The 51548-nt window shown below is 55.3% G+C and carries 38 protein-coding genes and 2 pseudogenes; 15 read left to right on the top strand and 25 right to left on the bottom strand.

All coding sequences use genetic code 11. The features are described from left to right. The 10 genes and pseudogenes from GOV91_RS22590 to GOV91_RS20045 all read right to left on the bottom strand — a co-directional run. A pseudogene (locus GOV91_RS22590) lies at nt 1–140 on the bottom strand (IS30 family transposase); the annotation flags it as partial. Nucleotides 141–258: 118 nt separating this feature from the next. Further along, nucleotides 259–2913: a nitrate reductase gene (locus GOV91_RS20085; protein ID WP_171236771.1), complete on the bottom strand. Its 2655-nt coding sequence runs from the start codon at nt 2911–2913 to the stop codon at nt 259–261. Next, nucleotides 2913–3245 carry a nitrite reductase small subunit NirD gene (gene nirD / locus GOV91_RS20080; RefSeq protein ID WP_171236770.1) on the bottom strand — a complete coding sequence of 111 codons (333 nt, stop codon included), beginning with the start codon at nt 3243–3245 and terminating at the stop codon, nt 2913–2915. The genes GOV91_RS20085 and nirD overlap by 1 nt, the downstream gene beginning before the upstream one ends. Next, nucleotides 3242–5677 (bottom strand): nitrite reductase large subunit NirB, encoded by a 2436-nt coding sequence (nirB, locus tag GOV91_RS20075; protein WP_171236769.1) that lies wholly within the window; start codon nt 5675–5677, stop codon nt 3242–3244. Before nirB ends, nirD begins: the two co-directional genes overlap by 4 nt. 4 nt (nt 5678–5681) lie before the next feature. Further along, complete coding sequence (locus GOV91_RS20070) at nt 5682–7361, bottom strand: ABC transporter ATP-binding protein (protein WP_171236768.1); 1680 nt, start codon at nt 7359–7361, stop codon at nt 5682–5684. A gap of 5 nt (nt 7362–7366) precedes the next feature. After that, on the bottom strand, nt 7367–8449 hold the full coding sequence (locus GOV91_RS20065; protein ID WP_171236767.1) for an ABC transporter permease: 1083 nt from the start codon (nt 8447–8449) through the stop codon (nt 7367–7369). A gap of 72 nt (nt 8450–8521) precedes the next feature. Next, the gene (locus GOV91_RS20060) at nt 8522–9886 is read right to left on the bottom strand and encodes a CmpA/NrtA family ABC transporter substrate-binding protein (RefSeq protein ID WP_171236766.1); all 1365 of its coding nucleotides are present in this window, start codon (nt 9884–9886) and stop codon (nt 8522–8524) included. A gap of 270 nt (nt 9887–10156) precedes the next feature. Beyond that, nucleotides 10157–11326 (bottom strand): ABC transporter substrate-binding protein, encoded by a 1170-nt coding sequence (locus GOV91_RS20055; RefSeq protein ID WP_171236765.1) that lies wholly within the window; start codon nt 11324–11326, stop codon nt 10157–10159. Next, nucleotides 11323–11907: an ANTAR domain-containing response regulator gene (locus GOV91_RS20050; RefSeq protein WP_171177643.1), complete on the bottom strand. Its 585-nt coding sequence runs from the start codon at nt 11905–11907 to the stop codon at nt 11323–11325. The genes GOV91_RS20055 and GOV91_RS20050 overlap by 4 nt, the downstream gene beginning before the upstream one ends. Nucleotides 11908–12633: 726 nt before the next feature. Then, the gene (locus GOV91_RS20045; protein WP_171177647.1) at nt 12634–12999 is read right to left on the bottom strand and encodes a helix-turn-helix domain-containing protein; all 366 of its coding nucleotides are present in this window, start codon (nt 12997–12999) and stop codon (nt 12634–12636) included. A gap of 130 nt (nt 13000–13129) precedes the next feature. Here GOV91_RS20045 and GOV91_RS20040 point away from each other — a divergent pair, with 130 nt between their 5' ends. The 5 genes from GOV91_RS20040 (at nt 13130) to GOV91_RS20020 (ending at nt 17444) form a co-directional block, all read left to right on the top strand. Next, on the top strand, nt 13130–13738 hold the full coding sequence (locus tag GOV91_RS20040; RefSeq protein WP_171236764.1) for an NAD(P)H-dependent oxidoreductase: 609 nt from the start codon (nt 13130–13132) through the stop codon (nt 13736–13738). Beyond that, nucleotides 13725–14444 carry a glutathione S-transferase family protein gene (locus GOV91_RS20035; protein WP_171236763.1) on the top strand — a complete coding sequence of 240 codons (720 nt, stop codon included), beginning with the start codon at nt 13725–13727 and terminating at the stop codon, nt 14442–14444. Before GOV91_RS20040 ends, GOV91_RS20035 begins: the two co-directional genes overlap by 14 nt. A gap of 3 nt (nt 14445–14447) precedes the next feature. Next, nucleotides 14448–15101, top strand: a complete 654-nt coding sequence (locus tag GOV91_RS20030) for a DsbA family oxidoreductase (RefSeq protein ID WP_171236762.1) — start codon at nt 14448–14450, stop codon at nt 15099–15101. Between the two features lie 197 nt (nt 15102–15298). Beyond that, complete coding sequence (locus GOV91_RS20025; protein WP_171236761.1) at nt 15299–16489, top strand: low temperature requirement protein A; 1191 nt, start codon at nt 15299–15301, stop codon at nt 16487–16489. Next, entirely contained in the window at nt 16482–17444 is a 963-nt protein-coding gene (locus GOV91_RS20020) for an ion transporter (RefSeq protein WP_171236760.1), read from the top strand. Before GOV91_RS20025 ends, GOV91_RS20020 begins: the two co-directional genes overlap by 8 nt. Nucleotides 17445–17783: 339 nt before the next feature. Here GOV91_RS20020 and GOV91_RS20015 read toward each other — a convergent pair whose 3' ends face one another. Next, nucleotides 17784–19958, bottom strand: coding sequence for an alkyl/aryl-sulfatase (locus GOV91_RS20015; protein ID WP_254440732.1), 2175 nt, complete (start codon nt 19956–19958; stop codon nt 17784–17786). A 272-nt stretch (nt 19959–20230) separates the two neighbouring features. Between GOV91_RS20015 and GOV91_RS20010 the strand changes: the two genes are divergently transcribed. Further along, entirely contained in the window at nt 20231–21568 is a 1338-nt protein-coding gene (locus GOV91_RS20010; RefSeq protein WP_171236759.1) for an adenylate/guanylate cyclase domain-containing protein, read from the top strand. A gap of 223 nt (nt 21569–21791) precedes the next feature. Here GOV91_RS20010 and GOV91_RS20005 read toward each other — a convergent pair whose 3' ends face one another. Continuing rightward, nucleotides 21792–22373: a TetR/AcrR family transcriptional regulator gene (locus GOV91_RS20005; RefSeq protein WP_256368829.1), complete on the bottom strand. Its 582-nt coding sequence runs from the start codon at nt 22371–22373 to the stop codon at nt 21792–21794. An 86-nt stretch (nt 22374–22459) separates the two neighbouring features. Here GOV91_RS20005 and GOV91_RS20000 point away from each other — a divergent pair, with 86 nt between their 5' ends. Further along, the gene (locus tag GOV91_RS20000; protein WP_171236758.1) at nt 22460–22933 is read left to right on the top strand and encodes a cupin domain-containing protein; all 474 of its coding nucleotides are present in this window, start codon (nt 22460–22462) and stop codon (nt 22931–22933) included. Between the two features lie 258 nt (nt 22934–23191). Here the strand turns inward: GOV91_RS20000 and GOV91_RS19995 are convergent, their stop codons facing one another. Next, a complete protein-coding gene (locus tag GOV91_RS19995; RefSeq protein ID WP_174836828.1) occupies nt 23192–23833 on the bottom strand; it encodes a TetR/AcrR family transcriptional regulator in 642 nt (213 codons plus the stop codon). Between the two features lie 87 nt (nt 23834–23920). Between GOV91_RS19995 and GOV91_RS19990 the strand changes: the two genes are divergently transcribed. Next, nucleotides 23921–25081 (top strand): efflux RND transporter periplasmic adaptor subunit, encoded by a 1161-nt coding sequence (locus tag GOV91_RS19990; RefSeq protein ID WP_171236757.1) that lies wholly within the window; start codon nt 23921–23923, stop codon nt 25079–25081. A gap of 12 nt (nt 25082–25093) precedes the next feature. Continuing rightward, nucleotides 25094–28237, top strand: a complete 3144-nt coding sequence (locus tag GOV91_RS19985; RefSeq protein ID WP_171236756.1) for an efflux RND transporter permease subunit — start codon at nt 25094–25096, stop codon at nt 28235–28237. A 244-nt stretch (nt 28238–28481) separates the two neighbouring features. Here GOV91_RS19985 and GOV91_RS19980 read toward each other — a convergent pair whose 3' ends face one another. Both GOV91_RS19980 and GOV91_RS19975 read right to left on the bottom strand, forming a co-directional pair. Further along, nucleotides 28482–29024: a hypothetical protein gene (locus GOV91_RS19980; protein ID WP_171236755.1), complete on the bottom strand. Its 543-nt coding sequence runs from the start codon at nt 29022–29024 to the stop codon at nt 28482–28484. Between the two features lie 8 nt (nt 29025–29032). Then, nucleotides 29033–29866, bottom strand: a complete 834-nt coding sequence (locus tag GOV91_RS19975) for a hypothetical protein (RefSeq protein ID WP_171236754.1) — start codon at nt 29864–29866, stop codon at nt 29033–29035. A 113-nt stretch (nt 29867–29979) separates the two neighbouring features. Here GOV91_RS19975 and GOV91_RS19970 point away from each other — a divergent pair, with 113 nt between their 5' ends. Next, nucleotides 29980–30438, top strand: a complete 459-nt coding sequence (locus GOV91_RS19970; RefSeq protein ID WP_171236753.1) for a hypothetical protein — start codon at nt 29980–29982, stop codon at nt 30436–30438. A 608-nt stretch (nt 30439–31046) separates the two neighbouring features. Here the strand turns inward: GOV91_RS19970 and tssC are convergent. The 8 genes and pseudogenes from tssC to GOV91_RS19925 all read right to left on the bottom strand — a co-directional run bounded on the left by tssC (nt 31047) and on the right by GOV91_RS19925 (nt 43019). Then, nucleotides 31047–35630, bottom strand: coding sequence for a type VI secretion system contractile sheath large subunit (gene tssC, locus GOV91_RS19965; protein WP_171236752.1), 4584 nt, complete (start codon nt 35628–35630; stop codon nt 31047–31049). Further along, entirely contained in the window at nt 35630–36547 is a 918-nt protein-coding gene (locus GOV91_RS19960; RefSeq protein WP_171236751.1) for a MoxR family ATPase, read from the bottom strand. Before GOV91_RS19960 ends, tssC begins: the two co-directional genes overlap by 1 nt. A 3-nt stretch (nt 36548–36550) precedes the next feature. Beyond that, entirely contained in the window at nt 36551–38089 is a 1539-nt protein-coding gene (locus tag GOV91_RS19955) for a serine protease (RefSeq protein ID WP_171236750.1), read from the bottom strand. A 7-nt stretch (nt 38090–38096) separates the two neighbouring features. Further along, nucleotides 38097–38423, bottom strand: a complete 327-nt coding sequence (locus tag GOV91_RS19950; protein ID WP_171236749.1) for a trypco2 family protein — start codon at nt 38421–38423, stop codon at nt 38097–38099. Between the two features lie 670 nt (nt 38424–39093). After that, a pseudogene (locus GOV91_RS22775) lies at nt 39094–39492 on the bottom strand (spore coat U domain-containing protein). A 47-nt stretch (nt 39493–39539) separates the two neighbouring features. Continuing rightward, on the bottom strand, nt 39540–39740 hold the full coding sequence (locus tag GOV91_RS19935; RefSeq protein WP_171236746.1) for a hypothetical protein: 201 nt from the start codon (nt 39738–39740) through the stop codon (nt 39540–39542). Between the two features lie 441 nt (nt 39741–40181). Continuing rightward, entirely contained in the window at nt 40182–42323 is a 2142-nt protein-coding gene (locus GOV91_RS19930) for an adenylate/guanylate cyclase domain-containing protein (RefSeq protein WP_171236745.1), read from the bottom strand. Between the two features lie 48 nt (nt 42324–42371). Continuing rightward, nucleotides 42372–43019, bottom strand: coding sequence for a class I SAM-dependent methyltransferase (locus tag GOV91_RS19925; protein ID WP_171236744.1), 648 nt, complete (start codon nt 43017–43019; stop codon nt 42372–42374). Nucleotides 43020–43103: 84 nt separating this feature from the next. Here GOV91_RS19925 and GOV91_RS19920 point away from each other — a divergent pair, with 84 nt between their 5' ends. From GOV91_RS19920 to GOV91_RS19905, 4 genes are all read left to right on the top strand, one after another. Beyond that, nucleotides 43104–44015, top strand: a complete 912-nt coding sequence (locus GOV91_RS19920; RefSeq protein ID WP_371732347.1) for a LysR family transcriptional regulator — start codon at nt 43104–43106, stop codon at nt 44013–44015. Nucleotides 44016–44031: 16 nt separating this feature from the next. Beyond that, nucleotides 44032–44271, top strand: a complete 240-nt coding sequence (locus tag GOV91_RS19915) for an AAA family ATPase (RefSeq protein WP_171236743.1) — start codon at nt 44032–44034, stop codon at nt 44269–44271. 133 nt (nt 44272–44404) lie between these two features. Beyond that, a complete protein-coding gene (locus GOV91_RS19910; protein WP_171236742.1) occupies nt 44405–46204 on the top strand; it encodes an NAD(P)/FAD-dependent oxidoreductase in 1800 nt (599 codons plus the stop codon). 400 nt (nt 46205–46604) lie between these two features. Next, a complete protein-coding gene (locus GOV91_RS19905; protein ID WP_171236741.1) occupies nt 46605–47654 on the top strand; it encodes a GFA family protein in 1050 nt (349 codons plus the stop codon). Nucleotides 47655–48945: 1291 nt separating this feature from the next. Here the strand turns inward: GOV91_RS19905 and GOV91_RS19900 are convergent. Further along, on the bottom strand, nt 48946–49356 hold the full coding sequence (locus GOV91_RS19900) for a hypothetical protein (RefSeq protein ID WP_171236740.1): 411 nt from the start codon (nt 49354–49356) through the stop codon (nt 48946–48948). Nucleotides 49357–50026: 670 nt separating this feature from the next. Between GOV91_RS19900 and GOV91_RS19895 the strand changes: the two genes are divergently transcribed. After that, complete coding sequence (locus GOV91_RS19895; RefSeq protein WP_171236739.1) at nt 50027–50542, top strand: hypothetical protein; 516 nt, start codon at nt 50027–50029, stop codon at nt 50540–50542. Between the two features lie 252 nt (nt 50543–50794). Here GOV91_RS19895 and GOV91_RS19890 read toward each other — a convergent pair whose 3' ends face one another. Next, nucleotides 50795–51250: a P27 family phage terminase small subunit gene (locus tag GOV91_RS19890; RefSeq protein WP_171236738.1), complete on the bottom strand. Its 456-nt coding sequence runs from the start codon at nt 51248–51250 to the stop codon at nt 50795–50797. Nucleotides 51251–51548: the final 298 nt, after the last annotated feature.

Raw genomic sequence — 51548 nt, 5'->3', positions numbered from 1 at the left:
CCCACCAGTCCCCGAAACTCTAGTCCGAAATGGCCCAGAACACGGGGGCTAGACACTTGGGCGTGCACGGAGAGGTCAGCACTTTTCGGGAAGTACTGGCGCAGGAGACGGTTAGTGTTCTCGTTTGTGCTACGTTGCCATCGCCTGACCCCAATAAGGCTAAATTGGATATGTGGTACAGAATGAATGGAACTCATGCTTGATTTGAATGCTAACTAAAGCAAACCGCAGTCCCGCTCGAAAACCCCGCGTCTACCTTTATTGATCTAACAGGCAATTCTTCGATCTATTGCGGTTCAACTTCGAATGCTCCCTGACCAAGTCAGCCAACTCTGGCCTGCATGAACCGCAGTTCTTTCCAGCCTGAAGAGCATCTCCGATATCGTCCACATCGATCAAACGTTTGTCGCGAATGGCGTCGATGATGGTTTTTAGTCCGACCCCAAAACACGAACAGACGATTGGTCCACAGTCTTCAGAAGCAGCAGATGACCGGCCAGACAGAATCTGATGGAGTGAGACCTCAGGCAAAGTTGCCAAATATTCTCGCATTAGTGTGATAGGTTGGCGGGAGATGAAGAGCGCCGCCAAAAGGCGCTTTCCGTCAGACAGCGCGATCCTGTGCGAGCCGCGTTTGGAATCTTTGATTGAAGTCACTACAGCATCGGGAAGTCCAAACCACTCGCGGGCTTTGTGTTCCCAATCGTCAATGTCTTGCTTCCCTGCTAACTCGATCCTGTAACCTTTGGCCGTTTTGCTCATTGCCCAGTATTCTGCCGTAGGTGAGGCCGCATCGACGGACACGGCGAAACCGTACCACGAAGCATTCACACGTCGCACCGAAACAGCCGCCGCCTTGCTCTCAGGTTGTCCAGAGACTGGATCAACTACACTTGGAACAAGCGCATCCACACGGGCTGTTGGCGCCGTTTCACCTGTCCAGTGAATAGGAGCAAACACTTGACCTGGCGCGACTGCGTCTGTGATGCGAAGTCGAAAGATACCGCTTCCTACTACGCTGTTGAGTTCGACCAAATCTGCGGCAGCAAGGCCCAACCGATCGACATCATTCGGATTTACCTCGACATATGGTTCGGCCAAATGGGCCGAAAGACGGGGTGACAACCCAGACCGGGTCATAGTGTGCCACTGATCCCGGTTTCGTCCCGTATTCAACATAAACGGGTATTGTTCAGAAGTCGTCGCTTGAGGTGCACGATGGGTAACAGGGACAAAACGTGCTTTACCATCAGGATGAAAAAATTGCGCATCACCGAAAAAACGACCATCCGATTTGCGAGATGTCGTCGGCCACCGTGTCGGGCTCAGCGCTTCGTAGCCCGCGTCATCAATGTCCGAAAATTCTGTAATGTCCAGGTCTTTGCCAAATGCCACGGCAAGCGAGGTCATATTTGCGAATTCTCGAAAAATCTGCGCCGGTGTCTCATAACTGAATGCCTCGGCCCACCCCATGCGGCGGCCCACCTCGGCCATAACATCCCAATCTGCGCGTGCTTGTCCCGGAGGTGACAGAACGGCGCGTTGTCTGCTGATTGTGCGGTCTGAATTGGTTACTGTACCGCTTTTTTCGCCCCACCCCGCAGCGGGCAACAAAACGTCTGCACCGCGTGCGGTGTCTGTTTGGGCAGTCAGGTCACTTACAACTGTGAATGGACATTTTTCGATAGCCGCCATCACTCGGTCTGCATCAGGCATGGTAGCCGCCGGATTGGTGTGGATGATCCAAAGTGCTTTTATCTGACCGCCTTCGACAGCGCGAAACAGGTCAACAGCTTTGAGCCCCTGCTTCTCTGGCATCTTTGGCGCCTTCCAGAAGTCCTGGACGGCTGATCTGTGTGCTTCGTTTTCGATATCCAAGTGACATGCGAGCATGTTGGCCAAGCCACCGACCTCTCGGCCCCCCATAGCGTTAGGCTGACCGGTGACCGAGAACGGACCCATCCCTGCGCGCCCGATCCGCCCGGTGGCCAGATGGCAGTTCAGGATCGCGTTAACCTTGTCTGTTCCGCAAGAGGATTGGTTTACGCCCTGACTGAAGATCGTAACAACGCGCTCAGTCCCAATCCACAGGTCACAAAAAGCCTCAATCTCATCGGGGTTGAGCCCGGTCGCGTCAGAATCGTCAAGCTGCGCCAGCTCGAGTGCTTCGAAGAATCCAGTGCTGCGATCCAGAAAATCCACTGCCACATGCCCGGTCTGGTGAATTCTGCTCAACAACCGGTTAAATAGCGCAACGTCGCTGCCGGGTTGCAATGCCAAATGCAAATCGGCTTGATCGCAGCTAGCGGTTCGGCGTGGATCAACGACAACAATCTTCGTGCCGCGCGCCTGACGCGCAGCCTTGACGCGTTGGTAAAGAACGGGATGGCACCAAGCGAGATTCGAGCCAACCAAAACAACCAGATCAGCCTCTTCCAGATCCTCATAGGTTCCGGGTACTGTATCTGTCCCGAAGGCGCGTTTGTGCCCGGCCACGGTTGAAGCCATGCAAAGCCGCGAATTGGTGTCGATATTCGCCGAGCCCATGAAGCCTTTCGTCAGCTTGTTGGCAACATAGTAGTCCTCGGTCAGCAACTGTCCTGAAACATAAAAAGCCACGCTGTCCGGACCATGCTTCTTGATAGCTGCAGAGAACCGATCTGCGACCAATTGCAAGGCATTGTCCCAACTGGTGTCTTGGCCAAAGACGCGAGGAACCAGCAACCGGTGTTCCAGCCCGACGGTTTCACCCAAAGCCAGTCCTTTCGAGCACAAACGACCGTAGTTCGCCGGATGATCCGGATCGCCGCGAACGGTCAAACCTCCGACCCCATCGGGCCGTAGAAGCACACCGCAGCCGACCCCGCAATAGGCGCAGGTCGAGCGAACCTCGGGCAGACCACTTCCATCCATCAGGCTGCGCTCCGCCGGGTAATCGCGCCGTCGTCCAGTAGAATACGGCCATCCTCAAGGCGCACCGGATAGGTGGTGATGCGGCCATCATCAGCGCCCTGTGCCTCGCCGGTATTAAGGTCGAAGACCCAATTGTGCAAAGGGCAGGTCACCGATTGCCCGTGCACGATACCCTCAGACAGTGGACCGCCGTTGTGCGGACAGCTGTTGGTCGCGGCATAGACATCCGCCTCGGCTGTGCGGAAGACTGCGATGCAGCCGATATGTGTTTTCACCAACCGCGCCCCGCGTAGGGGCACCTCGTCGATATGTCCAATGTCGATCCAGCTCATTCAGCGGCCTCCAGTGTGAAATCAGCAATCGGCGCGTAGGTCTGCGCTTTTTCTTTGACGTGTTCGGCCCATGGATCTTTTCGGTAGATGCTTTGCGACAGTTCGAACCGGGCGACCAATGCGGCGCGGTTTTCAACGTCGTCGACGACCTGAGCTTTGACCCAATCCATGCCCACCTTGCCCAGCCATTTATACAGTCGATCCAGATATTTACCGCCTTCTCGATAGGCCTGCGTGACGGCCATCACGACCTCGGTCGCTTCTTCTTCGGTGGGAACTTGACAGAGTAACTCGGTCTCTTTGACATCCATCCCTGCGGCCCCGCCGATGCTTATCTGATAGCCAGAGTCGACGCAGACGACGCCGATGTCCTTACAGGTCGCCTCGGCGCAGTTTCGAGGGCAGCCGGATACGGCCAGCTTCAGCTTATGCGGCGTCCACGACCCCCAGAGAATTTTCTCTAGCTTGATACCCAGACCAGTGCTGTCCTGCGTGCCAAACCGGCAATGATCGGTTCCAACACAAGTTTTGACCGTGCGCAGACCCTTGGAATAGGCATGGCCCGAGACCAGACCGGCCTGGTTCAGATCCGACCAGATCGCAGGCAGGTCTTCCCCTTTCACGCCCAGCAAATCGATGCGCTGACCACCTGTAACCTTCACGGTCGGTACATCGTATTTGTCCGCCGCATCGGCGATAGCGCGCAATTCATCGGGGGTGGTTATGCCACCCCACATACGCGGCACAACGCTGAACGTGCCGTCCTTCTGGATGTTGGCGTGCTTGCGCTCGTTGACGAAGCGGCTTTGTGGGTCGTCTTGATACTCCAGTGGCCAATCGGCCAGCAGGTAATAGTTGATCGCCGGTCGGCAGACATGACAGCCATTGGGCGTTTTCCATCCCAACTCCTGCCAGACAGCGGCCTGGCTTTTCAGCTCTTGGCCCTTGATCAAACGCCGCACATCCTCATGCTTGAGGTCGGTACAACCGCAGATCGGTTGCGCGGTCGGTAATTGGAAAGCGTCGCCCAAAGTGACTTGCAAGACCTGTTCGACCAGCCCCGTGCAAGTTCCGCAAGACGCGCTGGCCTTGGTGTTTGCGCGCACCGCGCCCAGATCCCCGGCCCCGGCATTGATCGCCTCGACAATCTCGCCTTTGCATACGCCGTTGCAGCCGCAAATCTCCGCCTCAGGCGGCAATGCTGCAACGGCTGAGAGAGGGTCCGCGGTGTCGCCCCCCTGATAGGCCGGGCCGAAGATCAGCGTTTCTCGCATCTCCTCTATGCTTGTGCCATCTTTGATCAGGCCGAAGAACCAACTGCCATCGGCCGTATCGCCGTACATCACAGCGCCGACAAGACGATCCTCTTCGATCACAAGGCGCTTATAGACACCGCGTGAAGGATCGCGGAAGACGATGTCCTCGCGTCCCGATCCGTCCGCGAAATCCCCCGCGCTGAACAGATCACAACCGGTGACTTTCAACTTGGTCGAGAGGGTCTTTTGAACGAATGCCGCCTCTTCCTCGAGCAACGACTGCGCTGCTACCTTGGCTTGATCGTAGAGCGGCGCAACAAGGCCGAAGACTTCTCCGTCATGTTCGACGCATTCGCCGACAGCATAGACATCCGGGTCCGAGGTCAGCATCTGGTCATCCACATGAATGCCGCGCCCGGTGGCCAGACCAGCCTCTTGTGCCAGCGCCGTATTCGGGCGGATGCCCACCGCCATGACCAGCAGATCACAGGGCAACTTGCTCCCGTCATCCAGCAACAGAGCGCGGACCTTGCCGTCTTCCCCAAGGACTTCCTTGGAATTCGCTTGCAGGCAGATCTTGATGCCTTTGTCTTCCAGCGACTTCTTCAGCAGATAGCCTGCGGCCTCATCCAGCTGACGCTCCATCAGATGACCCATAATGTGGACCACGGTGACGTCTACTCCTTGCGCGGCCATGCCCGCCGCAGCCTCGAGACCCAACAAACCGCCGCCAATCACAACGACCTTGTTGTCCGGGCCCATGCCCATCATCCGCTGGGTGTCTTCCAGATCGCGATAGGCAATCACGCCTTCTAGATCATGACCGGGCAAAGGGATCATGAACGGGCTCGACCCGGTGGCAATTACCAGCTTGTCGTAAGGCACATGTCCGTTCTCGCCCTCGACCACCTTCATCTCACGATCGATTTTCTCAACCTTCTCACCAAAGCGACAGGCGATACCACGCGCGGCGTACCAGGCATCGTCATGGGTTACGATCTCTTCGTATGTCTTCTCACCCGATAGAACTGGGCTAAGCATGATCCGGTTGTAGTTCCCGCGCGGCTCGGCGTTGAACAGGGTGATGTCGAACGCGTCCGGCGCGGCGTCGGTCAGGTGCTCCAGCACCCGACCCGAAGCCATGCCTGCGCCAATGACTACAAGTCTTTGCTTCATGATTTCACTCCGCTGCAATCGCCTTGGGGGCGGGTGTTTTGGGTTTGGCGCCATGTTCGTATTCTTCCAGAAAATCGAGGACTTCCTGCCTGTAGGCGTAGTAGTCTGGGTGCTCCAACAAGGCTTTGCGCGTGCGTGGGCGTGGCAGGTCGACCTTGGTGATCTTGCCGATGGTCGCTTGCGGGCCGTTGGTCATCATCACCACGCGGTCGGCCAGAAGGATCGCCTCGTCCACATCATGGGTCACACAGATCGCGGTGACTTTGGTGCGGGACCAGACCTCCATCAGCACTTCCTGCAATTCCCAGCGCGTGAGGCTGTCGAGCATTCCAAAAGGTTCATCCAGCAACAGGAGTTTGGGAGATAGGGCAAAGGCGCGGGCGATGCCGACGCGCTGCTTCATGCCGTTCGACAGGTCAGAGGCGGATTTGTCCATCGCATCAGCCAATCCGACGCGTTCCAGATAGTACTCCACCACGTCCTGCCGCTCGGCAATGCTGGCCTTGGGATAGACCTTGTCGACACCGATCGCGACGTTCTCCTTGGCGGTCAACCAAGGGAACAGGTTGGGCGACTGGAACACCACGGCGCGTTCTGGGTCAGCCCCTTCGACGTGACGGCCGTCCAGCTTGATCGCGCCTTTCGAAATGTCATTCAGCCCGGCTGCCATGGTCAAAACGGTGGACTTGCCGCAACCTGAATGGCCGATCAGCGAGATGAACTCGCCCTTGTCGATCTTCAGGTCGAAATCCTCGACCACGGTCAGAGGACCTTTGGGCGTCGGATACACCTTGTGTAGCTGTGAAAAGTCGAGGAAGCGGCTCTCGATCATCCCCTTTTGGGCCTCGGCGACCGCCGTTGGAACTCCGTGGATCGGGGTGACATCCGGCAAGATGCGCGAGCCTTCGACCTTGGCCTCGATCCCCACATCCATCAGGTATTTAGTGACTTCAGCGCGCAGGTGTTTGAAGGTCTCATCGTTGTTCATCGCCCCACGTTCACGTGGGCGCGGGATCGACACGCGGAACTCTTGCCCCAATGTCCCATCAGGGTTCAGAGCGATGATACGGTCCGCCAGAATGATCGCCTCATCCACGTCATTGGTGATCAGCACGCAGGTCTTCTTGTCGGCTTCCCAGATATTTTCGATCTCATCGGCCAGATTGGCGCGGGTCAGGGCGTCGAGCGCCGACAGCGGTTCATCCAACAACAAAACTTCGGGGTTCATCGACAGGGCACGCGCCACGTTGACCCGCTGACGCATCCCTCCCGACAATTCTGCCGGGCGGCGCGAAGCGGCATGGCTGAGGCCTACCATCTTGACGTAGTGCGCGACTTTCTCGGCTTTCTCGGCCTTGCTTAGGCCGGGAAAGACCGTATCCACTGCCAGACCCACATTGCCGCTAACCGTCAACCACGGCATCAAAGAGTAGTTCTGGAAGATCACGCCGCGTTCGGGGCCCGGCCCCTTGATCGGGGCACCTTTAAAGGTGACCTCGCCATTCGAGGGCATATCCAGGCCGGCCATCAAGTTGATCAGGGTCGTCTTACCGGTGCCCGAAAACCCGAGGATCACCAGAAATTCGCCCTCTTGTACGTCCAGATTGATGCCCTTCAAAACATCTGTGCGCGCGGTGCCTACACCAAAGGATTTCGAGGTGTTTTTGAAGCTCAGAATGCTCATCGCGCTCACCGATTATTCGTGAAGGTAAACAGGGATTGCAGCGCGTACATCACCCGGTCCAGCAGGAAGCCGATAATGCCGATGGTGAAGACTGCAACCATGATCTTGGCGAGCGAACTGGAGGAACCGTTCTGGAACTCATCCCAGACAAATTTGCCCAGACCGGGGTTCTGCGCCAGCATTTCCGCGGCGATCAGAACCATCCAGCCGACACCCAGTGACAGGCGCAGGCCGGTGAAAATCAGCGGCAGCGCTGAAGGCAGCACCAGCTTGGTGATCTTGGTATAAGTGTTCATTTTCAGAACCTTGGAGACGTTCACCAGATCTTTGTCGATGGATGCCACACCAAGTGCGGTGTTGATCAAGGTGGGCCACAGCGAACACAGCGTCACGGTAATGGCCGAGATCAGGAAGGATTTGGCAAACCAGCCGTCATTGGTCACGTATACCGCCGAGACGATCATGGTCACGATCGGCAGCCATGCCAGAGGTGAGACCGGTTTGAAAATCTGGATCAGCGGGTTCAGCGCCGCATTTGCGGTGGGCGACAGACCGGCGGCGATCCCAAGCGGAACGGCAACAACGGTCGCGATCAGGAACCCGAAGAACACGGTTTTGATCGAAGTCCAGATTTGCTGATAGTAGGACAGCGCACCGGTGTAAGCGACTTGTTTAACCTCATCTGCGCGGCCTGCATCGATCAGTTTTTGATTCCGTTTCTCGACCATCGCCTCAAACTTGGCGCGTTTGGCAGCCTTCGCCTGCGCGTCCTCGTTCAAGTTGATCATTTCTTCCCAGACCTGAGCCGGTCCGGGGACCGCACCCAAAGAGGTTTGCACTTTCGGGGCAAGCGTCCCCCACAGCAGCAGGAACGCGCAGATCGACAGCAGGGGGACGATCAGCAACCGCCAGATCTCGGTCATCTGGGCGCGCGGGTTGTCCCCGGCGGCGGCTTTCAGAACAGGCGTGGCCCAGCTGAGGCCCAGCACTTGGAACCATTTGTCGGCCGCGTTGATGCGGGTGAAAAGGCGGGCGCGACGTTCCTCTCGGGCTGCGTCAGCGTTGAATTCGGGATCGACCGTTGTCATCTGATGTGTCCTTGCGATGGCGGGGCACTTTGGAAACCGCACCCAGCGCTGGCCGGGCGCGGCGCTTCGAGCTTAGCCTTGTACGTCCGAGCCGACGATCTTCTGATCGCCTTTCAGACCGATGGACAGGCTTTCGAGATAGGCGTTGGGGGTACGACCGTCATAGGCGATGCCGTCGATGATATCCTCTGCCGGGGTCGGCGCTTTGTAACCATCGCTTTCCCAGGGGAAGTCGGCTTCATTCGCAAGGCCTTCGTCGACCAGCAGGCGTGCGGCCTCCAGATAGATTTCTGGCTTGTAGACGGACTTGGCGACCTCGTCATACCAGCTGTCTGGCTTGGCGTCGGCGATCTGACCCCAGCGGCGCATCTGGGTCAGGTACCAGACCGCGTCCGAATAGAAGGGATAGGTCGCATTGTAGCGGAAGAACACGTTGAAATCGGGAACCTCGCGTTTGTCACCTTTTTCATATTCAAATGTGCCGGTCATCGAGTTGGCGATGACGTCGTAATCCGCGCCCACATATTCCGGGCGGCTCAGGATTTCGACCGCTTCAGGGCGGTTGGCGTTGTCGTTCTCATCCAGCCAAATCGCAGCGCGGATCAAAGCCTTGGTCACGGCCAACGTGGTGTTGGGATACTCTTCGGCGAACTCGGCAGTGATGCCAAACACCTTTTCAGGGTTGTTCTTCCACAGCTCATAGTCCGTGATCACCGGTACACCGATACCCTTGAAAACAGCCTGCTGGTTCCACGGTTCACCCACGCAGTAACCGTAGATCGTGCCGGCCTCCAACGTGGCAGGCATTTGCGGTGGAGGCGTCACGGACAGGAACACATCCGCGCCAATCTGACCGGTCACGTTTTCGGGGCTGTAGTAACCGGGGTGCAGACCACCGGCGGCAAGCCAATAGCGCAACTCGTAATTGTGGGTCGAAACCGGGAAGACCATGCCCATGTTGAACGGCTTTCCTTCGGATTTGTACTTCTCGACCACCGGAGCAAGCGCCTCGGCGCTGATCGGGTGCTGTGGGCGACCATCTTCCATCTTTGGGATGTTGGGCTTCATTTCTTCCCAAATCTCGTTCGAGACGGTAATACCGTTGCCGTTCAGGTCCATCGAAAACGGTGTGATGATATGGGCTTCGGTCCCGTAGCCAATAGTGGCCGCCAGCGGTTGACCGGCCAGCATATGCGCGCCGTCTAACTGGCCGTCGATCACGCCATCCAGCAGTACTTTCCAGTTGGCCTGCGCCTCAAGCGTGACGAAAAGGCCCTCGTCCAGAAAATAGCCGTTCTCATAGGCCACGGCCAGCGGCGCCATATCGGTCAGTTTGATAAAGCCAAAGGTCAGTTCGTCTTTTTCCAGTTCCAATTCAGCCAATGCCGGAGATACAAGCGCTGTAGACGCAGCGAGGCTCAGAAGAAGCTTTTTCATATCGATCCCTTTCGGTTTAGCCCAACCCCTTGGGCAAACAAAAAAACCGCCGACACACACCGCCAGGAGGAGTTGGCGGTTGGTCGAGCGGCTTTGCTCTCGTGAGGTGCCCAATACTTTGGGCGAATTCTGTCGGTGGGCGTCGTTGCCTGCCGATGTCCTGATTTAGGCATCCTTGAACCGGGCCGTCATCCGCTTTTGGGCATCAGGATGTGAATTTTCTGCGATGCAGCGTGAATTCATGCTGCATTGCAAAAAAATTAGGCACTCTCATCCTGCGGGCTCGAAAATGCGACGGTCAAAAAAAACATTGGGCGGCAGAATCAGGCTTCCGTTTACCGAGGCCACCGCGGTCGCCTCGGGCAGCGCACCTTCTAGCTTCTCCGACGCGCCGGGAGTTTCGACACCCAAGCCGACAAGCTCGCGTCGATACAGATCGCTGCGAAAGACCCGGGCGGCCTGACGTTCGGCAGTGCTGACATCGATCCCATTCCGTTTCGCCAGTTGATGCGCGATCCACTTGGCCTGACTGCGCCATGGGAAACTCGCGGCACCGTCAAAGAATTCAACAAAACCGTCCACCTGCCGCTGCTCACCGCTCGCCGAGATGGTGAACTCTCCCATAAGGGCGCGGTCAATCAGTTCCGGTGACACGTTGAGGTATGCCTTGCGCGACAACATTTCGGACGCGGTGGTCCGGCTGTCGGCCTTCGACAGCCAGCGCCCGGCTTTCCAAACCGCGCGCATGAGGCTACCCAGCAGGTGTGGTTCGGTCTCTGCCCAATCGTTTCGGACCGCCAGCACCTTTTCCGGTGCGCAGGTCCAAATCGCTTTACCCGGTAGCAACAGTGCACCAACATTATCGTCCGCGGCGTAAGAGCCCCACGGCTCGCCCACGCAGAACGCATCGATCTCGCCACCGGCAAGGGCCTGCGCCATCAATGGCGGCGGGACGGTGCGGATTTCGACCTGTTTCGAGGCCAACTCGGTTCCCGCAACCCAATAGCGCAACAATTCGACGTGCATGGAAAATGGAAAAGGCACACCAAAGACCAACACGTCACCGGTGGCTTTTGCCAACGCGGACCCAGCCGCAGCGGCATCTGAGAAATCGAAGCCGTAGCCTTGGTCGGTTAACCGCCCAGCCAGTCGAGTTCCAACGCCTATAACATTGCCATTCAGTGACAGGACGGACACAGCAGATAAAGGTGTCGCAATGCCACCAAGACCCAAGGCCATCGCAACAGGGACCGGTGACAGCAGATGCGCGGCATCCACATGCCCAAAGGCAAGCATATCTCGCAGAGATGACCATGACGGAGCTGGACGCATATCCAGCGAAATCCCTTCTGCATGATCAAACCCCATCTCGCGCGCAACGATCAGCGGGGCCGCGTCGACCAAGGGCATGTAGGCAACAGGCAGAGTTACGGTTCTCATGACAACAACCCCGAAGCAGTCACCAGCGCCTCAGCCACGTCGGCGACGCGGCGGTTCTGGTTCATCGCGGTTTTGCGCAGCAGGGCATAGGCTTCGTCCTCTGACACGCCCTTTGCTTTCATCAACAGCCCTTTGGCGCGGTCGATCACTTTTCTCTCTTCCAGCGCACGGCGGGTTTCGGCCAGTTCGGTCCGCATTTGGCGTAGGACCTGAAAGCGGGCGATAGCCGTATCGATCACAGGTTTGATGCGTTCGGCCTGCAATCCGTCGACCACATAGGCTGACACCCCAGCCTCAACAGCGGCTTTCGCCAATCCGCCCGCTGCGCCCGAGACGAACATAGCTACTGGACGTTCCAATGGACCCGACGCAACGGTCAGCTCTTCCAGCATATCGCGCGAGGGATTGTCGATATCAATGAGGACAATGTCTGGGCCATGCGTTGCGATTTTGCGTGCCAGCCCAGAGACGTTGCCGATCACAAAAACCTCTACGTCACCGGACTCTTTTAAGGCATCTACTATTGCAAAAGCACGATCTTGATTCTGCTCTACTACAACGACAGTCAGGTGTTGTTTCATAGAAACTCAAGTGAGCCCAAGACTCATTGATCGCAATTACAAGGTCATTGAATGCAGTCATCGGACTGCCGGTTCGCCCAATTTCTCAGCTCATTTTTTGCGTGTAGCGGAATATTTGCTCAGTTTTCTTGCATGCTATCAAAGAAAGCTGCCGTGAACACCGCGGTGGTGCATTGGAACGACTCATTGTTTTTTCATTTGGGCCACTTGTTGGTTCTGGGGTATTCAAATGCACTTCCATAGAAGATCCAATTCGAAGGCCAGCTTTGACAGCTGGAACCATGTCATTCCGCGCGCGCAGCGCCCCCTCGCTTTCCGCCCTAAACGACACATGCTGCGCTCATCACCTAAGTCGCCTTTGGACTCCAACGCGGTCATTCGCTGCACTTGGCATGAACGACCACTTTGCGGACAGATTGGAAATCGCAATGCGTATCGACTAGCCTTCGCTGCCGTTTACTTGGCGATGCAGCCATTCGCTGTGGATGCCAGAACTTGGTTCAACAAAACTCGTGGCCTGCGGGACAGCTGTTGCGTCACCTGTCGGTTCAAATGGCACTGAGCGACCAGCAGAATTTTGTTCGCACTACTTTCTTGGGGAAAACAAACCCTTGGATTGCTTTTCCAAGTAACCTTGTCACTTCACCCTCAGATTGGTGAAAACCTCGTTCGGTACGCGGTCAGAAAAACTCTGGCTTTCAGATCATTGAACACGGACTAAAGTCATCACTTTAAGCCGTTAGGCAATTCCTCGCTCCACTTTCGCAATTCGTCGAGAAACCCAAGTGCCGTGCGGCCAAGGTCAGTGATAGAATACTGCACGGAAACCGGCGCAGTATCCATCACGTGTCGGCTCACCAGCCCCTGATCCTCTAGCTGGCGCAGCCGCTCGGCAATCATCTTTTTACTGGCCCCACCCAGCAACCGAGCAAGATCGTTGAAACGCACCGGACGATCCTTCAGGTGCCATAGGATGGACCCAGTCCATTTACCACCGATGATCCGCATGCCCCGTTCAATTGCGCATGGCTCCTGGCAGGCCTCTGTCACAATTCGGCGCCCTTTCACATCTTCGTCCACCCGCGCCCGCATCGTTATCCTTCCCCTTATTTTTTAAGGTTACTAAAAGTATACTGGTTGATTTTCCACACCTCAATACTCAAATGCTCCCGACCCCCTCCTACGTCAAGGGGTTCACACAGTGCACATATAGGATATGGACATGAGCAAAATCCTGATCGTGAACGGCACTCAGCCGTATGAGTTCGCCCCCGGACAATTGAATGCCAGTCTGGCCGAACGCGCACGCGACACGTTGGCCGCAATGGGTCACGAAGTACGCATGACCACCGTTGCTGATGGCTATGACGCAAATTCAGAGGTCGAGGCGCATGTTTGGGCAGATACGGTCATCATGCAGTTCCCGGTAAACTGGATGGGCGTCCCATGGATCTTCAAAAAATATATGGATGAGGTCTACACAGCCGGAATGGATGGCCGCTTATGCGCTGGCGACGGTCGCACCGCCGACGCACCAAAAGCCAACTACGGCATGGGTGGATCACTGCACAGCAAGACATACATGCTGTCGGTGACATTTAATGCGCCGAAAGAAGCATTCGACAACCCCGCCGAGCCGTTCTTTGCCGGAGCAAGCGTTGACGATCTGCTGCGCCCAATGCATCTGAACGCCAAGTTCTTCGGTATGCAGGCCCTACCGACATTCGCGGCATTCGATGTTATGAAGAACCCCGAAATCGAGGCCGATTTCGCTCGATTTGACGCGCATCTGAAATCCACTTTTGTCGAGGTTGAACATGTCCCAGCCTGATATTCACCTGTATACCGCAGGCACGATGAACGGCTACAAGCCGGTCATTTTTCTGGAAGAGGCAGGTATCCCCTACGACCTGACCCATATCAACTTTTCCAAACAGGAACAGAAGGCGCCGGATTACCTGGCGCTGAACCCAAACGGAAAGATCCCAACGATTGAGGACCGTTCGGAAGGCCGTGCCATCTTCGAATCCGGTGCGATCCTGTGGCATCTGGCCGAGAAATATGGAAAATTCCTGCCGTCGGACCCGGTCAAGCGGTCCGAGGTTGTGCAGTGGATGCTGTTTCAGGTCGGCCATGTGGGGCCGATGATGGGACAGGCGATGTATTTCCAGCATATCGCCGCGCCAAATGGCCACGAAGAGCCCTTCTCGATCCGTCGCTACGTGGACGAAAGCCGCCGATTGATGGAGGTGATGAACACACGGCTGGACGGGCGTGAATGGATTGCAGCGGACGAATACACCATCGCTGACATGATGCTGTACCCGTGGGCGCGTGCCTATGTCTGGGCCCGGGTGGATGTGTCGGACCTTCCGCATCTGAACGCCTGGTTTGACCGTATCGATGCCCGGCCCGCTGTGCAGAGAGCGCTGACCATCCCCAAGGCCAACCCACAGTTCTGGGATGCTAACGCGGATGCCAGCGCCTTTGCCAAGGAAAACGCGGCGCGTTTTTCCGGAGATGTGAAAGGAACCTGAACCGTGCCAGATGCGCCCTCTTTCCGTGTCGATGTCGTGTCAGACGTTGTTTGTCCGTGGTGTGTGATTGGCTACCACCAGCTCGCCAAGGCCGCACGCGACACCGGCGTCGAACTGGATATCCGCTGGCACCCGTTCGAGCTGAATCCTCAGATGGCAGAACGCGGAGAGAACCTGCGCGACCATCTGGCATCGAAATACGGGACCACGTTGGAAGGGTCGATCCAGGCACGAGCCCGCCTGACCGAGATGGGCGCAGCACTGGGGTTCACGTTCAATTACGCCGATGACATGCGGATATATAACACCTTCCGCGCGCATCAATTGATTGACTGGGCCGCCGAGCAAGGCAAGGGCCACGAAATGAAGCAGGCCCTTTTTTCGGCGTTCTTTACACGCCGCGAAAATGTCTCGGACATACAGGTTCTGGCCGGCGCGGCTGCTGGCATCGGGCTGAACCGCGCGGATGCGCTGGACATGTTGCAAAGCCAAGATCGGGCCAATCACGTGCGCCAGAAAGAGCAAATCTGGATCAACCAAGGTGTTCGAGGCGTGCCCGCAATGATGTTCGACCAACGCCACCTTGTGACCGGCGCGCAGGGCGTAGAAAACTACACCCGCATCCTGCTGCAACTACGAGACGACAGGGCCGCGTGACACCCGTGAATGCCGTGTCCTTCCGGCACAAAAAATCCACGATCGGACGGATGTTGCCCGGCATGCCCTCGCTGAACAACCATTGTGGGGGTTGCATGACGTAGGTCTCCGCGACAACCTTCCGTTATAGAAAAAATTCAGTCGGGGTGGCTGCATGTCGGCCACTACAGCCTTTCAACCTTGAAGAGTTCTAATTTATGGCACTGCATGACCACCCCATGTGGCGAAAGCCCCAACATCACCGGGACCTTGACCACGCACATGATCATGTCCACTGGGCCGAGCTGTTCTATGACCTGATCCATGTCGTGACGATCTTTCTGCTGGGCAATTACCTTTCGCATCATCTCGATCTGTATGGGTTTCTTGTGTTCGCCGGGGTGTTCATCACGCTCTGGTACGCGTGGGGCGAACTCAGCATATTCAACTCGATCTACGTCAGTACGGATTTTTGGCATCGCCTGATCATGTCCGTAATGATCTGTACCGTGATGTTTATGGCAGCGGCGATCCCGGCTATTGACGGAAAGGGTTGGGTTTTCTTCGCGTTAGGATTTGCCGCGAACAGGGCCATGATCGCGGCGCTGTACTATCGAGCCCGGCGGGCCAATTCTTCAGGCGAGTCGATGTCGACGGCCCAGATCCGCAATTTCTCGGTCTTTGCGGTAATCTTTGCCATCGCGGCTTTTTTGCCCACTCCGCTTGCCTATTGGGTATTCGCGGCAGCTATGGTGGCCACGCAGGCAATGTACATGATCCCCGGTGTCACCGTCCTGCGTTTTGAGCGGTTCGTTCCCCGCCTTGGCCACATGGCCGAACGGTTTGCTCTGCTGACACTGATCGTTTTGGGCGAAGGGTTCTTCAAACTGGTCGTCACCCTGTCCGAGAAAGGCATCTACAAAGTTTCGCCCGACGTGCTGGTCAATTTTGTCATCGGTGGTGTGTCGATGTTCGTCATGTGCTGGATCTATTTCGACTTTGTCGGCAATGCCAAACCAAAGGACAAAAAGGTGTCGACATTGGTCATCTGGTGGCTTGCGCATCTGATCTTGATGCTTTGCGGCGTCATGGTCGGCGTCGCTCTTGCTGCCGAGGTCAAAGTCGGATTTTGGGAACCATATCCAACCGAATATGCCGCCATTGGCTGTTTCGGTCTTGCTGGTTATATCGCAATGCTTTGGGTGCTTCAGAGCGTCACAGAACACCGTTTGGCATCGGATTTCGGCCGTTGGGATGTACGGGTGTTTGGGATTGTTCTGGCTATTGCCTGTTTCTATGTCGTCCCACATGTCCCCTCATTGGTTGGCAATCTTATTTGGGGGACCGCTTTGCTATCGCAAATCGCAATCCCCTTGACACGCGCCTGGACGAAGTTTCGACATGAGTGAGGCTGTGACAAATTCAGGCTTTCTAAGAAGGAAAGTCTATTGGTGGCTCGAGCGCCCGGACCGGGCGGCCACCGGTCCGTGGTTTCTTGAAATAGCTCTAATTGCCCTAATCACGCTGAACGTGGCCGCCGTTATCCTGGAAACGGTTGACACCATATATTTCCGTTGGGGCCTGGCGCTGAACCTCTTTGAGGGTCTTTCTCTTTTTGTTTTCGTGGTCGAATACGCGGCAAGGCTGTGGGTCGCCACCGAAAATCCAAGTTACAAAACGCGCGCCGCCTGGGCCGTCTCGCCGATCGCCATCATCGATTTACTAGCGATATTACCTGCGCTGCTTTACCTGATTTTCCCGGTTGATCTGCGTCTTCTTCGGACATTTCGTATGCTTCGACTGCTCAAGCTCACGCGGTATTCGCCCGCACTAGGCATGTTGCTTGCCGTGTTCGAGGAAGAGGCCGGCGCTTTTTTTGCAGGTTTCTTCATCCTGATGGTGATGCTGATCTTTGCCGCAAGCGGCGCTTGGCTGGCAGAGCACGAGGCGCAGCCAGAAGCGTTTGGCTCCATCCCCGCGGCTATGTGGTGGGCCATGGCAACGCTGACGACCGTTGGCTATGGCGACGTGACACCTGTTACTGTGGCCGGAAAGATCTTCGGTGCTGCGATCACAGTGATTGGCATTGGAATGGCGGCATTGCCGGCAGGTATCATCGCCAGCGGCCTAAACGACCAGTTACACCGCCGACGTGCGAGCTTGGAGCTCGAATTTCGAAAAGCACTGGAAGATGGCGATATCTGCGAGGCTGATGAGAAGGAAATTGACGCTGTTCGCAAGCAATTGGGTCTGTCGCGCCGCGCTGCAGATCATATCCGAAACCGCGTGCACACCGAAGCGATATCACAGTTCGATCACTGTCCTACCTGCGGTCAGCCAACGGGGCAAAATGCAAAGCCCTAAACGTTCACTTGCGTTCTGAACTCGTCCGCTTTCCGGCCCCCAACAAGCTGTCTACCGTGACCGAGATTTGCTTGGAAACCCAAGCCATCTATTCGGACGTTTCGAAGGTTCGTTACACCGATTCAACACGTGAGTCGAAGAAATGCCGGCAAGCTAAAGACATTTGACCTTCTTGTTAGCGGCCTTGAAACGCACGGTTACGTCGGGCTCGAAGCGGTCGTTCGGCAGAATTCAATGAATGCCTGCTAAGCGGACAAAGCTACCGTTCGAAATCTAGTCATTTCCAAAAGACAGGGAAATTGAGGCAAGGTGACATAGTCCACCTTGCCTTTAGCTGAGTTATTCAGGGATTGTCGCGCCGGGAACAGCCTCATACGCATTGGACGCCACGACTTGGGCCTCCCCAGCCGCGGTGCCGGGCAAGATCTCGAACAATGGGTCAAAGTCAACCATGGTTGAGGCAAGTTGTGAGAGAACGTTGGCATCGCCTTCAATCTTAGCAGTGCCATCTGCAATCTGCTGCTCCAGCTCTACCGCACCCATCATCGTCATTTCGAGGTCTGAGCGATTGATCACAAGCGTCAGGTCCGGATCATTCGCTTGATACCCCTCGATGTTGGTCAGGGTGGCATTTTCCAGTTCGATGATGAACTTCTCTCCATTGTCCGGTGTGACCAAGTTGATGGTGAACCGCATGCCTTCGGCTTTGCGGCTGTCCATCTTGATGCCGAGGTAGTTCAGGAACAGCTCGGTGGACATTGCGCGGATTACGTCGGGGCTGGTCGAACTAAGCACCGGCGCATCTGAGATGCCGGAGCGTAATTCATAAGCACCCGACAAGAAGCTATTCCGCAATCCGGGATTTTCTTGTTGGTAGCCAAGCTGTTCATAGCAATCTGCCAAGAGATCACGAGCTAGCTGATTATCATTTTCAGCCAGGAAAAGCCTGTTCAGGATTTCGACGGCCATCTTGTACTCGCCCGCACCAAAAAGTTCCTGCCCTTTGGCCATGATCTTGTCCGATCCGCCCATCATCTCGACATAGAGCGGCGCTGAGTCTTCCGGAGACGGCGGGATAAGTGTCGCGGGGTTGGCATCCCAAAACCCGAGGTACCGCTGGATTACCCCTCGGCTGTTGTGCTCGGGCGAGCCGTGATAGCCGCGGCAATGCCATTCGTTCTGCAAGCTCTTGGGCATCTCGTAGACGTTCTGGATCTGGTTGATCGTTACGCCCTGATTGGCAAAGTGCAGCACCTGATTATTGAAATGCGCGTACATATCGCGCTGCGCCCGCATGATCTCCTGAATGCGGTCGTTGCCCCAACGAGGCCAATGGTGCGATTGGAACATCACCTCTGCTTCTTCGCCAAATAGGTGCAACGCACGCGAGATGTACTTAGACCAGCGCAGCGGATCACGCACCGGCGCGCCGCGTAGGGTGTAAATGTTGTGCAATGTGCCGGTAATATTCTCGGCCATCCAGAGGGCCTTCATATCAGGAATGTACGTATTCATATTAGAAGGCGCTTCAGTGCCCGGTGTGTTTTGGAAGACCATTCGCACGCCATCGACGTCGATGTATTCGATGTCTTCTTCGATTATCTTTGTCGGCGCGATCAGCCCAAGAGCGCCCAGCGAAACGCGATGCCCTAGACCCTGACCGGCAAAGCCAAACGGGTTAATAGGAAGCTGTTGTCCATACTGGTAGGACAAGCGGCGGTTCATCGCGTTACCAGCGTAGACGTTTTCAGAAATTGTGAACTGCATGAAGTCGCGTGGCGCGATAATTTCTACCTTGCCCGCGCGTACGTCGGCTTCGTCAACTATCCCGCGGACGCCCCCCCAGTGATCTCCATGTGAATGCGAATAGATAACGGCTGTGACTGGAAGGCCATCACCGACATGTTCTTGAAAAAGGTTCCACGCTGCGCGAGCGGGCTCAGTCGTGAGAAGCGGATCGATGACAATCCATCCGTTGTCACCACGTACGAAGGAAACATCGGATAAATCCAATCCGCGCACCTGATATATACCTGGTACCACCTCATAGAGGCCATAGTTCTGATTGAGCCGTGAGACACGTTGCAAAGAAGGGTGAATGCTGGGCCAGTCCTTGTCCTCGTCGAAAAAGCGGAAGCTTGCCATGTCCCAAGCAATGTTGCCCGCATCCGCCATTATCTCGTCTTCGGGCATTGCCGCAATAAAACCACGAGCCTGCTCGTCGAAATCGCGGGTATCTGAGAACGGCAGCGCCTCCCGCGCTTCGGCGAGGATTTTCAAAGTGTGCTCGGATGGTGCTTTGCCTTTTGGATGAAAGTGCCCTTCGGCAGGTGTGGCGCTCTGAGCTTGCGCGGAACCTTCCTCTGAAAGGAACGTTGGCGCGACGGCAAAAGCGGCTCCCATCGCCGGAACGGTTTTCATGAAATCACGTCGGGTCGTCATAAGTAATCCCCTCCCAATTACTTTTGGCTTGGAGAAGATTGAGGTACAAATAGTTTCGGCGCCTTGATCCATGACAATCAAATTTGAATTTTAGAATGACTGCTCAGGACTCGAAGCGATCGTTCGTTGCTACTTGTTTGTATGAATGATTTGCGGACAAGTGCAGACCCTTAGTTTTCTTAACCTGATTATTAAAGTTCAAGCATGACGCACGTTGCGCTCAACTAAAGAGATCATTGACCGATAGGCCATTCGAACCTCAATATGATCACGCGCTGGCCCCGCGGCGAACACCATTGAAAACATGGGCGAAGGGTCGGCCAAAGAACGACTGGGAGGGGCGCATGACTGCCAATGTGGAGACCCTTTTCACCGAAAGCGACGGGCTTTCCATCGCCTATCAAGTTTGGGGCGATGGGCCGCGCAATCTTGTTTTGGTCCCCGGAATGATTTCGCACCTGGAAGCGTCCATGGAAAATCCGGGCTATCTGCAGTGGATGACTGCTCTCAGCTCGGTGGGAAGATTGGTTACTTTCGACAAGCGCGGCAACGGCATGTCAGACCGCATTCAGGGAACACCAACCCTTGAAGAGCGCGTCATGGATATAGAGGCTGTGATGGATGTCACTGAAATGACCTCAGCCACGGTCATTGCTTTCTCCGAGGGGGCCTCCCTTGCCTGTGTCTATGCCGCGATGCGCCCTGAGCGCGTTGAACGTCTGGCTTTGTGTGGTGGGTACGCTCAAGGCCGTCTAACTCGCGGTTACCTGACCCCCGAAAGCCTTGAAATCGCGTTGAAACAGTTCCGTGAGAATTGGGGGAAGCTCTATAAACCTCACCCATTCTCGGCTTTCGGCCCAAGTGAGGACGATGCTGAAGCTCAGGAAGCATGGGCGCATTTCCAAAGGATGAGCGCGACCCCTATTACAGTCGCCAACCTGTTCGAATTGGCGGCCCGGATAGATATCCGGGAATTGCTGCCTTCTATTTCACAACCCACTTTGGTCATACATCGCGAATTCGAAGAACCCAACGGGGCTGATTGCGCCCAGGATTTTCTGCGTTTGATGCCATCCACTAAATACAAAACCATACCCGGCCACGAGCATGTGCCATGGGAAGGCGACGTGGACAGTTATTCGGCCTCAATCGTCGAGTTTGTCACCGGCGAAGCACCGGCGACGATCCAACCCAAGCGCACCCTTGCTACCGTTCTGTTCTCAGATCTGGTCGCGTCCACTTCGCAACAAGCACGCATCGGTGATGAAAGTTGGCGCGACTTGATGAACCGCCACGATGACATCTGCGCAAACCAGATCTCTCGACACGGTGGTCATCTGGTGAAATTCACTGGCGACGGCGTGCTGGCGACGTTCAGTTCTCCTACAAGCGCGCTGGCCTGCGCTGGTTCTGTGAAAGAAGCATTGTCTGCAATCGACCTTAACGCACGCTTTGGCGCTCACACTGGTGAGATTGAAATTCGCGGTGAGGATATCAGCGGCCTTGGCGTGGTCATAGCAGCGCGGGTGATGGGCCAAGCCCAGGAAGGACAGGTTCTGGCATCCGATCTCACGCGGCAACTGATGCTCGGTGCGCCGTTCCAGTTTCAAGACTGCGGTGAGCACGAGTTGAAGGGCGTTCCAAATTCTTGGAGACTGCACGCGGTCAGTCCTGCGAACTAGACAACGCGGAACACTGGCCTTGCCTACTGTTCTTTACCACGGGATCCGATTGTGGGCTTTGCGCTCGAAGCGGTCCTTCGCCAAGTCGCAACGGATGTCCACTTTGCGGACCTTCTTGTCATTGGCGTGTGGGGGCCAAGGGCGGCGACCAGCCCAAAACGGAGGTTGAACAGTTGTCTATTTGCCAGCAGTTTTAGGATAAAGTCGGCATCTGAATCATGCCTCAGTTTTTTGGCAAGTACCGATCCAAAAGAGCGTCGACCAACCCTTTCTGAAGTTGGTAACCAGTTGCTTCGTCCACACGTAAAATGTCTTCAAGAATGACAAGTTGTTCCATGCCCGTCGTCATGGACAATCGCTTTGCTAGGTCGTCAATTTCCTTCGGCTCCATCAATGGGTGAACTGGCGCAAGTGCTTCCGAAAAAGCCGCTAATCTTCTGGCCCCACGCATTTTGACCGTTCCATCCTCAAGAGATGCCTTGAGTGATTCCGCCAGAAACTGGCGGAAGTGCGCCTCATTAACCCGAGAAAATTCCAGATAGTAGCGCGCGACCACATGTACACGGCTCCTAACGTCGTCCAGCCCCTCAAGAAGTTCCGACGTGGGAGTGACGTCAAGATCCAGCGTCGCATCCAAAGCCAAGACACTTGGGTCAGAAAAGTAGCGATAGACCGTCGCACGACTGGTTTTGGCGCGTTCAGCGACTTTTGCTAGCGTGACCTCCTTGCCTTCCGACATCAGGTCACGTGCAGCCGAAAGAAGTACTTCTCGCGTTCGGTTGATTTGATTTGTACGAGGCGCCAATTCCAAACCCTTTATGATACACTTGTCTTATAAGTAGATATATGTATCATAAGGGCAGTTTGTTTCAAGTAAAGGGAGTCGCAATAATGACTGAACCTCGCCCGCGAATTTATCATCTTCTTGGGAACCTTTTGACGTTCCACGCCTTTCCCAGTGAGACTGGAGATCGTTGCACAATTGTTGAGATAAAGACGGCACCGGGTGCCGGTGCACCGCCCAACCATCATGCTGGCGAAGATGAGAGCTTCTATGTGCTCGATGGTGAATTCGAGTTCTTTTTGAATGGTGAGACAGTCAACGTCAAATGCGGTGACTTCGTTAAAGTTCCGGACGGCGCAGTGCACGCCTTTACATGCACCGGAGAGCGGCCTGGCAGGTTACTTTGCATAAATGCCCCCGGCGCGATGCATGACACTTTCTTTACTGAAGCCGGTGAAGCAATGCCTGACGGTACGACCGATATTCCGGCGCCAGATGCACCACCAGACATTCCGGCTATCATGTCCGTGGCAGGTCGAGTGGGAATGACGATCCTGGCGCCTGCGGACGTTCCTAGCTAACGAATTTGCTTAAAGTGCGCCAGCCTGCGAACCGGAGGCTTTGAGCTAAAGATTCTACGGTACACCCTACCTGACACTACTAGCTCAATCCGAAGGGACATTCACGAATAGACCTTGCGTTCCGGATAGCGGACATTCGCTGCGCTTCCGGAGAGTGTTATTTGCCTGAACCAAAGCAGTCGAATAGGTGTAGGCGATCTAATGCTTGGGTTTGTCCGCCACCAAAGGTGGGTCGTGTTTGTTTTGTCCCGAGAACGATCATCTCAGCATTCTTTCCGAAACGTCCTCAAGAAGAGTACGCAAATCGAACTCTCCTCCTTTGTCCGCAAGTCCTTTGTCATGCAGAATGAACGACAGCCCGTGCACGAAACTCCATAGCAAAAAACCGCGGCGGCGAACTTCGTCTGTGATTCCCGGTTCGCCGAGACACTTTGCAACCTCAGCTAGCAGAATCGCAAAGCTTTGCTGGCCGCCTTCCTCCAGCCGGGGATCCGCGATGCGGTCTGTGAAGCCGCCAAATTTCAGCCTGAAGATCCCGGGCTCATTTAAAGCGAAGGCAATATACTCCATCCCGATGGCGGTAATGCGGTCGGGAGATCCTTCAGGAACGCCTTCCAGTGCGGCAAGCATTTTGTCTCGGTGCCGATCCATTCCCTCAAGGACAGTGGCGACCAGCATTTCTGTCTTGTCTTTGAAGTGCTTGTACGGTGCCGCAGTCGAGACGCCCGCGCGTCTGCACGCCTCAGATACGGAAAAACTGTCAGGTCCTTTCTCTTCAACCAACTGTCGGGTTGCTTCGATCAGCGCAGCACGGAGATCGCCGTGATGGTAAGCCTTCTTGCTCACTGAATGACCGGTCGCCTGGATGGTTGTTGAGTGATTTTTTTCTGTGCTGCTCATGATCCAAGATGTGCCAGATCACGTATCCCTTGTCAAAGTAAGAACTTCTAACATATGTTAGAGACGCTAACTTGATGAGGTCCCCAAATGCCGAATCCTGCAAATTCATCTGCTGAATTGGTCAAACCGAACCTATTTGCGCGTATGTTGCGCAGCACTGTGCGTCTGGTAGTGACCGTCGGTTTTATAGCCGTTGCAGCGGCCGCCGTTTACTTCGGCGCGGCCGAACTCACTCGCAGGGCAGATGCTGTTCCCTCACCGGAAGCGGCCGCAGTGACCCCGGTTTCCGCAACACTGATCACGTCGGAAAGCGCTTACACGGTCGGACGTGTATTCATCGGACAAGTCGAGCCTCAACGTTCAGCGGATATCTCTTTCGAATTGAATGGCACGCTTGACCAAATCCTGGTGGATGAGGGAGACGAGGTCGCTAAGGGCCAGCTTCTCGCAACATTGGGCGTCGCTCTGTTGGAGGTCGAACGCGACCGTCTCACAGCGTCACGTGATGCCATTGCAGCCCAGCTTGCATTTGCCAAGAAAACGGTCGAGCGAAACGCTAAACTCATCGAGCAAGGCTTTACCAGTCAAGCCCGCCTAGATGAGGCAGTTTCCCAACAAGATGAATTGCTTTCCAGAATTGGCGAACTGGATGCGGCCTTGCGTGACGTAACCGTTCGGATCGAGAAATCCAGTATCGAGGCTCCGTTTGCCGGTCAGATAACCGCTCGAAACGTGGACGGTGGAGAAACTCTGCGCTCAGGCGAGCTGGTTCTGGGTATGGTCGACGTCGAGTCGCCGCAGGTTCGGATCGGTGTTCCTCTCGATGTTGATCCGGCGCTGCTGACTGATGTTGAGATCGAAGTAGCAGGTCAAAGATATAGGGCTGAGCTTGCAACTTTGCGGCCTGATATTGACCCGGTGACCCGAACCCGAACCGCGCTGTTCGACCTGAAGAAAGCGCCGGACGTTGCTTTCGGACAAACCGCACGTTTGCATATACTCGAACCTGTCCAAAGTGCGGGAACCTGGGTGTCCACAACTTCACTGAAGGAAGGAACGCGCGGGCAATGGACCCTGCTCGTTGCCGACGCGCAAAAGACTGTGCGGCTAGCGGCGGTCGAAGTGCTGCATGCCGAAGACGACCGTGTCTTTGTGCGTGGCGTGTTTCCGGAAGGCACAGTCCTGATCGATCAGGGGCCGCAGCGGGTCAGCGTTGGTCAGCGCGTCGCCTTCAACACTGGCGAGTAACGGAGCGATCTGATGGAAACCCTTACCTTTCGCCACCCCCGGCTGGTTGCCCTCATCATTTTGGTGCTTGTATCTGCAGGCCTGTCTTCGTTCCTATCACTTGGGCGGCAGGAAGACCCTACGATCACCAACCTCTTCGCAACTGTAACGACACAGTTCCCGGGTGCAGACCCAGAACGGGTTGAAGCGCTGGTTACAGCAGAAATCGAAGAAGAGATGCGGAAAATCGCCGAGGTGGATGAGATCAGTTCAGTCTCCCGCTCGGGTGTGTCGGTCGTTTCGGTAGAATTGCTGGAAACGCTAGACGAAGCCACCATTGAGCAGGTTTGGGCCGAGGCTCGGGATGCCGTCGAAGATGCGCGCCAGAATTTTCCCATAGGAGTTTTGCCACCGGAATTCGATGCCGAGGGCATTTCTGCCTATTCTGCGGTCATTGCAGTTGCGGCCGAGGATCCAGACTTCCCGTTAACTTTGCTGTCGCGTCATGCCGAAGCATTGGGTGACAGATTGCGTGCGATACCTGATACACGCGCAGTGGACTATTTCGGTCAGCCAGAAGAAGAGGTGCTCGTAAGCGTCGATATGGACAAGGCCGCTGCGCTTGGGCTTGGCGTAGCCGAGATTTCCCAACGGATCGCCGAAGCAGACGGAAAGGTTCAGTCTGGGCGTTTGCAGTCCGATGTCGACCTGACAATAGGCATCAGCGGAGAAATTGAGACTTTGGACCGCACTCGAAGCATCGTCCTGCGAGAAAACGCAGACGGTGCCGTGGTGCAGCTCGGAGATATTGCCAGCGTAGACCGGGGCGCGCGAAAACCGCAGTCCTCAATCGCGTTTGCCAACGGAAAGCCCTCCGTTTTGGTCGGGATTCTGGCGCAGGACGGCGTACAGATCGACCGTTGGACAGGCTTCCTTCGGAATGAGCTTGATGCCGGCGCCGCGTCGGTACCTTTGGGCATGCAGGAAATACTGCTATTTGATCAAAGCCAGTACACGACGGATCGTTTGTCAGAGGTTGGGGTCAACATGGCCATTGGCGTGGCTCTGGTCGTGGCAGTTTTGTTTGTTACGTTGGGGGTTCGGGCGGCCGCGATTGTGGCTTTGGTATTGCCGGTCGTCTCATTGGCAACTCTGGCGACGATGAACATGATTGGATTGCCAATCCATCAGATGTCCGTGACGGGTCTGATTGTTGCCCTCGGTCTGCTCGTTGACGCAGCTATCGTGATGACCGATGAAATTCGACGTCGTCTCCAGGATGGGATGGAGCGACTTGCAGCCGTGCGAGATGCTGTTCGCCGGTTGGCCGCACCACTGCTGGCATCGACCGTGACAACGGCGCTTGCCTTCACGCCGATGATCTTGCTGCCGGGACCCGCAGGCGACTTTGTAGGTGCCATTGCTATCGCAGTGGTACTTATGCTTGTCTGGTCCCTGGTTGTGGCGTTGACGGTCACACCGGCGATTGCTGGCTGGTTACTGTCCGATCGCTCAGACGCAGGAATGCTGAGCCGTGGTATCGTCATCCCGCCGCTTTCCCGCTTGTTTGAGGCCTCAATCCGATTGTCTGTTTCTAATCCCGTGCGATCCATCGCGTTGGCATTGGTCTTGCCTGTGCTTGGCTTTGCGGCCTTTCCAACGCTGACGGCACAATTCTTCCCGGGTGTCGACCGAAACCAGTTCTATATCGAGGTCGACATGCCGGGTGGAACATCTATTGCCACCACTGAAGCAACAGCGCGCCAGATTGACGAAATGCTTCTGGCGGATGACGGCGTCAAGAGTGTCTACTGGACAGTTGGAGAGTCCGGCCCGGCATTCTACTACAACATCGTTGGCAACCGTTCACGCGAGCCCGGTTTTGCACAAGCCATGATCACGACCGACACGGCTGACGACGCGGCTCGCCTTGTCGGAGCGTTGCAGCGTCGTCTGGATACCGACTTTCCTGACGCGCAGATCATCGTTCGCAGTCTTGTTCAGGGCCCTCCGGTCGCCGCACCGGTTGAAGTCAAAATTCAGGGCCAAGACATCACGGTATTGCGCAATCTGGGCGACGAGGTGCGTTCAGTCATGGCCAATCTCGATTTGGTGACTCAGGCACGCGCCAGTGTGAACGGCGGCAACCCTCAAGTCCGGTTCGAGATTGATGAAGTCAAAGCCCGTCTGCTGGGGCTGGACGTGGCGGATATAGCTGGCCAGCTGGACACGGCGCTGGTTGGCATTACCGGTGGATCGCTGATCGAAGGAACCGAGCAGTTACCAGTCCGCGTTCGCTTAGGTGACGAGGTGCGTTCAGATCTAAGCACGATTGTCAGTATGCCTATCCTACTGCCAAATGCAGCTGCGATATCTGCGACTGGAGCCTTCCCAGCGGTACCGCTGTCGGAATTGGCCAAGCCCGTGATTGAACCGGCAGAAAGCGTAATAACTCGAACGGATGGCGTGCGCGAAAACACCATACAGGCGTTTATCGTACCTGGTGTTTTACCCGAAGAGGCTTTGCAGGACATACTAGAAGCGCTTGATGCGTCCGGGTTTGTGTTGCCGCAAGGCTATTCGATGTCCTTAGGCGGCGACAGTGATGCCCGATCCAACACCGTGGGCAATCTGCTTGCCTCTGTTGGTTTGATTGTCACACTCTCCTTCGCGACCATCGTTCTGACCTTTAACTCGTTCCGACTAACACTGGTGACCTTGGTCGTGTGCGTGTTGTCTGCAGGCCTTTCAATGCTGTCGCTGGCGGTTATGCAATTCCCGTTCGGTATAACAGCAATCATCGGGGTCATCGGCTCAATCGGGGTTTCGATCAACGCGGCGATAATCATTCTGACCGGGTTGCAACAAGACGTTGACGCAAACCAAGGCGACCGTGCGGCCATGGCGCGTGTAGTGACTGGATCAAGTCGGCACATCATCTCGACAACGGTCACTACCTTCGGCGGGTTCCTACCCCTGATCATGGGTGGAGGCGCATTTTGGCCGCCATTCGCCGTTGCAATCGCCGGAGGCGTTTTGTTGTCGACTGTCGTATCCTTCTATTTCACCCCACCCCTGTTCGCGTTGGTGTATCGTGGCAAGCTCAACAAACCGCTTGAGGCAAACAACCAACATTCCCAGCCTCGAGAAGCAATTGTCGCACTTGTGGCAGAATGAGGATTGAGACTACTTCTCCTTGCGAGTTGGTATGTTTCGAAGCCGTCGTTGTTCGAAGCACGGTTCAAGTTCTGTTATGGGCCGCACACGGACTTAGCAACGTCTGGTTTCTGCGCATTACCACCATTCGCCACTGGTGCAGGATCTGACGCTCTTGGGCTCCAAGTAGACCTTAACTGCACCGGGCATGAATGACTGCTCTGCGGATTAAGCGGCCGCTAATCCCACTGAAGCGCATTGCAGGCTAGTCTCCGTTAAGATTTAGGCGACCCGCATTAAGCCAATCCGACAGGTCTGTTCTTTCGCTGGGGTCAGGTGGGCCCGCAGGAGTTGGAGGGTCAACAGGCAATGGACTGTCTGATCCGACGATCTCTCTAACACTTACGGCATCTTCCGAAACATTCCAAACAAGCATGTCCTGAGCCAAAGTGAGCGGGCCGTCATACGTCTTTCGGATTGCTGCAATTGTGTCCGGAGCAATATCGAAATCGGTAAATGTATGGTAGGCAATCGCATGCCGCGGCTCAATCATCGCGAATAGTTTTCCGCACGCGTCTGGTGGCGTGTGAACCACCGTTGCCACCAATCGGGCGCGTTCAGGGTCGTAGTTTTTGATATCAATGAATTGTTGGATCGTTAAGTAGCATTCGTGAATGACAAGATCCGCTTCTTTAGCGTTTTCCACGAACCACTTGTTTGGGTTGGTGTCACCTGAGTAGACGAATTTAAGTCCTTTCCACTCCAAGCTGTAGGACACTTGTCTTTGACCCATGGAGATGAATTCCACACACGTACCTAGTTCTTCACTTTTTTAATATCACTTGCGATCTGGTCAAAAACCGTAGGAAAGCGTTCGCCAACGCGCACTGTATCGCTGAATGGGTCCTTTGTATCGAAACGACCATTCTCCGCCTGTAGTTTGGATACTTTTCCTCCGACAATGTGTTCCGCGGCGTCTATTCTCCCGTCGAAGTTTGCATCGTAAAGCCACACCGTTTTGCCTTGTTCGATCATGCCGTTGCCATCTTGATCGACATTATTCACGACCAGAGTATCAAACTTCCCGTCATTGTTACGGTCGATAAGGTGGCGATGCCAGAACGACATCTTTGCACCTTCGGCGATCGTCACCCCTCCATAGAACACCAGCCAATCTAGCGTTCCATCTCCCGCGAGATCCCAGAAAGCACCGAATTCTTGCGTATCTTGATTGCCCTTACCCTTAAGATAGGCATAGGAGTCTGCCACTCCGTCGCGGTCGCGGTCTTCTAAAAGAAGATACGGAAAGCCTCTGAAAGTACGCGTGTTGACCGAAGCTGCGAAGGGATTGGCCCGTTTATCCCAAAGACGATTAAACTCCTTGTCTAACTTTTTGTAAATTTGCCACCGGCGTTTGTCGGAATAGGGTCCAATCTTGGAAGCCACGCGTGATTTTTTGTTTTCGGAAACAAATATAAGATTTGACCGGTATTCAGCAGACAAAGCGTCTTTCGAAAATAGAAGAGAAGCGAGCGTCAGAATGAAAACAAGTGAAATAAATGGCACCAGCTTTTGGAGCCGGTCGGTCACTGCACTGAAATCGGGTAATGTCGCTGTATTTGACTTAGCGTTGGGTCCTGTAAAGTGCATGATCTCTTCCCCCCCCTATAGAACCTCGAGCCTGCCATGGACCGTATGATCAAGCGTTGATTTACATCAACTCAAACAGTTCGTAATCTCGGGATTGGACTGCTAGTCCGCACATGAAGCAGATAGATGTTGATGTCATTGAACCGCTGGCGGCTTATCCTCAAGTTGAAAGTCGGCCGACAATCGAAAAGTATGGATATCAACGGAATGCTAGAACAATGAGAACAACGATTTCAGTGCTAGTTGCCACACTTTTTCCAACTGTCGGCAACGCAGCCGATGACTATACAGTGTGTAATGCTGTTGGAGACGCGATAGGTGTGTTTTATCTGGGTGCTGATAGGGCGAGCTATCAAATTGGAAAAGACATAAATGAACGTCTGATAAAAAGAGATTATCAGTGCGAAAACAACTCGATTGTCGGTTACGCTTGCTATGAAGACGAAACCTCAATGGGACCTCAATATTTCAGCATACTATCCAGAATAAGCGACACGCAGATTGCCGTTGCTTACGGTAACAATAAGAAGCGTATCGGGTACATAGAAGTGTATGACGTGTCCTGCGACTGAAAACTGAGTAATTGAACTGGATCAGGGGTCGGGCGCCGTTTTCAGGAAACACTGTTTGCATGAAATGCTATTATTCTTGGCAACCGGTATTGGCATGACAGGAACCGGCTCGCATTCTAGTCATTCATAGCCCCAACCATCCTCAGAGGCACGCGCTTCCATTTCGGGGCAGTGGATAACCCATCCTCAATACTCGTCCTCTTGAGCAAATACAAACAACCGCTTTGGGCTCAGGGCAGTCATATAAGCCTATTAGTCAGATGACGGCTTAGGAACGGATTGCGGTCATTGTTGGTGGTCATTCCGAGAAATTTCGCCTGAAGGTCTGCATTGAACTACAGCGGACATTCGCTGAAATCTTCTGAACGGCAGAGTTGCGGACAACGCCGCCTTCCTATGGATTTTCTTGCATCGCCGCAAACGGCCCTCACCGGACATTCGATACGCTCAGAACCCTCTCAAAAAAGCGGACATTGGAATTCGCCATTCTATGGGAAAAATGTATTGGAGCGCTTCAGCTTCCCTTTTCAAAAATAACCGCGCCTATGCCCGATCAGCTTTTACGCGGTCGCAGCCTTGCTGGGCAGATCTTGGCGATTTTCAGGAGCTCAGCGGCGTCCGGCCAACTGGAACTTGAGCCGGATCGGTTGATCCAGACCTTCGGTCTGATAGGCCGGAGTAATATCGAGCCGCGCGACATAGTCGACTTCGCCGCCAGTGACCGAGATGCGTGCAAATCCTAACGGTCTGATTGCCCTGACAGCCTCGGCAGAGTTAAGCGGATCGGCCAGCACATAGAGGTCGAGCCACTCTTGCGACATCTTTTCCACGTCTTCCGGCGATAGCCCCGAACCGATCTGATCGCGCGCCATACATTTGAGGTACTGCGCAAAGCGCAGCGCGGGCATCAGGAAAGACAGACGCGAACGCACGGTCTCAGCCGTATCGGCGGACCCTAGCGGAACTTGGTAGAGACTTTGAGCGCTCAGAGTCGCGACCATGTCGGTGTTTTTGCGGCTTATGAAAGCAATGATGCCTTCGCGCGATAGCGCAACCTCCTGCCGGTCTGTCACAGAGATCGGTAGGCCGGAGCGCTTGAACCTGTCGGCACTGGAAAAATCCATCGTCGGAAGATTGGAAATCAGGCCACCGGACGTGGCGCCTTGAAACTGCACCGGCCAGCCATTCTGCTTGAAACTGACGGCGATGCGGCTGGCTAGAAGGTAAGCAGCGCTCATCCAAGGCAAGTCAGTTTCAGCGTGATCCACAGGTTCGTCATAAACGATCGTCGCTATCGGGTTCGTGTCCGCGCCATAGGGTTGGCGGGCCAGCGCGTCGGGCATCGTCAACGCAAGGTACGCCGCGCGTGGCGTTTGCCGAAGGAAATGCCAGGCGGCGTATTCGGGGCCGGAGAACATGGTCCGGATATCGCCTTGCCATTCCAGGTCACGCCAGCTCTCTATCCCGAAAAGGCGGCGACTGGCTGACGCGATAAAGGGCGTGAGCGCGGTTTCGCAGATCTTGGAGAGCGTCCTCAGGGTGCTCACGTCCTGTTCTGAATGGTCAAAGGTGAAGTCTCCGATGATGACGCCGAATGGCTCTCCACCCAGCAGACCATAGACCTGCTCGTCAAGGTGGCGAGCCAATACGGAATGCCGCCCGCCCTCTCCGTCTAGATTGGCCATATCGTGCATCAGTTCTGCTTTGGTGATGTCTAGCACACGGATCTTCAAATTGGCTCCGGTCTCGACGTTGTCGACAAGATAATGGAGCCCGCGCCAGGTCCGCTCTACCCGTCGAAATTCGGGGTGGTGTAGGATCTCAGTCACAGGGCCCGAGAGGGTTTGATCCAGATCTGCGATCATCGTTTGGATGCGTGCGATTATACCGTCACCGTGACTATACGGCTGCGGATCATCGGCATAGGACGTAATCACAGTGGCGAGTGCAGCGTTCACGTTTTTCAGGTCACCGCCATCGAAGCGGGGGAGCAGCTCAAAAGGGTCCTCGCCGATAGCGGTGCTGCGCTTATCCTCTAGCGCATCGTCGTGGATCCTGTCGCGCTCGGCGAGCAGAACTCGGGCGGGCTCGACATAGGATCCGGAATATACCACAGATTCAATATGATCGGTCAGCGCGCTACCCGGCCGCAGATGCAAAAGCATGTTCTGGAGGATGTTACGAAGATCGAACGCCACCAGAAGCGGCGCGATCTGGAGGATAAAACTATCCGGCTTGAAGTCATCGAGGGTGCGGAACCAAAGCGTGTGGCGTATCTCGGCGTCCTCTGCGCTTTCCGGAGCGAGTTCTGGTGGCAAGCGAAATTGTACGGTGATCTGAGGGCATACCTGCTGCATCCACTGGCCGAAATTGTCCCTGTCGATTTCGCGCATCTGGCGTTCTTCCAGCAGCGCGGCATCTTCGCCGCGCATGAGATTGGCCAGTACGCCGACCACAAAAGGCAGTTCGACCTGCTTGTCGCTGTCGTAAGGGTCCGGATAGCTGATCGACACACGCGGAGAGCGATTGCGCGAGATGAATTTCGTGCCTTTGGGCGGAACCCGGCGCGGCTGGCGGCGGATACGATGGCGGCTTTCAATCTCGGCCGCACCAATCGCCAGCCGCGCGCCAACCCAGTCGAAACGTTCTTCAATCGGCAAATGATCGACAAACGCCGCGCGGATGTCCACAGGCTCGTGAGAATACGAGCCGCCCTTGACCGGCGCCTTGTGCGGTATGTCAGGGTCGGGCTGGCACCACTCCGCAACGTTTCCAAGCATATCATGCAAGCCCCAGTCATTTGCGCGTTTCCGGGCAACGGATTGCGGTGCATCCACGCGGGCCAACTGGCGGCCCGGCGCATCCAGTTCCGCCTGTGTCGGCCTGTACCAGGCAATCTCCGAAAGCGTCTTGTCGAACGCGTCCCCCAAAGACGGATCGCCGGCATAAGTTCGCGCGTGATGCACGCCGGCGCGGCACGCATATTCCCACTCCAGCGGAGTTGGCAGACGCAGGTCACCCGCGTGCGGGCGAATGCGGTCGATGAGATCTTTCACGTCCGCAAGACTGATGCGCGCGGCGGCCCGATCAGACCTGTCCGAAAGCCGTTGCAGCGGATCGGTCAGCGGTGCTTTGGAAACCGGAGCAGAAGCGCTTTCGGACGCCGAATTTGACCCGAGCGGCAACTCAAATGCGGAATACAATTTAGAGGAGGTCAACGGCTTGTCCATGAGCCAGAAGCCGGTGGCGAATTTGATGACCTCACGGGTGCCGGAGGTGAGCTCGAGAGGTTCATCATCGCTCGGCCCGACAAATCCGAGGCCAGGCGGGATCCAGCGAAACCAGAGCGTCGCGCCCTGCGCGTCAAGCCCGGCGCGGATGCCGAAGCGATCGCGATCTATGCGGTCCGCCCAGATAGGGCGATGTTCCGCCCACGGCTCAATGACCATACGGGCCCGCGAAGATTGAAGGATGAACGGCCCCTTTGGTGGCTCAATACGGATAAACTCGCCGATCTTGTCGAGGGTCACGACCTCAAGCCGTGTCTGTGTCTGAGGATGCAACAGCTCAACCTCGCCGCTGCGCAGGGTCAAATGACCAAGTTGCGTCCCTGACGGCATCGCAGAGGATATATTCAGCTGGCCCTTAGGGTCTTGCGCCACAACGGCCTGCCAATCCTCCGCGTGCGGTTGGCGTTCAATGATTACCGGCGGACGGAAATTCGGATCCTTGCGCAGCACCGCATCCATGGCGGCGGCGGCGTGCGGATCTTTCCAGATGCCGTCATTGATCTTTCGATGTCGATCGCCCACCCGTGACAACCACGCTTCCTGCTCAGCCGAGACCACCTCCTGCGCCACCGCGCCGTGCATGTTTGCAAAGAAATCTTTCGCCTCTTGCAGGTCTGCAGGATCAACAAACCTAGGATCGGTCCGGATCGCTTCGGGGAGACCAAGCAGTTCCTCAAACCAAATCTCGTCCGCGCCACCCTGGCGCCAGCTTCGGATCGAAGCGAGACCCATCTGCACGCAATGAGGGTCGGATTTTGCCAGCCGGGCCAGCGCAAGGCTCAGCACACTGCGGGCATCGACGGTGAAACTGGCCGCATCCGCAGAACGGGACTGCAGAGCAGGGTGCTGCCAGAAACGGAGTTCATCGGCAACGCTGGCTTCAGGGAAGAGCGTGCGGCGCAGAGTACGGAGCAGACCGGGTTCCAGCCGAACCGTGCAGGAGGCCACGGCGAGCAAGCTGTCGATGTCAAAACCCCGCGCTCCGTCTGGAACAGTCGCGACGGCGACGTGGTCAAGTCGAGGTTCCATCGAAACCAACTGCCAAGGTCCTGTCAGCGTCCGGTCGATCCTGTCGCCATCCTCGGGGATCAAGGCGCATGCGTGGCCGCCCTCAAATGTGATCGTGCGGGCAAGGTCGCGCCAAAACGTGACGTCGCCGCGCCCGCCCAAAAGCCCTAGATCGCCGATCCCCAGCAGGGGCCCGAGTTCGGCGCCGGGGCGCGGCGGGGCGGCGCGGCTGAGCGGGCGAAGTGCGCCCAGGGCCTCGTCAAAGAGCCAGAGCCGCAGCGTCAGATCCGGAAACGTTTGCGCAATCTGCTTTACGATGCGGCTCTGATCTTCCCAGATCGGCGTCAGGCGTGTGCTCCGGTCCACGATTATCTGAACCGCGCTCGCGCGTAGCACAGTTTCCTTGCGCGGTAAGGCGTCAAGCGGCTGCGCACGCGCAATTCGGTCCACCAGCCGCCCCAAATCAGGCCTGCCCAGAACTCGGTGCGTGTGCAAAAGCGCCTCTACAGTCTGCTGAACGCGCAGCTCTGACATCAGCGGAATCGGCTCGGCTGGCTGTTCGGGAGGGGTGCTCCAGACCACATTGCGCAATTCGGTTGGCGGAGCGACGTTTCGGGTCTCGGAGATTTCGCGCGTGGTGATACGGGAGCAGAAGACGCGATCCGCTAGCGGGTCGGTATCGTTGTCGCTATCGAGTGACTTTCCAGGGCCGTCATGGGCTGGACGCGGTTCCCCGTCAGTCGGTCGGCTGAGGTCGGCGAGTGGATCAGCATCGCGGTAATCATAGCCGTACCACTCCGCGCGCTTGCGATCGGCGCCGCGCAGGTCGAGCCCTGCTCGAACCAGATCGGCACGGCCCACAACGGGCGGCAGAATGCGGCGCCCCTGTTCCATCAACGATGCGATTTGCGCAGGAAAAATTGTGAAATCTCGCTCGTCCGTTTCTGGATCGCATCGGGGTCCTGGGGCCCATGCGAAAAAAGCGCGCGCAACAAATCAAGGTATTCCGCCAGTCCCGGCAGCGGCAATAGTCGCTCGCGCCGCGCCAGTTCCCGATCGGCACTGACGGTTTCAGCAACGTGTTCAAGCACACCGCTCAGAGCGGGATCGGGGTAATAGGCACGCGCAAAACCCAAAAGCCACGCGGCAAATTCGTCGACCGGCGGGGCAATCATATGGTGCACGATGCAGCGCCGAATGAACGCCTTTGGCAATGGGCGTTCGTCATTCGAGGTAATCATAATCAGAGGCCAGAGGCCGACGCACACTGGCGCGTCGCGCCCCGGCACGCTGAAGCGGCCCGCGCCGAGTGCCTCAAGCAGTCCGTTGGGAACCGCGCTTTCGGCCTTGTCGATCTCGTCGATGAGCGCAACCACGCGGGCCGGCGCTGCTGGCGTCTGGCTTGCGGCCTGCTCCGGGCTCGACGGCTCGAATGCCGACCAAAGAACACCCGGCGAAACGAAGCGGTCGCGTTGTAATCGGGCGCGCACGTCCTCGACAGATTCGTCTCGGCTGGCGGCAGCAAGCTGCGCCTCTGCCAGTCGCGACACGGCATCCTCGGTCCAAAGCAGATCGCCCGGTTCGGTCAGGGCATCAACGGTCTTTGACACGAAATGCCAGCCCTGCGATTTCGCCACCGCCTCGGCCAGCTGCGATTTGCCGATCCCGGGTTCGCCTAAAAGCAGAAGCGGACGCTGTGCACCAAGCGCGGCTTCGACCGCCTGAATATCAAGGCGGGAAAAGACGTGTTTGCGCAGCGGGTCGTCTGCGAGATGGATGTGTTGGCCATCGGTCAGCGGGTGATCGAACATGGCTTACTCCTTGGTCAAGAGCGGCAATAGTCGGCGAAAGCGACGGTTTTCCTCGCGGGTTTTGTCGAGGTTGATAATCACGGCACCGATTTTGCCATATTCTTGGCGTATCGCGCGTAGCCGATGTTGCAGCGCCAGCCGTTCGGCCTGCCGGTCTGGGCCGGGATCAGGCTGGGCAAAATAATAGGTCGGCTCTTCTGGGTTTAGCGCGGCGCGCTCCTCAAGCTCATCGATCAGCAGTTCGCGCCGGCGCTGCTGTTGCCGGACAGTGTCCATCGGCGAATTGTGTAGGCGCCCCACATTGCCTTCGATAAATGCATCGACCTCTAGCAGATCATAGCCGATGCGCGCTTCGAGATCGCGCGACTGCGCAACGGCTGCAGGGTCGCTGCCGGTTTCTGGAAGTTCGGGCAGAGCGTGCGTGCCATAGGGGTATTCGGTGGCTTCGAGCGACGGAGTGCAAAGCCGGGGCGCTCGGTTTTCCACTGCCGCCATGAGGAATTCCGCCCCGGTCGGATTTCCGGTCACGCAATGCACGAAATCACAGGTTTCCGAGAAAACGAACTGCCCGAGCTCTGCGGCATTGGGCGGGCGATACTGCGCAGCAGAGTAACTGAGCCCTATGCGCTTCATCGTTGCAGGTTCGACCGCCCAGGGTCCGTATTGCAGCGCAACAAGAAGACTGAGCCCCTCTCTCACCGGGCGCGCCATCAACGCGCGGGCCAGCGCCTCATTGTCGCTGTTTTCGGATATTCCCAGCGAGCGCGCCAGCTCGGTTTTGGAGAGCGGCTGCACGGCGGCCAGAGCGACGACAAGGTCATCAACATGTGGATTTCCCGGCTGATCTCCATGCGGCAGTCCAAGCAGATGGCAGAACTCGCGATTTCGGCGGCAATCGGCGATCGCTACGGCACGCAATATCCGCGCCTCTGCGTTGGGGCGACGCTCCAGCAGAATGCCGACAAGGTAATTGTCGACGTAAATCCCCGCGCCTGAAGCCCCGGACCAGCCGTCAACCGTGTCTGCTTCGACCATGCCAACCCTGGCATCAACCTGGAAAAATGCGCTGTCGCCCTCGCGGCTGTGGGTGTCACCAGAGAGCCGGATCGGGCGCGGCGCTCCATGTTCCCAGGTTGCGTGCGGGAACCCTTCAGAGAGCCATGTCCGCTGGTTCGCGGGCGCTTCAGGCGACAGTGTTGCCCAGGCGATAGAGGGGGGATGCGCGACTTGCACCAACGCAAGGTCTAGTTCGGGCGCGCTCCAGATCACGCCACGGGCGGCTTCGGCGTCGCCATCGGGCGCGGCGCATGCATCCTCGAACCCATTGCCTGCGCGAAGCGGCACTGTTTCGGGCAATTCGTCTTGGGCGTACCAAAATCGCACCCGCACGGGCCGGTCCGGCCTGACACCATCGGGGACGACAACGTGGCGAGCCGTGAGCAGCAGCCCGCGTGCCACGGGCACACCGGTGCCCACCGAAAAGCGGCCGTTCTCTAGTTCGGCCGCCAGTGCAACCGTAAGCTTTTCAAAAGGTTCCGCCACGATGCGTCTAGAAATCTCCGCTTTGTTCTGTGCTGATCCGCACGCTGCCGCCAGAACGGGCGTCGGTGACCTTAAGGCTGAGCGTCACGGTATGGGCAATGTCGCGACCCTGCGACATCCCGGCATCGCCGCCAGCGCCCGCACCGAAGCCAAAAACCGAGAATTTTACGGATGCCGCCCCGGAAGCCTCGCGGCTGCGGGTGAAACTGCCACGGATCTGCACCTGCGCCTCTGTGATTTCAAAGGAAATATCGTCATCGCGCGCAGGCTCCTGCGCGTCTCTGATCTGTGTGCGCAATTCCTCCATTGCGTCGCGGATCGTAATCGGAGTCATCACTCACCTCTCCAAATGCGTGCATCCAGCATAGAGCAGTGACTTCTTGATTGTCGATTGTGATCTCCACGAGGGTGGAACACGATGCCCCCCGGGGTGTCAGTACGTTTGGCCATCTGCGTCGCCCTTCATTGACCGAAACACGCATAGGGCCGGTTTGGTGCTGCAAATCGCGAGGCAATGCCTCTGTTGCCGGAAACGTGTTCAAGGACGCCAGCACCTGCGTCACCGTGGCTGTGTTGCCTGAAACCTAAACCCTGTTGGCACATCAAGCACCGCTTCACGTCTACTTTGAGTTTCGGCACCCCAATCTTTCAACACCGAACCAACCCGCTCTTTCGGTGGCGCATTGGCCACCACACCGGCCGCTTGCTCAGTTTCTGAACGAATACAGGTTGCAACAAATCGGACCTGCCGAAACAGGCCCGCATCCAGATCAAGAATTTTTCTGCAATCCAATGCGCTACACAGGCGCACCTCGCAGGTCGACTGCGTCGATGGCATCCGCACCCCTTTGCCGCATTGTCAATGACTGCCCACTTCGCAGGATACGTTCACATCCGCTGCGTCGCGAGCCCGGAGCGCATCCCGATCAACCGGAAACCGTCAATCCATCACAGCAACTCATGCACCGGGTTAGGTGCGCGTTCCGCGGGCTCTGAATTCTGCATCAATATTCGACAGTTATGACAACGCTGTCGGAATAACTGCCCGCCAGTAGGGTCTGACCGCCAAAGACGCGTCCGAACACGGCGAACCCCTGATCGGTTCCGTTGCCCGTCGACGATACATCATTCGACGCGATATTGACCCAGGGCAGCGAGCGCCCCGCATCGCGGTGAAGCCCATATGTCAGCTGGTCTGACCCGCTTGTCATCCGGCGATCCGTCGGACCGCTTGCTCCTGCGCCCATCCCGTGATCGAGCCTCAGCGACTAGGATGTGCTGTCGGTGCAGCGCATGTAGATTGTCGAGGCCGCATCCACATTCCCGGTCGTGCCCGGTGCGATGGTTCCAAAATCCAGCGACGCGGCATCGACCTCGCACGAGGCAGTGACCGTCGCGCTCACGCTGAAATCCGGGATGGCCACCACCGTGCCCGTTTCCGAACATGAGGTCACATCCTGTTCGATGGTGCCATTCCGGCAAAGCCGGTCGTATAACTTCCGGTGCCGACGCTAACACTTGACGAGGTGATGTCGGCGAACACGCTGACGCTCAGCTGGCCGCTGCTGACATCCACCGGGACCGTCACGAATTCCTCGATCCATGTGCCGCTTGACGATCCGTTGCCGTTCGGGCGCAGTTCATAAGCCAACAGCGCCGCATCCGCGCTGCATATAACGCGTAGATAACCCGCCCGCGGCGCCGCCACTGCCGGCGCCGAAACGGATACGTTTCATGCTACGCTCTAAGGATCCGAGACCAAAACATTTATTGACAGAGTCCTGCCTTAGGTTGAGGTGCCCCTAGTTTCCTAGACACCTGCCTCACTTCAAGCGGATGTCTGCTATAGCATAACATCAAAAACTACTCGCACGTGCAGCGAATGACGGCTTCCCGCCCATCTCGGCCGATGGAGCGCGAAAATCCAATTTCTACTTTGGGCTCCGAGCGGTCATGCGATGAGTTCAGTTGAACAGCCGCTTTGCGGACTAAGCTGCCGCTCGCAGCAACTGCGAAAAACAGCATGCCAAAAAGTAGCTGTGCGCTACCGGGAAACGTCAGCTGCACAAAGTTTTTTTGGTTTCATTTTTTGCTAGTAAGTTCCGTCGCCGCTTTCTTCCAATGGCACTTCGTATCCTGCTAGTCTTAAGCCCTCCATTATTCTTTCAATCAACTCATCGGGCATGCCTCTCGCGCGGTAAGGCGCACGCGGATCCTTGTGGAAATTGGGAAACTTTGTCTTCAGCTTCGCCACAGTCTCTTCGGCCCTTTTTTTGTCCCCGTTGAGCGCATAACAAGCAGCAAGACTGGCCAAAGTGTGGTGAGACGTGGCCCCCTTGGAAAGAGCTACGTTTATAGCTTCCTCGTAGTCGCCTTTGCTGATCGCATAGAGATGTTCGGCATTTCTGAAGCCGGGGTGTAATTTCGGGTTGAGCGCCCTTGCCCGTGCAATCCATTCGATGCCGTTTTCGAAGTCGCCCGAATAGGCCAGGAATATCCCCAGATCAGCCAGAATCCATGAGTCATTCGGGTTTAATTCGACGGCTTTCTGGGCGTATTTGTGGAACACGTCCATGCTTTCTCCCAGCAGGCGGCTTCGCACCGCCAATGAATAGTAGGCGTCCGGGTTGTCACGATCCGCAGCGATTGCATTTCTGGCGGCTTCCTCGCTGAGCTGCGCCCAGTTTGGATCGACATCGTAGGAGTTTTTATAGGAATCTAGATAGTTGTAGGCCAACCGTGACCAAGCCAGGGAAAACCCCGGTTCCTCCCTAACCGTGCGCAGAAGGCAGTCCCGCGCCCTGCGGTGTTCAGGCAACGCAAATGTTTGATAGAACCAGTGCGCCGTCATGTAGCACTCGTAGGCGTCAAGGGTTTCCGGCGCTTTTTCTCTGATCAACTGGAGCATCTCCGTTTTGAACAAAGGCGCATCGCTTGATCCAACCAACGAGGCGATCTGCCGCGCGATCTCAAGCTGCACATCCAGAACGCTCGCAAGGTTAAGGTCGCGTTCAAACGGCCCCGGCGCTTGAAGCTGCAAGCAGGTCCGAGCATCGATGAAGGTGGTCGTCACCCGTATTTTCTCGTTCGACCGCTGCACAGTTCCACCGAGGATGTAATCGGCACCGGCTTCATCTCTGATTTTTCTGCAATTGGCATTATCCCCAAATGCAACGCCCGTTTCAGGTGCCAGCACGAACAAGTTCGAAAACTTCGCAAGCAAAGCGTTGATGTCGCGGGTGAGACCATTACTGAAGTATTCATCCGCCGGGTCGCCACTCACGTTTTCAAAAGGTAGGATCAAAATGCGCGGTCCGGTCGGCAGGGCTTGTTCCTGGTGTGAGGGATATAACTGGTACACAGCCAACGCGAGAACCACGGCAGCCATCGCCACCAGCGAGCCGACTTGACGCGCCCCCCAGCGCGACATTGGTTTCACAGATTTTTCGGCGGGCCAGGTCCAGATTTCGACGCTTTTCGTGATATTCTTCAGACTATGCACACCGGAATACCCGAACGTGGCATCCACCTTGCCCAAGACCTGATCTGCAACCGGTTTGGACATGATGATCCCATCCGGCGGCGCAAGCGCCTCAAGCCGCGCTGCAATATTGACACCATCACCCAGGAGGTTTCCGTCCTGATCCATCACATCGCCCAGATGCACACCGAAACGGAACCTCATCTGTCCGGCTTCCGGTTTTCCGGTATTACGCGCCTTCACTGCTTCCTGTGAACTCAACGCGGCCCGCACCGCTTCCACAGGGCTTGCGAATTCAGCAATCACGCTATCACCGGCACTGCCAAAAATGCGCCCCTCGTGGCTCTCGATCTGGGCATCAATCAATGCTCGGCAGGCTGTCAGTTCTGCCAACGCGGCTTCTTCATCCTCGCCCATCAACCGGGAATATGCCACAGCATCCGCGACGAGGATAGTGGTCAATCGGCGATCCATCGTTGCCTCCCGGTGAACCGATAGTACACAACGCGCGCGCAGTTTTGTAGCGTGCAAATTAATGCGCTGTTTTCCTTTGCCAGCGAAACATCCGGTTTTGGCTATCCGGAAAAGGCCTCGGGAGACACTCTGTAAGGTCTGCTTTGGGCTCGGTGCGGTCGTTCGCCGAAATGTCGCGAGTGACTGCTTCGCGGACAAAACGGCCTTTCGCAACAACACTCTTAAGGTACAAGCAGGCCGAGGTAACTCCGTTCTTTCCAGTATGAAAGTGACGCGCAATGTGACTCAAAGATCGGTTCAATGGATGCAGCTGAACGAACTAAAACTTCAAGATTTTTGCGCGACAATATAGCGGCTCTGGAGCATTGAGGCTTGATCAGAAGTATAAAGCACGTCGAAGCCTGCGGACGCGATTTTCCTTTCAAGCACTGATCCAGACACAAAATGCACAAACGGGGCTTTCCCAAGAGCCTGCATGATTGGGATGGCGATCCGACTGATCATCGCATACTTGAAACTACCGCTCTCAGGTGCGCAGACGGTTTTGGATATGAAAAGCCCACCGGGTTTTGTAAGCGCGGAAATGTGCTCGAGCGCTTGGTCCAAATCGGGCAGAAGATGAAGCAAATTATGCGCCAAGATCGCATCGTAAGAACCTTCATCTAAACCGTGCTCAAGAACTTCAGCCACCTTGAAAGTGACGTTCTCCAATCCTTCTTTAGCACGCTTCTCATCGGCAATCTTGATCATGCCAGGAGCGAGATCCGTGGCAGTGACATGGGCGACATGCGGTGCAAGCAGCAGCGCGGTTGAACCCGTCCCGCACCCGATTTCCAGTACGTTGTCCTCCGCTTTCAGGTACGACTTCGTGAGCTCGAGTGTTTTCAGATACCCTTCCATGTTGCGGATTGGGTCTGCCGCATACTTTTGCGAGATATTGCTCCAGAACGCGGCATCCTTGGACAAAGCAGTCATTTCATTACTCTCAAAAAAGGTTGTTGCCGTATCCTTTACTTCCAAACAATCATTTATGGAATTGCCACAATTTGCAGAAGTGCTATGCATAAATGCATGAACTGGAAGGCAATCAATTTCGACTGGAACCAGGTACGGTCCTTTCTTGCGACAGCCGAAGAAGGCTCGTTTTCCGCAGCGGCACGCGTTCTTGAGCAAACTCAACCCACTGTTGGCCGTCAAGTTGCTGCGCTGGAAACGTCCCTTGGCATCACTCTGTTTGAAAGAGTCGGCAAGTCGCTTAATTTGACGACCGCTGGCGCCGAGCTTTTGTTGCATGTCAGAGAAATGGCGGATGTGGCGAACAGGATTTCTCTTACTGCGACAAGCCAGTCGCAAGCTGTTGAAGGGCAAGTCAGGATTACTGCGTCCGATGTGATGTCTGCCTATCAGCTGCCACCTATACTGAAAAAGATCCGACTTGCGGCACCGCGACTAGAGATCGACATCGTTGCTGCAAATGACATACGAGACATACAGCGACGTGAGGCTGATATCGCCATCCGACATGTGCGTCCAACTCAGCCGGATCTGACAGCAAAGCTTGTCGCCGAGGCCACGGCCCATTTTTACGCAGCACCTTCGTACCTTGATCAGGTGGGACGGCCTAAAAATGAAAACGAACTTTCGAAATTGGACTTTGTTGGGTTTGGAGACATCGACACGATGATCGGTTTTCTCGATCCGGCAGGCATTAAAGTTACCAAAAAAAGCTTCAGGATTGGCTCACAAAGCGGGATTGTATCCTGGGAACTGGTGCGCCAAGGTTTCGGCATAAGTGTAATGTCGGATGATGTGGCCGCCATAACACCAGGTATGGAGCGCGTGCTGCCCGACCGCGAGTCATTCAAGTTCCCGATTTGGCTGGCGACGCACTCCGAGTTACATACCGCACGAAGGATCAGGTTGGTGTTTGATCAACTGGCTGACCAACTTAGCGCAGGGACCATCAGGTAATCCGGGAGTTCGTACTATGTCACAGGTTATTCCAACGCTTCACTTGCAATGCGGCAAAGTCGTTTCTGGGAAATCAACTTTGGCAGCGGAACTTGCGGAAAGAGACGCGGCCGTGCTCATTTCAGAAGATGAATGGCTTAGCACCCTGTTTGGCGACCAGATGAAGTCCCTTCAGGACTATGTGAATTGCGCTTTAAAACTGCGATTGGTCATGGGGCAAAGGTCTGGGATGCGGACGAAGCGGTCATTGGCTTGAAGTCTTTTTAAACAACAGCGTCGTCCTTGCGGTCGGTTTGGTGCCAGTGTTCGGGACTCGTTAAATGTCTGGATTTTGAAAGCGCCCTTCCCATAGGCTGCTAACCAAAATGGATGAGCGATGGGAGGATGAAATGCTCGATACGACACTGACGGATCAGACACAGGCGTTTCTCGACGCGTTCGGCGAGGCACTCGATAAAGGAGATGTTGAAGCTGCCACCGAGATGTTTCAGGATGACTGCTACTGGCGCGATCTAGTGACCTTCACTTGGAACATCAAAACAGTCGAAGGAAAAGGTCAGGTAGCCGATATGTTGCGGCACCAATTGGCGACGATCAAGCCAAAAGGATGGAAGGTCGCAGACGGCGAGGTTCCGACTGAAGACGGTGGCATCACGACAGCATGGATCGAATTTGAAACTGAGGTTGCGCGCGGTTACGGTTTAATCCGTCTGAAGGATGGGTTGATCTGGACGCTGCTGACCACGATGGTCGAACTAAAAGGATACGAAGAACCTAAGGGCTTTCAGCGTCCTCTAGGAGCTAAACATGGAGCTGGGAAACACCGCACGACCTGGAAAGAAGAGCGGGAACAAGAAGAGGCGGAACTCGGATACAAGACGCAACCGTACTGCCTGATCATTGGCGGCGGACAGGGCGGTATTGCTTTGGGTGCACGTCTTCGCCAGCTCGGCGTGCCTACTATCATTGTGGAGCGCAACGAACGCCCCGGAGACAGCTGGCGCAAACGCTACAAATCCCTCTGCCTACATGACCCGGTCTGGTACGACCATCTGCCTTACATCAAATTCCCAGAGAATTGGCCGGTCTTCTCACCCAAGGATAAAATCGGTGATTGGCTTGAAATGTACACCAAGGTGATGGAGCTCAACTACTGGACACACGCGACCGCCAAGTCCGCCAGCTATGACGAGACAACCAAGGAATGGACGGTCGTTGTAGACCGCAACGGCGAGGAAGTAACGCTGAAACCCAAACAGCTTGTCATGGCAACGGGTATGTCAGGCAAGGCCAACATGCCGAGCTTTCCCGGAATGAATAAGTTCAAAGGCGATCAGCACCACTCATCGCAGCATCCAGGCCCAGACAAGTACAAAGGTAAAAAGGCAGTTATCGTTGGATCAAACAATTCCGCGCATGATATCGCCGCAGCCCTTTGGGAGAATGACGTCGACGTCACCATGGTTCAGCGCTCCTCGACGCATATTGTGCGGTCCGATACTTTGATGGAAATCGGGCTCGGGGATCTATATTCCGAACGGGCCGTCGAAGCCGGCATGACGACCGAAAAGGCAGACCTTATCTTCGCTTCGCTGCCTTATGCGATCCTACATGAGTTCCAGATTCCAGCCTACGCCGCGATGAAGGAACAAGACAAGGAGTTCTATGACGGGCTTGAGAAAGCAGGGTTTTGGCTTGATTGGGGCGACGACGATTCCGGTTTGTTCATGAAATATCTGCGCCGTGGATCAGGCTACTATATCGACATCGGCGCCAGCCAGCTCATCATTGATGGAGAGATCAAGATAAAGCGTGGTCAGGTTGTTGAGGTCGACGAAACCGGCGTAATCTTGGATGATGGAACACATCTCGACGCAGATGTCATTGTCTATGCAACTGGCTACAATTCGATGAATGGGTGGATTGCAGATCTGGCTGGTCAAGAAATGGCTGACAAAGTCGGGAAAGTATGGGGTTTGGGATCGGATACGACGAAGGACCCTGGCCCTTGGGAGGGGGAACAGCGCAACATGTGGAAACCTACGCAGCAAGAAGCTCTATGGTTTCACGGCGGGAATCTGCATCAGTCGCGCCACTATTCGCAGTTTCTATCGCTGCAGATAAAAGCTCGAATGGAAGGTATCGAAACGCCTGTTTATGGTCTTCAAGACGTACACCATTTGTCTTAAACGTCGTCGGGCCGGAGCTTTTCCGGCCCCACTTTCCCAAAAGACTACACCCTAAAAAGAACTATCCCTTCAGCAAATCAAAATCAGAAGCGTTCGCAAGATAGACTGCGCGGCTTGTAGTCGAAACTCAGGACTATATTTATTTCTAATGTTCCACCAGATGAGTGACGGCTTTGGGCTCAGAGCAGCCGTTTGCTGGGCTCTGTTTGAGTGACCGCTACGCGGACAAAGCCGCCATTGGCCAGAGGGCCGCGCATCTGGTTCGAATGCGTGACCGATCTGCGGGCATTTCGGACGCGGAGAGTGATGGAACGGTCGTGAATGCACGATGTCCACTCTACGGCTTTGACAACTCAAATATTGTTGGACATCGAGGACCAGGTCGAAAATGATCTGAGGTATGGAACGTCGCCTCGCAGCAATCCTGGCCGCAGACATTGTTGGATACAGCAGCCTCATGTCAGCCCACGAAGAAGGCACGTTGGCTCGACTACAGTCGGCGCGCAAAAGTGTCTTTGATCCGATAATCAAGGCACACCATGGCCGCATATTCAAAACCACAGGAGACGGCCTGCTTGCCGAATTTCCCAGCGCGGTTGATGCTGTGCGTGCGGCGGTTCTGGTACAAAGCAAGTTTGCGTTTCTAAACAGTGAATTGCCCGACGCTGAACGCCTGCTTTGGCGCATGGGTGTCAATGTTGGTGATGTAATTTTCGAGGGCGCAGACGTTTACGGTGACGGTGTAAACATAGCGGCGAGGCTGGAAGAGAATGCGAATCCTGGGGGCTTCTGGATTTCCCGCGCCGTGTTCGAGCACGTCAAAGGCAAGGTCGATCAGGTCTTTGACGAAGTGGGGTTTCGCAAATTTAAGAATATCGACAGTTCAGTACAGGTCTATCGGGCTCGCTTGGAACAACGCGAATCGGGCCTTGCGACTGGCGGCCTATTTGATTTTCCCGACGGCCAGAAAAAGCAGGTAACCGCCGCGGGTGAATGCCTCTGTGGGGCAATCCGCTTCGAATTGGATCAGCCACCGATCAATTCAGGCTTCTGCCACTGCAAGTTTTGCCAGAAATTCACTGGTGCGCCCGTTGCGGTTTGGACCGCCTTTACTTTCGGTGCCCTGCGATATGTACGGGGAGCGCCGAAATCGATTATGGCGTCTCCGATAGCGAGAAGGGAGTTCTGCGGCGACTGCGGCACTGCCCTGACATACAGGCTGATCAAGCCCGAACCATCCGAGATTTTTGTTGTGTTTACGGCTGCATTTGACAACCCGGCTGATTTCACACCATCAGTTCACGCTGGTATCGAAAGCCAGATGCCATGGATGAATGTTCTTGATGAATTACCGCGCTCGCTCTGCGAGGCCTCGCGGACACTTCAAGCTGCGTGGACAGCCGCTGGCGTCGACAATCCGTCGCTGTGGAAGCGGTCGTCAAAGGGCTGAGCTTACACCTATCGTTGGCTTGGGGTCGGGGTGGTTAAGATTACACGGAACTTGGTCTATGACTGTCGGCTCTGGGCTCGATGCGCACATTCAGTTAATAACGCCCAATGTCTGCAATGCGGACAAAGCAGACGGTTTGAGTGAAAGTACGCTCCAATTGTCCAGATCGCGACAAGTCTTTCCTAAGTTTGGAAGTTTGAGGAGTGGTGTCCCAAATGGTCTAAAAACACCAAACATTCCCGCAAAGGTTAACAATGCGTGTTGTTGTATCGTGAATGTGCACTCATCTTGCCATTTGGGCCGTACAATCTCTGAAAAACACGATATCCTTATGCGATTAGGGCCACGAGTGCTAATTTTTAACCGTTGTTTTTGTGCGAGTTGAATATGGTAAACCTGAGTAAATGGAAGCTATTCCAAACAGAAAGTAATCTCTCCCAATATGTTTCAGTTGGGAAAAGCTCTCAAACACCTGTACGAGCTTTCTTTGAAATAGCTGGACCAGTTTTCGTTCTTTTAGTTTTGATTGCCTACGCCCTTTATAGTGCTTCTGCAGCAAACTATGCATCGGCCCTTATCTGAAGCCAGTTAGCTTCGTCTGAAATGCGAGGGCTCTAGGCGTTTGAAGAGGTTCCAGCGTCAACGGCTGCTTTGACTAGGGCAGACGTGGGCGGAAAACATGGCAATGTCTGCAATGCGGACGAAGCGGACATGACTCGTGCTACATGGAACTGCCCCTAAGAGCCACTCTTACTGAGGTACTCTGCCGCTTCTAAAGCGAGCGGCATCCAGTGCCTATTTTGGGATACAGGAACCATTACCCAGCTTCTGGGCGGATTTTTCCTTCCTTTAGGATTCCAAGTCTCCGCTCCGTCAATCGAATATGCCTGCCTCAATTGGTCTTCCCCAAGTTTAAACGACATGTCCAACTCCGAGAATGTTGCAAACATCTTCCGGTCTAGCATTAGTTGACGTCGCCCCCAGCGTGAGGAGACGGAAAAATTCGAATACTCTCGCTCTATTCGCTCGATGATCAACTCAAGGCTTGCTTCGGCACTATCGGTCATTGAGTCCCCCGTTCATGGTCGCCTGACTCACGATGAAATGCATAAGTGGGCGTATGTGGGGTTACAACACCGCCGCCTATACAAATCCGCAACAAACGATCAACAAACCTAGATACCCAGGCGGTTGCTTTGGGCTCGGTGTAGACGCTCGCCAAATCGCGGCGAATGTCTGTTTTGCGGACAATGCTGCCGTTCTAGGGTTCAAAAACAAACGGAGCTGAAATCTATGGGCAGGCATCTCCACTTGTAAGGATGCAAATAGGAATGCCTAGCAATATTGCGGCAGTAACTTTTGCCGCCTCACCCGCCGATATATCAGCATCTCTTTCTATCTCATAAGAATCTTTTTCTATCAGAGACTTGCAGGGTTCCGCATCGATTGGACTAGCAATAAATTTTTTGAACTTTCCGTGAAATTTGATTGTTGTAAGATAGCTCCTCCCATCCGCCAGAAGTTGATAATCCCCGACAAGAATTTGCTCAGCTACTTCCTGAGCAGGGTCCTTGACACATACCATTAATACATCTTCACCAGCGTTCGTTTTCGCGTCAAAAGTGTATAAATCACGTTCAGCTGAAGCTGAACATGCCGCTAGCGTTCCACACAAGATAAATGCGAGCGAACTGCGTAGCATAGGCCTCTTTCTCCCGGAAGCCATCATTATGCCAGGAGCTAAGGAGCGCATTGACATAAATCAGACATCTTAGAGCAGCGACTGCTCCATTGAACGCGCAAGAACGTAGTTATGCGTGTCTGCTTCGGGTTCAAAGCGGTCATCCGCATTGTTTGCTAGCATCCTGCGGTGGCGGGGGAGGATCGGGGCCAAGTTGGTTGTCGAAGACCCGTAGAGCCAATTTCGTTTCAAGCTCTCTCGCACCCTCATTCACATGAGATTGCTTTGGGCTGAGAAGATACATCTGACTTAAATGCGGACTTAGCCGCCTTGGGCATTTGGCTTCTGCGACACGCGGAAAAGGAAGAAAAACATGGATAGGATCGCGTGCTTTAGTAGCCCAAAAGGGGGTGAACCCTGAGTGCGCCACTCGACTTTGATCCACGTCAATCACATGCGAAATTCGGCATGTTAGCTAGAACTTACTTGGCTCGAGGTGTCCGTAGTAGCTGATCGCTCAATCAGAATACTGGTGGGTTGGCGGTTTCACGCGCCATCCATTCAGTATCAGAGCAGAGCGATTGATAGCCATTTCCAGAGTTTCTGTCCTCGGTCAAAAGGGAGGATTTGGAGAATGCTTAGAAGGCCGTTCAACTTAATACTTGTTGCGTCACTACTCTTTGGATGCCAAATGACTGAACCTGTTGTTTCGGCAGACTCCAGCACGTTCAGCGTCACGTCCGTTAAAGTCGCTCTGGCAGACCCGGTATCAATCGACAAGCGATTGGCTCGTTGGGATATCGGAGTTACAAGTGAGCGTTTCGCAGAGGACGTACGCCTGGCTACGAGCCAAGCCTTGAGGTCACCGCCGGAAGGCGGAGGTCGGCCGGTCGCTGTGAAGCTCACATTGATTGACCTGACATTAGACAGCACAATTCCTGGCCTTCTGCAAAGTCCGCTAATAACGCCTTACCCTTACAGCCGGATCGTCGCGGAGGTTCAGGTGCATGACGCACAGTCTGGTGAATTGTTGATCCGGCGGAATTTTCTTGGAGATGACAATCCCGGCGAGCACACCTTCGGTAGCACGGTGCGCTCCAGTTTCAGTGGAGGAAAATCTCTTCCTGAAGCTTATCAGGACGTGGTGAATGGTTTCGCCGACGATTTGGTTCGCCAGTTCAAAGTAGGGTTCGATAAGACGACCTGACGTGTTCCCAAATGCCTCTCCCTGAAAGAAGGTTTAGCCGAAGCACGGGCCTGGCTTCGAGACAAAGCGCGGGGCACAGAACGCTTTGGGTTGGTCGCCTCATCAGGCGGGTACCTATGCCGGATTAACGGCGGCTCTGGGCTCAATGCGGTCATCTGAGAGATTTTGTCAGATGTCCGGACTGCACGTCATAGAAGACGTTTCCCGATGTCGGTTTCAGAACGTTTCGCCCGCGACTGGTCGAACTGGAAGTCAATTGATCTGTTTTGGTCCGAGTGCCAATAAGCCGTGTGCATCCGTTGATTGGGCTTCTCTGACGGCTTTGTTTTTGTTCTCAGCCAATGTCAATTTGGCATTGTCTTCGTAAATATTCAGTCGAAGTGATGTCGCTAGAGATTGCAGCTGCTTAATCAACTGCAACTGGGCTTGAACCAAGGGATGAACTTTCACGCTTCCGGATTTAGTGACCGTGGTAAAACCTGACCGTGCAAGCAAAGCAGACACATCATCCAATTGGTGCACAATGCGTGCGTACTGAACACAAAGATTGATGATGTTGCGTTTGCCTCTGTAGCGGTAGGGAATTTGAAGTTGAACCCGAGCATACTCTTCGTACACAGGGCTAGAAAGCGGTCTCCCTGGTTCAAAAACAGTATTGGCGTTTGAACGTTCCTCTTGATCATCGCTAAAACCAAAGACATTACTCATCTAGTTTTACCCTTTCCTCAGTTGATTGAGTGGAAACTGATACGAGCACAGTTAGCGAGCTGAAGTGGTCGCTGCTCGAGACTATTTTCGGTTGTGATTTTTCGGTTTTCACTTTCAGGTCTGTGGAGGCACGGTCAGCAGGCTAGGTTGGGGTTTTTTGTCCCTCCCCCCTACCGAGGCATTTATCAAGCTGTGTGAGTTAGGTTTCCATTTGTTACGTTACCGTCCCACACCAAATAGTCGTGTCTTTGCCCCGTAAAATTGGGCCACTACTTTGGTCGAGAGGGGGGAACAAGGG

This window comes from Ruegeria sp. HKCCA6837 (genome assembly GCF_013034475.1).
GTDB lineage: Bacteria > Pseudomonadota > Alphaproteobacteria > Rhodobacterales > Rhodobacteraceae > Ruegeria.
This window is presented reverse-complemented; position numbering and strand designations above follow the sequence as displayed.

Coding starts and splice junctions, on each gene's coding strand:
- GOV91_RS20085 (WP_171236771.1), bottom strand. CDS start 2,913: ATGGATGGAAGTGGTCTGCCCGAGGTTCGCTCGACCTGCGCCTATTGC.
- nirD (WP_171236770.1), bottom strand. CDS start 3,245: ATGAGCTGGATCGACATTGGACATATCGACGAGGTGCCCCTACGCGGG.
- nirB (WP_171236769.1), bottom strand. CDS start 5,677: ATGAAGCAAAGACTTGTAGTCATTGGCGCAGGCATGGCTTCGGGTCGG.
- GOV91_RS20070 (WP_171236768.1), bottom strand. CDS start 7,361: ATGAGCATTCTGAGCTTCAAAAACACCTCGAAATCCTTTGGTGTAGGC.
- GOV91_RS20065 (WP_171236767.1), bottom strand. CDS start 8,449: ATGACAACGGTCGATCCCGAATTCAACGCTGACGCAGCCCGAGAGGAA.
- GOV91_RS20060 (WP_171236766.1), bottom strand. CDS start 9,886: ATGAAAAAGCTTCTTCTGAGCCTCGCTGCGTCTACAGCGCTTGTATCT.
- GOV91_RS20055 (WP_171236765.1), bottom strand. CDS start 11,326: ATGAGAACCGTAACTCTGCCTGTTGCCTACATGCCCTTGGTCGACGCG.
- GOV91_RS20050 (WP_171177643.1), bottom strand. CDS start 11,907: ATGAAACAACACCTGACTGTCGTTGTAGTAGAGCAGAATCAAGATCGT.
- GOV91_RS20045 (WP_171177647.1), bottom strand. CDS start 12,999: ATGCGGGCGCGGGTGGACGAAGATGTGAAAGGGCGCCGAATTGTGACA.
- GOV91_RS20040 (WP_171236764.1), top strand. CDS start 13,130: ATGAGCAAAATCCTGATCGTGAACGGCACTCAGCCGTATGAGTTCGCC.
- GOV91_RS20035 (WP_171236763.1), top strand. CDS start 13,725: ATGTCCCAGCCTGATATTCACCTGTATACCGCAGGCACGATGAACGGC.
- GOV91_RS20025 (WP_171236761.1), top strand. CDS start 15,299: ATGGCACTGCATGACCACCCCATGTGGCGAAAGCCCCAACATCACCGG.
- GOV91_RS20020 (WP_171236760.1), top strand. CDS start 16,482: ATGAGTGAGGCTGTGACAAATTCAGGCTTTCTAAGAAGGAAAGTCTAT.
- GOV91_RS20015 (WP_254440732.1), bottom strand. CDS start 19,958: ATGGATCAAGGCGCCGAAACTATTTGTACCTCAATCTTCTCCAAGCCA.
- GOV91_RS20010 (WP_171236759.1), top strand. CDS start 20,231: ATGACTGCCAATGTGGAGACCCTTTTCACCGAAAGCGACGGGCTTTCC.
- GOV91_RS20000 (WP_171236758.1), top strand. CDS start 22,460: ATGACTGAACCTCGCCCGCGAATTTATCATCTTCTTGGGAACCTTTTG.
- GOV91_RS19995 (WP_174836828.1), bottom strand. CDS start 23,833: ATGAGCAGCACAGAAAAAAATCACTCAACAACCATCCAGGCGACCGGT.
- GOV91_RS19990 (WP_171236757.1), top strand. CDS start 23,921: ATGCCGAATCCTGCAAATTCATCTGCTGAATTGGTCAAACCGAACCTA.
- GOV91_RS19985 (WP_171236756.1), top strand. CDS start 25,094: ATGGAAACCCTTACCTTTCGCCACCCCCGGCTGGTTGCCCTCATCATT.
- GOV91_RS19975 (WP_171236754.1), bottom strand. CDS start 29,866: ATGCACTTTACAGGACCCAACGCTAAGTCAAATACAGCGACATTACCC.
- GOV91_RS19970 (WP_171236753.1), top strand. CDS start 29,980: ATGAAGCAGATAGATGTTGATGTCATTGAACCGCTGGCGGCTTATCCT.
- tssC (WP_171236752.1), bottom strand. CDS start 35,630: ATGGAACAGGGGCGCCGCATTCTGCCGCCCGTTGTGGGCCGTGCCGAT.
- GOV91_RS19960 (WP_171236751.1), bottom strand. CDS start 36,547: ATGTTCGATCACCCGCTGACCGATGGCCAACACATCCATCTCGCAGAC.
- GOV91_RS19950 (WP_171236749.1), bottom strand. CDS start 38,423: ATGACTCCGATTACGATCCGCGACGCAATGGAGGAATTGCGCACACAG.
- GOV91_RS19925 (WP_171236744.1), bottom strand. CDS start 43,019: ATGACTGCTTTGTCCAAGGATGCCGCGTTCTGGAGCAATATCTCGCAA.
- GOV91_RS19920 (WP_371732347.1), top strand. CDS start 43,104: ATGCATAAATGCATGAACTGGAAGGCAATCAATTTCGACTGGAACCAG.
- GOV91_RS19915 (WP_171236743.1), top strand. CDS start 44,032: ATGTCACAGGTTATTCCAACGCTTCACTTGCAATGCGGCAAAGTCGTT.
- GOV91_RS19910 (WP_171236742.1), top strand. CDS start 44,405: ATGCTCGATACGACACTGACGGATCAGACACAGGCGTTTCTCGACGCG.
- GOV91_RS19905 (WP_171236741.1), top strand. CDS start 46,605: ATGGAACGTCGCCTCGCAGCAATCCTGGCCGCAGACATTGTTGGATAC.
- GOV91_RS19900 (WP_171236740.1), bottom strand. CDS start 49,356: ATGCTACGCAGTTCGCTCGCATTTATCTTGTGTGGAACGCTAGCGGCA.
- GOV91_RS19895 (WP_171236739.1), top strand. CDS start 50,027: ATGACTGAACCTGTTGTTTCGGCAGACTCCAGCACGTTCAGCGTCACG.
- GOV91_RS19890 (WP_171236738.1), bottom strand. CDS start 51,250: ATGAGTAATGTCTTTGGTTTTAGCGATGATCAAGAGGAACGTTCAAAC.